The sequence below is a fragment of the Halobacteriovorax sp. CON-3 genome, from assembly GCF_043196995.1.
Classification (GTDB): Bacteria; Bdellovibrionota; Bacteriovoracia; order Bacteriovoracales; family Bacteriovoracaceae; genus Halobacteriovorax_A.
Window position 1 is genome coordinate 322,550 of the sequence record NZ_JBEBNA010000001.1, and the last position, 56,959, is coordinate 379,508.

The following is a 56,959-nucleotide window of genomic DNA, read 5'->3' on the forward strand; positions in this document are numbered from 1 at the left end:
CCAGGCCATGAGAGCAGAGAGACACTTTGTTTTTAAAGAAACTCAGCTTCCGCAAATGAATGGAGCTGTTCGTAGTCTTGATGATGTTAAGGATAGAATCTATGATTTTTCTGGTTTAAGTGACCTTCAAAAGGCCACGACTTACCAAAATATTGAAAGTAAGATTACTCGCGGAGAGCGCTTAAGTGATATGGACTTACTTGCATTGGCCTATCGTAAGGATGTTGCTAAAGGTGGTGAGCAAAGAGCACAGGGGATTCTTGATCTTGTTACCTCAAGAGATCCTTCTATCGTTGATAAATTAATTAGTGGCTCAAGTGCTGCCTCAACTGCTCGTCGTGAAGTCCTAAGACAGGCCGTAAGTTCAGGTAAGCCTACGACACCGCAAATTGCATCAACTAATTCAAATGCTCTTATTACGAGACCAGCGCGTGCACCGCATGGGACACCACAAGGTGCAATTGCTGGTGAGAAGGCCGTTGGACTACCTGCTCCTACTCAAGCTAATCTTCCTGTTCCATCAAATCCAGGAAGTCTTATAAAGGCAACAGGACAACGTATTGTTGATAAAGCCAGACAACTGGCCCATACAATTGCCAGAACTGATGATAAGGTAGAGCTTATTAAGGCCGCTAATAAGAAAGCAAGTGATGCAAAGACAGCTAGTGATACTAAGACAGCTGTTAATGATGGAATTACAATTGAAGGTGAGTATACTAATATTACAAATCAGGTAAATGCTCCTAAGTTAAGTGGACCTCGTCTTACTTCGAATGAGACTGGATCGACAACACCTGCCATCTTAAGAAATCCTGGTGCTACACAAGCTGTGGTTCACACATCAAATGCCTCAGCTGCCATAACTGAAGTGGTTAATACTGTTGTGGATGAAATTGGAACTGAAGAAGTTGTCGTCCATGATCCTGATGTTGTTGAGCCTCTACCGACAGTAAATCCTGATCCTGGAAATACTGATGTGCCGGGTGATGAAACAGAAGCTGATCTGGCCATTGACTTCAATGGTTCAAAACCGGCCATTACTGTCACTTTCGTAAAAGAAAAGGTAAAGGCCTGTAAGATTAAAAAGACATACTTTGAAGAAGATGAAGATGGAAACCGTAAAGAAAAGGTAAGCACTCTTAACTCATCTCTTGAAAGTGCAAAAGAGTATGAGCTATCTTCATATGATTATGATTACATTGTCTCTGTTGAGTGTAAGGTTGCTGATGGTGAATTTAAATTAGTTGAGACTGGTAGCTTTTCAGACTCTGGAATTAGTATTTCTGGATTAAGTGACGGTAAGGCCGAGTACGTTGTAGGTAAGTGTGATGGTGATAATTGTGCTTCAGAAGACTCAACAGGTCCTGGCCGTGGAGTTCCAAGACTTACTCCTGCGCAACTAAGACAAATGTCACCGCCAAATATTCAGCTAGAGAATATTCCAATTCTAAACACACTCTAAGAGTGGAATTACTCCACCCAATCAGCACTTGTTTTAATCGTTCGAGGAATCATAACGTCTCCTTTGTATGAGACGACTTCAGCTGGCAGGTTATGACATAAGAAAAATGGCATACTTTCTGTAAAGCCATAAGCGCCACATTGAGTGAAGACTAACCAGTCTCCATAATCACAATCTTTAGGAAGTTCAAAAATACCTAGCTTATCTAGCGATGTGCATAAAGGCCCATGAACATGAAATTCTCTCATCTGTGTTGATTTCTTTTCTTGGTTTAAAACACGACAAGGAAAGGCCTGATCAGTAAGTGCTGGACGAGCAATATGATTGATACCGCCGTCAAGAACAAGGATTTCTTGTCCTCGAACATTCTTACGATCAATAACTTGACTTAAGTAGAGCCCGCATTCTCCAACTGCAAAACGTCCTAGCTCCATCCAAATCTTCTTTAAACCATGCTTGGCCTTTAAGCGCATAAGGGCCGCATTGATGTCTTTAAAGTCGATTCTTTCATCTTGATTTTGGTAGGGAATACCAAGGCCTCCGCCAAGGTCAATGACTTCTGGTGTGATATTCATCGTCTCTGCTAGCGTATTAATGCGCTCACAGGTCTTATCCCAGACTTCTTCAAGTCTTTTAGGATCAAGAATATTTCCCCACTGAAATACATGAAAGCCGATGGCCTCAATATTTTCATACTCTGAAAGATTAATCGTCGACCATGTGGCCTCATCTAGGCCAAAGGCCGTAACTTCATCGCCACCAAGGACAGACTTTTCTTGTGAATCCCACTCTAGTTGTACCCTTAAAAGTGCACGTGCCTTAATCCCAAGCTCTTTGGCCTGTTCGTTTAACCACTTTAGTTGATAGATACTTTCCACAACCACACAATTAATTTCATGCTCTAGTAACGTACGAATATAGCCACGTGACTTACTTGGGCCAGTTGAAATGATGTCACATGACTTCACACCACTGGCCACAACTTGGGTAAGCTCTCCCTTGGAAGCAACGTCGACGCCGATTCCAAGGTTTCTAATAAGTTTTAAAATCGAAGACAAAGGGTTTGCCTTACAAGCATAGTAAAGCTTAATGCTTTCATCCTTATTATTTGTGATATAGCGAAGATGCTCTTCTAGGGCATCTAAATCATAAAAGTAAAATGATGAATCCAATCTCTTTGTTAACTTCGTTAAAACTTTTTCCATTAAAATTTTGCCTTATCTTAAAAATGCTTCTAGCTCAAGTGAGGCATCTGATTTTTCATCACGGTACTTTACAATCATGGCACAATTCATTGATAGTCCCATATCCCTTGCCCATGAAAGCTTCTCATTAACAGGACGAGTTCCTGGAACAACGATAGCACCTTCTGGAATAGGCTCTCCCGGTTCTAATCTTCTTTCATTAACACAGTCATATACTGGAACGCCTTTAGAAAGAATTACTCCTGGAGCAATAACAGCGCGTTTAAGAACTTGGATTCCTTCAACGATAACGGCACCAGCACCAATAAAAGCGTCATCTTCAATGATTACTGGAGCAAGTCCAATAGGTTCTAAAACACCACCAATTTGTACACCGGCACTTAGGTGAACATTCTTACCAATCTGTGCACATGAGCCCACAAGTGCGTGAGAGTCGACCATTGTCCCTTCATCAACGTATGCACCAATATTGATATAAGCAGGAGGCATAATAATCACACCACTTGAAACATAGGCACCACGACGAACACTTGATCCACCTGGAACCATGCGAACACCGCGATCTTCGCTAAATTTTTGAGCAGGGATATTGTGTTTGTCGACAAATCCTGGCCAACCAAATTCTGATTGCTCAACATTTTTTCCGGCCTTAAAAACCTCAAGGATCATTTGTTTTACTTCAGTGTTAGCAACCCATTTGCCATCAACTTTAGATGCTGATCTTAAAGTTCCACTTTCAAGTCCTGCTAAAATTTCGTCTACAGTCATTATTACTTTCTCCAACTTTGAATATTTTTATTTGCGTTTAAAACATTAGTTTCTAATTTCATATCTTTGATTGAAAGTGGTGGGCGAAGACTTGCGTCTTTGATTTGTCCATTTTCTTTCATTAACCATTTAGCAGGTACTGGATTTGAAGCAACAAACATAGCGTTGCTTGATTCGACCCACATTTTAGTTTCTTCTTCACTTAGTTCGCCGCCTAAGCAAGCAACCGTGTATGCATGTGTTTGGGCAGGCCATGGATTTGAAGCGACAGAAACGAGTCCTTTGGCCCCTAGAGGTGCAAATTCAGGTAACATTCCATCATCACCACTATAAACTCGCCCTAGCTCACCAGCTGCTTCAATATACTTTGCAAATTTCTCTGGGCTTCCACTCGCTTCTTTAATGGCCCAAAATTGCTTGTGTTTATTTAGGCGTTTAACGGCCGCAAATGATAATTCAATCCCTGCGCGAGAAGGAACATTGTAGAGCATTACTGGTTTATTTGAGACGTCCATGAGGGTTTTAAACCACTCATACTGGCCTTCTGCTCCAGGTTTAGCATAAAGAGGAGTCACCATAAGATAGGCGTCAATACTTAGTCCATCTAAGTACGAAACCCACTCACATGTTTCAGTAAGATTGATACCACCAACACCGCACATTAATGGCACCTTAAGATCAAGATCAATAACGAAGTTTAAGATATTCTTTCTTTCTTCAAGGTTTAGGTTTAAGGCCTCTCCAGTTGATCCAAGAATTAGGATCCCATTTCCTGCAGCTTCTTGTTCCCTTAAAATCGACTCTAACGAGTCAAGATCAATTGTAAGATCTGAGTTTAGGGGAGTGATGACCGCTGTCCACAGAGGTGTTGAATTAATATAGTCATGATTTGCCATTAAAATAGCTCCTTAATTTCGTTTTCTTTTTAACTTTTTCTAATTACTTGTAGTGCAATGTCACTAAAGTCGTGTAGTCCTGGACTAAGATTTTTTACGCGCTCACAGGCCCAAAGAGCTCCTGCTGCAAAAATTTTACGATCCTTAGCTTCGTGTTTAATTGTAATATATTCATTTGGAGTATCAATCTTTAATTCGTGAATTCCAATAATATCTCCAGTTCTTTCACTGGTAATAGTTGAGTCTTTTTCTAACCATTCTTGCCATGAAAGGGCAGTACCACTAGGAGCATCTAATTTCTTTGTATGATGAACTTCATGGATTTCATACTTGAGATCACTAGCAGGAAAGAGAGCTTGTGCCTTGGCCGCAATACGAATCATCTCTTTTGCTAAATTCATGCCTAGGCTAAAGTTTGTGGCCTTAATCCAAGGAGCTTTTATCTTGCTAACTAACTCAGTAGTCCATGCAAAACCAGTAGAACCAGTTACTACGCAGATTCCTGACTCGCTTAATAATTTGAAATAGTGCTCTAAAAATACATCACCATTCAAAAAAGAGAGGACCATATCAAATCTATTAAGATCTTCATTCTTTAAAGGATTTTTTGAGTCAAAAACTTCTAATTCAATATGCGAATATTCTGGTGATTTACATAGTTCAATAACTTTTGAGCCAGTTTTTCCTTTTCCTAAAAGTGCAATTTTCATTAAATGAATTCCTTGTGTAATCTTTGAATTGTTTCGTCAGCATCATTCTTACCTACTAAGAAACAAAAATTATGCTTACTGGCACCTAAGCAAATCATACGAACATTAATTCCATCAATTGCGTTAAAAATTCGTGCTGCAATATTTGGTGTGTGATTGATTTCATTTCCAATAAGACTTACTAATGTTAAGTCCTTTTCTACTTTTACGCTACAAAGCTGGGATAAACGATCAATAATCTTCTTATTTAATAAAGCACTATCATCTAAAGTAAGTGCAACTGAAATTTCTGAAGTTGTGATTGAATCAATACTGACTTTAAATTCGTTAAAGATCTTAAAAATTTCAAATAAGAAGCCATGTGCTTGAAGCATTTTTGGCGTTGATAATGTGACCAGGCTTTGCTCACGCCTTAAGGCCATGGCACGAATTAACGGCGCAGACTGAGTCTGAGCTTTAATCCATGTACCTGGTTCATTAGGTTCATAGCTCGATCCAACAAAGACCTTAATCCCAGCACGTAAGGCCGGAGTTAAGGTCGTTGGATGAAGTATTTTTGCACCAAAAGTTGCCAGCTCGGCCGCTTCAGAAAATGTTATTTCGTTTAAAAGTTTTGCTTCTTTAACAATTCGTGGATCTGTTGTTGCAATACCTGCAACATCTGTCCAAATTTGAAGAGTGTCAGCACCCATGGCCTCTGCAACGAGGGCCGCTGAATAATCGGAACCACCACGTCCTAAAGTTGTTGTTAGACCTTCACTAGTTGCGCCAATGAATCCCTGTGAAACATAGACAATATCGCCATATTTTGCGTTTACCAATAACTGGTCTGCACGGGCCCTTGTCGCCTCAATATCAGGAGAGGCCTTTGTAAAGCTATCATCCGTTACAAGGACTTGGCGAATATCAAATAATTCAACTTTCTTATTTGAAGCTGACTGTTCATTAATACGAGCGAGAACTTCGCTGAAGACAAGGGAAGAAAGTCGCTCACCAAGACTAACAAGTGAGTCATAAGCGCGATCTGAACATTCTCTTAAAAGAAGCATTCCCTTGGCGATCATATTCACTTCTGAAAGAAGTTGGGTAACGTCATCTCTTAGGCTCTCTGAAGCTTGCATTTCTTGGAGGATTTCACGATGCTTATTTTCAATTTCGTGAATCAACTCATTAACTCGGGCCTCGTCACCAGCAGGTGCTTTCTTGGAGATCTCCACAAGCAGGTTCGTAACACCGTAGACGGCCGAAACGACGACCATATTGGCGCCTTTATTGACACTAATCTGTGCACTACGAGTCATGGCCTCTAGATTTGCCATGGATGATCCACCAAATTTCGCAACAATAACTTCATTTGTTTGAGTTGACATAAGTCTCCAAAGTAAAAACGTTTAAAGTTTTAAAATTAAGATAATTGTATGTAGGAGAATAAAGAAATGCAAAAAACATCTAGCTAAAAGAAATAAGCTAACATTTGCATTTGAAGCTCTCCACATAACTAAATCCTAATTTCGTTAATTAAAATTTACTATATGACAGTCCTAAGGCTTCTCCCTTAGTGACCAATAAGACGAGCTGCACACTCAGGCCTTATTTCGGCAATATCCCCATTGTGTTGACTGATAACGGACTAAAATAGTTGTGCACCCTTATCAACACGCTCTGAACACTGCGCCTCTTCAATTGAAATTAATTGTAGTGGATAGACACATTGATGTCTATACATTTATAATTTTGGCCATAATTAAATAAAAAAGGCCGTAGCCTGTGGAGATACATATGAAAAAAGTAGGAATTATTGGTTGGCGTGGAATGGTAGGTTCAGTTCTTTTAGAACGAATGGAGAGCGAGGGAGACTTTGCCAAGATTGATCCTTATTTCTTTTCAACTTCTCAAGCAGGACAAGCTGGGCCACTTCTTTACAATGCGACCCACACTCTTAAGGATGCAAATAATATCTCTGAGCTTGCAGATATGGATATTATCATCTCTTGCCAAGGTGGTGATTATACAAAGCAAGTACGCCCAGAGCTAGAAAAGGTAAATTGGCCAGGCTTTTGGATTGATGCCGCTTCGGCAAAGAGAATGGATGATGACTCTCTAATCATTCTTGATCCAGTAAACCGCGATATAATTGATAAGGCCCTTAACGATGGAATTAAAAACTTCGTAGGCGGAAACTGTACCGTTAGTTTAATGCTTATGGGAATTGGAAGTCTCTTCCAGGAAGGCCTTGTTGAATGGATGAGTACAATGTCTTATCAAGCAGCTTCAGGTGGTGGCGCTCGCCATATGAAAGAGCTTCTAACTCAAATGGAAGTCATTGGAAATATGGCCAAGCCTCTAATGGATGGGCCAATTCTACAACTCGATCAAAATATCTCAAATCTTTTAAAAAGTAATGAGCTTGATAGTGATTGCTTTGGTGTGCCTCTAGCACTTAACTTAATCCCTTGGATTGACAGTGCTGTCGAAGATGGCCAGACACGCGAAGAATGGAAAGCATTTAGTGAAACAAATAAGATTCTTGGACGATCAGAGAATCCAATTCCTATTGATGGAACATGTGTAAGAGTTGGTGCATTGAGATCTCATTCTCAAGCTCTAACAGTTAAGCTTAATAAGTCTGTTGATCTAAAAACAATTGAGGATATGATAAAGAACTTCTCAGAGTATACTGAGTTTGTTGAAAACACACCTGAGGCCACTCGTGAAAAGCTTAATCCACGCTATGTTTCAGGAACGCTTAAAACGACGGTTGGCCGAGTTCGTAAGATGCACATGGGAGATGAGTACCTAAATATCTTTACAAGTGGTGACCAACTTCTTTGGGGAGCAGCAGAGCCATTAAGAAGAATGCTTAATATCGTGCTATAATAGATTTATGGAATTAGATTATAATAAATTAGTTAAAGATTTTTATGAAAATGGCTTTTGCATTGTCGAAGGCCTTTTTGATTACACTGAGATAAAACGCATCAAGCGCTCTTTTGATAACCTATACGAGGCATCGCAAACGATTGATGAAACGCAGATGCTAAAGCTAGCACAATTCGTTTTTGATAAGAGTGCTCTAAACCGTATCGTTTGGTGTGGTGGTTATGATGAACATCTTCTTGATATTGGTGCTGACAAGAAAATCTTAAGTGTTGTGAGTAAGATTTTAGAATCAAACGAAATGGTTCAGCTTATTAATCAGGCACACTTTAAGTTACCGGGACAAATTGTCGAATTCAAGTGGCATCAAGATAGTGAACATCGTCGTTATGGTACGGAGATGTGGGAAGATGTCGATGGGCGTGGAAGCTACGTTCAAACTGTTATGGCCATTGATGATATGAATTCTCTCAATGGGCCTCTTAAGTTCATCCCAAAATCACATCTTCAAGGTCATCTTAATTACAAAGAAAACCCAAGTATTATTGATGAACTTCTTGAAAAACTTCCAGCTATTGATCTTAAACTTAAGGCCGGAGATGTTGCCTTCTTTGGGCCATATACATTTCACTCATCATCACTTAATAAAACAGATTCACCTCGAAGAGTTTTAATTAATGGTTATGCACAACCAGGTGCCAATAAGAGAGAGTATCCTGGAGCTGGTTATGGAAGGCGTCTTACACTTTAAGTTTTTAACTTTAATTCACGATTATTAAGTTCATCGCTATCTTCCTTGCGCTATATTGTGACTAAGCACACAATAAAACGAGGAAATAGCGATGAGCAAATCAAGTTATCAAAAGTATCTTTTTCCTGCCTTAGGGGTAGTCCTTGCTATCTCTTGGATATCGACTGTTACTTATCTTGTACAAACAAATACTCCTGAAAGTTATCGAACGCATCTTTCTCAAGCGGCCATTGATAAAATCTACTACGGAAAGGAACGTGGTGGTGGCGAGAGATCAATTGCTTCTGTTCCGGTTAAAGATGACCCACTTTTAAAAGAGGCCTATTCACTTGGTTTAAATGCTTATCTTTGGGGTTCAACACTTGTGAGAATGGAAAATATCGCGCGCACTTATACAGACGTCACTCAGAAGCAGTCAGAGACAAGTTACCGTGCTCCATTAAACGAATTCGGCCACTCGAGACGCTTGCCTGGGCCAAATGATACAGATATGCCAACGGCCAATCAAGACACACTTTATTCAAGTGCTGTCCTAGACTTAAATCAGTCGCCAATGGTTCTTTCTGTTCCAGCAATCAAGGACCGCTACTATGTGATTGATGTCTTCGATATGTGGCATAACTTAATAAAGTATGTAGGGACGAGAACAACCGGGACGAATGCACAGAAGTACTTAATTGTAGCGCCAAATACCAGTGAGATGTACAAGAACAACAAAGGCCTTTCAGGGCTCACAATCATTGAGTCACCAACATCTAAAGTTTGGCTTTGGGGACGCACACAGATTTTGAAGTCAGATGATATGGATAAGGAACTTGCAGAGGTTCATAAGATTCAAGATAATTATAAGCTTACTGAACTAGATGAATACTTGGGAAATAAAAAGCGAGTGCGTATTTATCCGCTGGAAAAGCGTATTGGAAGTGATAGTGATCCGCTAAGATTCTTTCAAGAGCTTGGAGAGTATCTAAAGGTAAATCCTGTTAGTGATAAAGAGAAGGCCCTATTTGGACAATTTAAAAAGATTGGTCTTACTAAGGACGGTTTTAAGAAAGAGATGCTGTCACAGGCCGTTCAAGATGTCCTAGTGCAAGTGTTAAATGATGGCCCTCAAGTCGCGGCCGCACAAATCAGAAATCCTGCTAATACGAAATTTGCCAATGGTTGGAGCTATGTCTTTGGTCTCGATAACTTTGGGGATGATTATGCGCTACGCTCGATGGTTTCCCATCCATACCTAGGTGGACAAGGTGAGAAAGAGGCCTTATATCCGCTGGCAGAGGTCGACATAAAGGGTAATAAACTTACTGGTTCTAAAATGTATCGAATTCGCTTTAAGAGTGAGCCTAAGGTTGGAGCATTCTGGTCTGTCACAGTATATGATAGCGTTAGCAAAATGCTCATTAAGAATGATCTCGAACGTTACTCATTAAATAATAGCAGTAATCTAACTAAGAAATCTGATGGGTCGTTTGACTTATATCTTTCAAATCGTATGCCTATGGATGAAAAGCAGAAGGCCAATTGGCTGGCAACTCCAAAAGGGAATTTCTATGTCATTATGAGATTATATATTCCATCAAAAGAGATTCTCGATTTAAAATGGAAGGTTCCAGGAATAGAGCCTGTTGAGCCAAAAGTGATCTCAATGAAATAGGTGGTGTTATGGTTTATAAGAATTTTTTTAAGATCAGAAATACTATCCTATCAGTCGTGGCCATCATCTTATGGGTGGCCATGATTACTTATATGATTATAGAGCGCGATAAGCTCGATCGCGAACCTGCGTCGGCATCAGAAAAACAACAAGAGAAACGAAAGCCCAAGCCTCATAGCCTCTATCGTAACTAGTGACTCATTTTTTTACACCTATGTAGAAATGTTAGAATCTTCAAGAAGAACGCTAGGTTTTGTTATATTTGGCCTATGCGTTTCTTATTACTACTTATTCTATTCTCAATTTTCAGTGTGAATTATTCCTATGCTCAGGAGTATGGCCTGCTTGATTTTGATAATGGAGTGTTGTCAAAGAGAAACGTTGATAATTACCTAAGGCCATTTCAAACAGATGGTTGCTCATCAATTTCACCTCAGGGAACATTTAATGCTCCTAAACTGTGGCAACACTGCTGTGTCGAGCATGATGTTAGTTACTGGATGGGTGGAACTCTAATGGAAAAAATAAAGGCCGACGAAGAGCTCAAGCAATGTGTTTCAGATGTATTCTCGAGTATTTTTGGTAAGGCCATGCAGGTTGCAGTCTATATTGGTGGTAATCCATCATTTCACACAGGCTATGCTTGGGGCTATGGCTGGAACCATATTAGAGGCTATCACGATCTTTCAACACAGGATAAGTATGAAATTTCTAAGAAGATGCCTGAGGACCCACAAGGGCAAGAGATCGTTGAACTAGGTTTTGATAAAGAAAGAATTCCACTTAAGAATGATAATCTTTGCTTAGAAGAGGTGAATGATTTTCTTGAAAAGCGTATCAAGAAAAAAATTAATATCAATGTCATTGAAGAAATCGATACATTCTTTTCCACTGGCTTCTTTATCGAAGCAGATAATTGTAAGGGAACAATCAGGGCCATTATGCGAAGAACTGTTAGTCATAATGACTGCCGTGATATTCCATTTGAAAACAAGTGGAGTCGAACAATTCGAAGTATTGAGGCCACTGGAGAGTGTGCTGAGATATATGGCGAACAACACACTCTAAGAAGATAATTAAGCTTTCTTTCCAATATACTTGGCAAAATAATCATCCATCTTATGCTTAACCTTTGGTGCCAACCAAATTGTGGCAATCATATTTGGAATGGCCATAAGGGCAAAGCCAATATCCATCGCATTGACCATATCATCTGGAGCAGAGATTGCTCCTAGAAGTACTGTTGAAGCATAAAAGATTGCGAAGGTTAATCTTGCACCTAAGAGAGGCACTCCACCAAAGAGGAAATCCCAACACTTCTCACAATAATTTGAGCATCCGATAATAGTCGAAAGGGCAAAGAGGATAATTGATAAACCTAGTAAGTGAGATCCCATGACACCAAAATTCTTCACAAAGGCCATTTGAGTGATAAGAACGCCATTTGATTCTTGCAATTCTTGTGGAGTAAGTGAGCTTAAGATTACGATTGAAGTCATCGTACAAACGATAATGGTATCAATAAATGGGCCAATCATTGCCACGAGTCCTTCGGCCACTGGCTCGCTTGTTTTAGCATTTCCGTGGGCCAAAGGTGCTGAACCTACACCGGCCTCATTTGAGTAAGTTGCTCTTTTAATACCTGTCTTAAAGATGTGTACAACGGCCAGTCCTGAAACTCCTCCTGCGGCAGCTCGTCCATTGATGGCCTCATTAAATATGAGATAGAATACATCCATAACACTTGAAAGATTCATGAAAATAATGGCAACAGCACAACCAACATAGAGCAAGCACATCGCGGGAACAATTTTAGAAGTCGCCCCTCCAATTCTTCGAACACCACCCATAAGGATGTAGATGATCAAGAGTGCAGCTGCAATCCCAGTTATATAAGTTGGGATACTGTAATTGCTTTCAATGAAGGTTGCCATTTGATTGGTGTTAAAAATACCAAGGGTACCAATTAGGCCGGCCAGGGCAAAGAAGTAGGCCAAAAAGTGCATATACTTTGGAAGGGCCTCTATAATCGTATACATCGGTCCACCTTGGATTTCACCGTGGTGGTCATTTTTTCGATACATAACTGATAGGGTACACTCAAAGAATTTCGTATTCATCCCAATAAGTGCACCAACCCACATCCAAAAGATCGCTCCAGGTCCACCTTGAGAAATGGCCACAGCAACACCTGCAACATTTCCCATACCTACCGTAGAGGCCAGGGCATTTGTCAGGGCCTTAAAGTGTGAAATCTGTCCTTTACTCTCATCATCATGAGCGTGGTGATACTTTCCTGCAATAAGCTTTAGCGCATGCATGAAGCCGGCAAGCATTTTAAAGCGAGAGATGGCCACAAGATATAAACCACCACCAACAAGCAACATCACTAATGGTAGGCCCCAGAGGATATCTACAGTTTGCGCAAGAAATACAGAAATATCCATATCATTCCCTATGATAATTGAGTAATAAAACTTATTTAAAATTTTTCCACAAAATGACATAAATGGCCAATTACTTTACGGCCCATTACGAGTTTACAAAATTAACCATAATTAAGGCAAAGGAATCTATATTGAGCGATATGAGATTAATCCTAAGCTTATGCTTTTTAACCATATTCTTATCTTGTCATAATCAAGATCGCGATCTTGTTACCATAACGTCAAATAAGATGATTTACGGTAAAGATAATCGCCGTGAAGTAAGTAAGAGTATAGTCTCAGATGCCACAGCGGCCATAATTCATAAAGATAACTTGGGACGCTTTGAGAGCATTCAAGAGCGCTCAAACTTATGTGCCTATGAAAGATTTGCCAAACAAAACTCAATTGGAGAATGTAGCTCCTTTCTAATTTCTAAAGATAAGATGATGACCGCTGGCCACTGTGTTTTTCTAAACGAAGGTGATCAGTATAATTTTTGCGAAAACTTTGTTTTCGTTTTTGACTACACAAATGGAAACTCGAATTACAAGAAGGTTTATGAGTGTGAAAAGGTAACTCATATTCTCTTTGATGTGGAAGAAGAAGCGGATGTCGCTATTATTAAATTAAAAGAGGCCGTAGAGGATGTGAATCCCTTAAAGCTTTCAAATCATTTCCAAGAAGGGGAAAAGCTTTTAACTGCTGGCAGTCCTCTTGGTGCTCCTTTAAAATTAGTCGATCAAGGGCAAGTTGAATACGATAACGGCCAAACCTTAGAGTATAATCTCGATGTCTTTGGTGGAAACTCAGGCTCTGCCATTTATAGTGTTGAGCAAAATGCTGTTATTGGAGTTCACACATTCGGTTCAGGCTGGTCTCTTACAAGAGATAATGAAAATAATTGTATACGCTATAATCGCTGCTCACAAGACTCACAGGACCCTCAATGCATGAGTAAGGGCGGCTTTGCTGGTGGTATGCCAATACGTGAAGTTCCAGCTTATTTTCTCAATGACCTAAATTAATAAAGTTGGCACTCTAGTTGCATCATATACCCCTAAGAAATCATTGAGAGAGGTATAAGGTGTTTAAATCTAAATTTCTACTAGCAATTCTTTTGACAGTGACTATTTTTTCGACACAAGTGCTGGCCAGGCCAATGCACAGTGGACCGATCAATTCCCGCGCCGATGAAGAATGGGGAAATGAAGAAGCACTGGTTTCACTTAAGTGGCCTCTTAAGTTTCTGCGCTATGATTTACAAGATCTGCTTGTTGGTGATGGAAAAGGAAGCTTTAAAGAAATTACGAAGATCGATCTCGATCCAATTAATCGCACATTTCACCTTGATGCCACTGTGATTATTCCAGACTCAATGCTCTTATCAATGGAAGACAAGGCCGGTGATAAGCTCTTAAATGAACATTCAATCTCACTCGTTCTAGGATTTCCTCCATATGTACGTGGCCAATATGTTGAGCTCAGTATTGAAAAATTTGTCTTAGATGATGTTGATTATACAAATGGTATGCATATTGTAACAAATGTGACGGCGGCACTTTTAAGAAACCGAAGCCTGCTTAATTACTTTATGGCCGACGATAAGGCCCCAACAGATTATTCTGATGAAGATCTTTCTAAAGTCATTAAAGATTTATTTGATAACGAAGAAATCGTTTTAAAAGATAACCGAGTACGTCTGCGTTTTAACTTTATGAAACTCTCCGGCCTGACTCGTTACCGCGACCTTGAGAATCTTCAGGTTTGGTATATTGGGCCAAAGAAATTAAAAGGAACAAAGCAAGGGGCATCTTTCTTAATTGAAGGTGGAATTGGTAACCCTTCGCTAAGTTATATTAAAGGCGTTAAGGCAGAAGGAAAAGTTGCTGCTGATGAGCTTAAAAAACTTCGTGAACAAGAATATAAGACATATGGTTTTAATGCAGAGACAGAGCTTAGACTCTCCAAAATGCATTCAAGATTTTTAGAGGCAACAGGAATCTATAATTGGAATGATCGCGAAAGAATGATCATTAATGAGATACTAAAAACATCTATTGCAAAGGCGAGAAAAGCACTAAGCCTTAAGGATCTCTATTTTATTGATGAGCCACAGCTTGCTAATATTAAATTCTTTGAGCAAGCTGATGAGTTTCTAAGGGTTTCTATTGCGGATCTAAAGCTTAGACACGTTGTGGATATGGAAACTCGAAATGGAGGACGCAAAGGCCCAGAGATGCCATTTGTGAACTCTCGTATCTCACAAAATGCTGTCTCACAATTTACTAATTTCTTCCGCGACTTCAAACTGATTGATAAAGAGCCACTATTTAAAGAATTAGATGTCGTTCTTGCTCCTCATTTACCTGGAGTAATCTTAAGAGGACGTGTGAATCTTGAACTTAATTCATTATTTGAAATGGGACTTGAAGGTGAAGGAATTGACTTTAATAATCCAGATATTCGCCTAGATAGCAAAACTTATGGAGACTCTGTTCCATTTGAGATTTCTCTTTATACGTATATGAGAGATAAAGGTGTTCTAGAGCTTGATATTAAGGATGCAACTCTTGGTAGCGGTCAAGGGCGTATCCATCTAACGCCTAAGACAGACAAGGGATACTTTCTTGAAGAATTTACGAAGCTTGCAACAGCAAATATCCTAAAGACTTACCTGATTAGTGATCCACTTGCGACGAAAGAAGACGAAGTGGTTGTTGATGAGGCCGAAGTAAAAAGAAAGCTTATTGAAAAGTTAGAAAGCTTCAAAGAAAACTTTCAGCGTACTCAGACAGTAAAGACTGAAGAACAAATCATTGCTGTTAAAAAGCTTGATCTTCAAAGTCCATTTAATTCGATTCCTGAAGAGATGACTGAAGAGAATCTTGTGGAGTTCTTTAATAATATTTTAGGAATCGATCGTCGCACAGGAAGACTTCAGATTAACTTAGACCCAACAATTCTAAGTGAAAAGATTCTCTATGCTCAAAATAATGTTCAAGTTTGGAATATTGAGCCGATCTTCGATAAATTAATGGATAAGACCTATATTGATCTGGCCATTGGACACGGTGTGAGAACAAAGGATTTCTTATCTCATATCTATAGTCGTCCAGAAAAGAAAGATAGCCTAAACTTTGTGGGAACGACAGGTGACCTAAATAACGAAGGCCCTACTGATTATTCATTTAAGATCAATCTTAGAGAATTTGAATCAATGGTTAACTCAATTCTTACGGCCTCTATTGCGCCACAAGTGAAGGATGCAAAGGCACAACTTTCTGCCCTTGAAGAAGGAAGCGTAAATATCCTTGAGGATCTAACGGTAAGATCACAGGGAGATAATCAGCTATACTTATCAATCGCCCTTAATCAAGTTGAAAAGAAGAAGCGCTGGTTTGGTGCAAGAGTCTTTAATAATATCTTTGGCAACGAAGACAAGAATTATGTTATTGAAAATAACCGCTCATCAATTAGTGCCAGAATCAAGCTTCATGCTGTGGCCTTAAAGGATTATAAGAAGGATCTTCTTGAAAAGAATGAAGATGAGATCTTTTTAGGTAATACACTCCTTAAGATTGAGCTTGAATCAATTGGTCGCACGGCCAAGAATGCTGGACTATTTGGATCAATTTTAAATGCCATGATAGGGGATGTGAATCTAAAGAATGGTATCGTAGGCTCAAATCTTAAAAAGCTTGTTCTAAAGATTGCAGGCCCAATGCTAAACCCTACAGATGAAAGAAATGGAAATGCAACTCTTGCAGGTTTCGCTCTTAATAATTATCTAAAAGTCTTTACGACGAAAAAAGATATCTTACTACAACTAAATCCACGCCTTGCAGGCCCTGTATGGGATCTTCTTCTTGTGCAAGATCAAGACTTTAGAGGACGCAAGATTGGTATTGGGATCGATTACCCAAGTGAGACAATAAACTTTGATTTTAAGATGGTCTTTAATCCATCAACAGTTGATAAGCATGAGCTTTACCTGATCATGAAAGAGGCCAATGAGATCTCTCAATCTGTGAAAGATGGAAAGCTTAAGACGCCAGCTGATTTCTTAATGGCATATGATCGTCTCTTTTATAATAGTGACATCACAAAGCTTTCACTAAAGCATCGTCTTATGAAGGTTATTAATAGCTACAATGCACTTTCAGTCTTAAATGACGAGGACACTCATGCAGATAATTACTCAACAACAGGTGCCGAGCTTATGCAAATTGCAACTGCTGCAAAGGTCTTAAGAGACGCCTTAACGAGAATAAGTGATCTTAAGCACCCAAGTAGCGTTAGCTCTTATGCAGATAATGCACACAGGGTTTTAGCTGAACTTGATGAGCGTTTTATTGGGCCATACTACCGCTTATATAATAAACGTTATAAGAAGAATAACCTTAAGATTATTAATGGTGATATCACAGACTGGACGCTTTATATCCTACCTGATGCACTCTTTGCACAGAAGGCCTTCGAGTTTCTTGACTAGATTTAAGTATCTAGCGAGTAGACTCTCCAAGAATATAATTTAGACCGAGAAAAATACTTTCACGATAGCCTCTTTTCGTTAAGGGGCTATCTTCTACTGCAGAAGAATACTTCGTGTACGAATAGAAGCTATTAAGCACGTATTTCTTGCCAATAGGGTAATTTACAATAAGCCTAGCACTTAGCTGATGAGAGGCCTCTGGAGTATATTCAGGGCGATCTGCGCGTGCTTCAGCACTCGAGACACCAAAATAGTAACGGCTCCAATTATCACTGTACTGAGAGTATGTGATACCTGGAATAAGGACAATCTTTTCACCTTTCCAAGGCTCAATTGGAAATGCCTTAGAGACTGATACGTAGTACTTGCTGGCCTCTGAGCGCCCACTGATATCGTGAGTATAGCTAAATCTTGTCATAAACCACTTAGATGGCAGAATGAATGTTAGACCTAGATCAAGAGAACGATCACGCTCTTTTAGCCCATCGTTATATGTTCCGGCCTCGGCCTCGACTTTGTTGAAGTCTGGAGTTAGGGTTAGGCTTGTCAGGGGAAATAAACGAAAGCTTGCCGCGATTCCGCGAAATGAAAATCTCTTATAATTGTAATTGATTGAAGGAACGACAGGAATGTCGAATTTATCTCCAACTTTATAGAGTGAAGAAGAGAAACTTGTTCCAAGACCTACTTGATTAGTAGGTGCTGGCCTCTTACTTCTTTGCCTTTCTAATTCGTTGATCCTTTCGGTTCTCCCATTAGAAAAAGCAGGGGCCGCAATAACGGCCCCTAGTATGATTATTTTGAAAAATAATTTTTTACAACTTGGCAAACGTACTCGCATTCTTCTTCCGTGATATAGGCGAAACATGGCAGGTTTAAAACTGCTTTACTAATATAATCGGCATTACCGTGATCAATTGATCCAACACTGTGTGCAGGAGCACCTTCTTGCTTGCTCATGGCACCTGGATAAATTGTCCCAAATCCTACATTTGCTTCTTTAAGAGCAGCTGTAAGTCCATCTCTAAGTACAGGCTCGATAAGGGCAACACTACAGTAACCGTTTTCACCTACGTGAGAAGGAACTGATTGCATCTTAAGAGGCAGGCCCTGAAGATTTTCTTGGTAGTACTTAACTGCCTTACGACGAGAGTCAAGTCTAGCATCGATATGCTCAAGCGATAGGTTTAGAAATAATGCTTCATAAGCACCAATTCTTGAGTTCCAACCAATTAGGCCGTGGCTATAGTGACTTGTACGCCCATGATTAATTAGCGTGCGACAAGTATTGATAAGAGTTTCATCGTTTGAAAAGATTGCTCCAGCATCTCCAGAGGCCCCAAGAACCTTTGCAGGGTAGAAGCTTGTCGTTGAGATCTTAGCAGTTCCTAGAATCGATTCTCCATTGATTGTCGTCCCATAGCACTGAGCACCGTCTTCAATTAGCATAACGCCATTTTCTTCAGCAATTTGTCTGATTTCCATCGTATCTGGACATGCCCAACCGTATAGGTGAACAAGAATAGCGGCCTTTGGCTTAAATTTCTCAACTGCTTCCTTGAAAGTTTCCTTATCCCAGTGAAGAGTTTCGCGACTAACGTCTACTGTTGCAGGGTTTGCACCTACGTTTACAACGGCCTCAAAAGTCGCCCAAAACGTCATATCAGGAACAAGAACAACATCGTTCTTTTCAACGCCACTTGCTCTTAGAGCAATTTGGATCGCATCTGTTCCATTGGCACAACCAACTGAATACTTAGCTCCAGTCTTAGCTGCTAGCTTCTCTTCAAGCTTATTAACTTGAGGTCCACCGATAAATTGTGTGTTATCAAATAAAGTTTCAACGCCTGAAAGGAATTCTTCACGAAACCCGTCTTCAAAGCGATTTAAAGTAATAAATGGTACGCCGTTTACTGACATATTTCCTCGCATTTTTAAGTAATTAGACACATTATAGGGGAAAGAATATGACTTAGGAATAGCGAATATTGTTAAATTTGAGTCAATATAAGGGTCAAAATAGGGGATTTTAGGCACTATTTAAGATCAACAAAATCTGTACACCACTATATATAGATTTCAACATTACTCATTGCGTTCAGATTATCTGCTATATAAATAAAATGAAAACAATCCTACTTGCACTTACTTCACTAATTTCAACTAATTTACTTGCCTCTAGTGTGATCACTTCAGAGGGAGAGTTTCGTGAGGTCATCGAGAGTGTCCTAAGTATCTACGACCAGCAATTACCACAGGGAAAGAATCGCCAAGTCGATATTAATTGGGAATCCAAAACCCTAAATGCATCAGTTGGTTATAAGAGACACTCTGAATCTGTGCGCTTTAGTTTTCACGGGGAGTTTGTTCGCAAAAACAAGCTTACAAAAGATGCTTTTGCCCTTATTGCATGTCATGAGGTTGGCCATATTATCGGTGGTCATCCGAAAGTGATGCCAACTCAAAAATACTCAAGTGAGGCCCAATCGGATTATTTTGCGACTAATGAATGCTTAAAGAAATACTTTGCCTCAAATAGCTCTGATAACTTTGAGATGGCCGGTATTAGCACTGAGAACCTTTTTGAGTGCAAACAAGATAAATTATGCCTAAGAGGCCTAAGTGCCATTAGAGATGCTTCTGTCATTTATCCTGGAAGCAATATCAATTCTAAGTCAGATCATGTTTCAAAAGTGACAATCTTTAATGATTACCCACAAAGCCAATGCCGCGTGGATACATTAAAAGCTGGTCTTTTAAATCAACCAAGACCGAATTGTTGGTTTAAGTCATATCAGTCCGAGCGCTACGAGTATCAGTATGACTATGAATATGAAGAGGCCCAGGGAGTCGCTGAGATTACCGAAGTAATAGCAACAGACTTCGGCTGTCATATTCGCACGAAATACCCCGATGTATGGATGGGAAGCTACTTAAACCCGCTATCTGAGAGTGAGCTTATGCTTAGAGGTGTACGCTACGTAGGGACTAATTGCAAGTATCAGGTAGGGGATACGCTTAGTGGTGCCATGACCCTATTTCGTGGGAATCTATACCTAAATTTAAACCCAACAGATAAGTAAATCTTAAGTTTTCTTAACTATAAAGTTCGCCTCCAATTGCATAATAATTGTTAAATATTATTTACAGTTGGGGGACAAATGAAGATTTTAACGAAAATCTCTATTGCATTAACGCTTATTTCAGCAGTTTCAACAATCGCAGCAACCGTAGACTTTGGAACGACAAATCACATTGCATTTCGTTGCCAAGTAGACATCTTTGAAAAGAAGGTCAATCCAGTCTCATATCGTGCTTATGCTGGACGTCTAATTAACTCAGTATTTCACGAGCAATATAATAATATCATGGGTCCAGACCTTAAAATGCTAATGGATTATGGCAATGGCCGCGCACTTTTTTCTAACGTTATTATTGGTGGAAATGGCTATTTGAAATGGTCTGTTGTTGAAACCGATGATCATGCAATTGATATATTAGATGCTAGATGGCCTATTTCGGCCCGTGTTCTATATAGTCAAAGACATTATGACCGCGCTAAAAATCGCAAATCGCTAGGAGAGTCAAACGACCACCTATACCGCGTCGAATGTTTTGAAATCAAACAAGCACCTGGTGACGATGATATCGTAATTGGTGTCTAAAATAGTGATTGAAAAATCCCCTTCTTTTATGAAATAATTTTTGCTTACTTATTGTTTTATAAAAGAAGGATTTTTCATGAAACTTTCCCTAATCATTTTGTCAGCTATTTTTAGCTGTTACTCATACGCACTAAATTTTGAAAATACGGTGCAAAATACCTACGAAGCTGCGACATTAATTGGTGGTGTTGGCATCAAATGCGACAACGGCTCAAATCAGGCCGTAAAGGCCTTCGGATGTAAAACGCGACATCTATATCCCGTAAGATTTGAAGACTTCATTGTGGGGCAAAATTTAGAGGCCGATAAAATCGTCGTGTCATACACGGACGAAAAAGGCAGAAAAAAATCAAAAACTCTCCGTTACGATATGACTAGTCAGCGTACCAAAAAATCACTGAATCTTTGGCAGAAAAACTTGCGAAAAAAACCTGTGCTACACACGGGCAAAAATATCATAAAAATGAGCGCATATTTCAAAGGCCGTTTAGTTGAAGAAAAAACACACGAAATCTTCGTTGAAGACCTAGGCCAAGTTTCATGTGGATCACAGATGTTTATCTCACGTGAAATGTCAGATTGTTTCTCAGCGGCCAGAGCATGTGAGAAGTTATATCAACTAACAAATTTCTGTCGCTAGAAATAATACGAAAAAAGTGACGTTCTAAAATGGATTCTAAGAGCTTCAAATAAATTACGCGACCAAGTTGTCGCGTTTTATGTGCTAAAAATTGCCTAGGTGAACACAGCAAAGATTGGGGTTATAATCATTATCATAAGTTACAATATGGCCTTACCCCATATAACTGATATTATATGATATAAAATATTTTCCCCTATTTATATCAATCAGTTATCAACGCTCAAGTATTTTACAACCGCTTAAGAACCGCTTAGTCACAATGCAACACGATTTTAATCTATATATTCACTAAATTCTTACATTTCGCCATGTAAGAATTTAGTGAATATATATAAGTATTAGTTATATTCTTATGTCCTAAAATTTTTTGTAGCGCGTATATGTCGCCTTTGCTAGAAAATAGTGATTTTATTCACCATTGCCTGTGTATATAACTGAAAATACTTAACAGTTATTCACCATGAATAACTTAAGGAATGTTGAGTTTTAGTAAGTTAATTAAGAATGAATTAATTCTATGGAGATATTTAGAACGGTTAACCGCTCCTGACGAGAAGGGCCCTTAACCACTTATGCTAAAAAAGGAAAAGAGTTTTGTTACACTTTATAGTTTTTAATTAAGACATATTTTCATCAGTTTATATTTTTTGAGATAGTTGCTCAAGAGCTACTATCTCAAAAAACTAAGAAAATTTAATTTGTTGAATGTACAGAACAGTCAAACTCACCATTCTCATTTAATAATTCTTTTATTAAAATTTTAGCTGAGCCACCTGCTTCCACGTCCTCATGGTCCATACGCAGAGAATCGTCTGTAAGATCATATACTCCACAACAATCTATACATCGATACTTTGAGTTCTGGCATGATAAGCATTTGTTTCCAATAGTGTACTTCTTTTTCAACTCTTCCCTTGTAAGTTTAAATATATCGTCTTTAAATTTAAATACTTCTTTCACATCATCAACATTTATCCACATAGATTGATTTGATAAAAGTTTTACGCGCCCATTTTCAAACTTTTCTACTACTCCATATGTAAACACAAAATCAGAGAAATGCTCACCCTTTAGCTTTACATATATCTTAACTTGAACTCCATCCCTTGCACCAGGTTCCTTCTCAAACTTAATTCCTAGTTTCCCAATAGACTCTTTTCCTTTAGCGCTCTTAAATATATTAGCGACATAGATATTCTCAATATTCAAATCAATTTTAGAAATGATATAGCCAGGACTCTCTCCAAACTTTTTCTTAAATAAATAACGCTGCCTCCTTTCGCAGTCTGTATACTCTTCAAGGTTTTGATTTTTTTTCAGACTACTCACGCAGCTAGAAATATATATCTCATATTGCTTCTCTATCTTATCGGCTTTTGTCTTGAATTCGGATATATTTTTATCAATTTGTGCTTTAATGCTGCCAGAATACTCTTGCTCAAAAGCTCCATACAAAAGATCACGTCCATAGACGCTAGAACATAAACAAGCAACTAAACTGACTATTATTAATTTATTCATTCAAATCTCCCTGCTGAGAGTAAATTTTCATTTTTTTGTTAATTATAGTTTTATTATACACTCTTATTTTATTCTTTAGAATAGTTGCTCCACCAACGATAGCATTACCGTACACTTTCGAAGAATCTAAGACCTGAACAGAATCTTTAATAACAGCTTTTCCAAAAACACTAGCATCATTTCGTATAATCGCTCTTCCACTGACATTAGATGATCCGAAGACTCTTGCACTACCGGAAATAATAGCTTTACCAGAAATATTTGCGTTTGGTGGAGATGGCGGGATTCGAACCCAAAATAAACAGTTTTGCAAATATGTCCCCTATGTGTGTAGTCATAATCCTCTACCTAATTAACGTACTTATTTTTCAAGACCGTAAGTGGCGAAATTTATCAAGACACGAATAATGTATCATCTCCTGAATGTTATAACTTCTTATCGTAAACTAGTATAAATAAGTTTAATTTCACCGGAGTGTTTATGTCTTATAAGAAGTATCCAAGTAAAGTGAAGTTTATGATTTCTCAGTTAAAAGATATAAGACTCTTTCCCTCACTAAAAATCCCTCGAAATACCGCCAAACATTGGATTAAGTCGAGCCAGAATAAAATCAGTGAACTAGAAGACATTACGCCTATAGAAATGGATCTTTTCAATAAGGTATGTGAGTTAAAAAAACAGCTTGAAACAGAAAGGCAGTTAAGATTATTGCTCAATAAAATAAAGAGAATTGCGCCATTGAATAAAAACTCTGATAAAGTTATAGATTCAAGTAAAAGGCAAAAGATGATAAAGGCGATTGAAGAAACCTTGCCTTATGCCAAGCTTGGAGATTGCTTAAATATAATCGGCTTATCTAAGCCAACATACTATCGTTGGCGAAGTGAATTCTCTCCTAAGTTAAATAAGGACGGCTACGTTCTTCGAAAAACAAGCAATCAATTAACAAACTCAGAAGTGTACAAACTTAAGAACTATTTAGAGTCTCAAAGATACATGCACTTCCCTATTCATGGCCTATTCTATCATGCACTAAAAATGATGACGTTATATGCTCAAAACAAACATGGTATAAATATGCAAAGGTCTTTGGCATCAAGAGATGAAATCAGCTTCCAAAATACAAGAAAGAATATCAAGAAGGCATCAGGGCCGATTATGTAAATCAAATTTGGCATATTGATGTTACACAATTCAAAATCCACGGAAAAACAATATATCTACAAGTTATTATGGATAATTTCTCAAGATACATCATTAACTACAAGATAACTGAATCTATTGGAGCTCTATCAACAGTCGAAACAATTAAAGATGCAGAAAAAAAGCTCAATAACTATTACAATGATAGAAACCTAATGATGGATGGTGGCCCTGAAAACGTAAATAGACATGTTGAAAAATTACTAATTGCTAAGAATATCAATCGAGTTATCGCAAAGGTTGACATGCGTTTTTCAAATTCAATGATAGAGTCATTATTCAGATCGATGAAAAATAACTATCTCTACTATCAAAAGATACGGTCACTCTCCAAGTTTAAGATGAAAGTAAAATACTATGTGAAAGAACACAATTTAAACATCCCTCATTCTGCATTTAAGGGAGCGACACCTAATGAGGTATACTTTGATAAATGGAGTATTAAGGATGAACAAGAACTAAAAGATAAGATTGCCAATAGAGTAAAAGAGAGGCAAAAAAGAGTGTTTTAATTCGTTTCTAAATTAATCATCAATCTTTCGATTTTTAAATCCTTATTTTATGCTGAGTCAATTAGATAAATGAAGTCCACCGAATTTCTCAGCTTCCAACTATGGAGGCCCTTTAGGTTAAAGGAGAGGTTATGAATTTTAGCATACCTTTTATTTTTTCAAGTAACCTGTAACCAGCTGAAACCTTGTTATACTAACTAAATCTGTTACTGAAGAATTATCTTCAGCATTTTTAACTCAACATAGGCAAGGCCACAGAATCCTATAACTGAACTCTTTGGCCTTGCCTATATTGTTTGCTTGACTTCTTATTTTGCATAATTGTTATAACTATAAATGTTAGCCCAACCAAAATGCTAAATATCATTTCAATGTACTCACCAGTTTTTGGATTAGATGGCCTTATTAGATAAATACCTGAGACCGTATTGTTTATTCCGTGTAAAACAGCACAAACCCAAATTGAATTAGACTTTATTTTAAACCACCCCAGGGCAAAGCTCATAAAAATAATAATTAAAGGGAAAGTAATAAAAGTAGTCAGAAAAACGTTCTCTGCACCATTTACACCTCCTAGGTTTGCAGGAATATGCCAATATGCCCAAATCAATCCAACGAGAAGCGTTCCCTTTAAAAAGCCGTACTTATTAGTTAAAGTATCTTGTAAATACCCTCTCCATCCAATCTCTTCTCCAAGAGTGGCCATAATTGTTGTTGGAATAGTTCCAATTAGAATTGTTATAAATAGATTCAAAGCAAGGAATGAATATGACTGCTCACCTGTCCCTAGCATTAAACCAATCTTTTTAACTTCAGCTATTCTGGAAAAGTCGGGACTCAAAACAAAGCTTTCGCTATTCCATGACCCTAAATCAAGCATATAAAAACTTAGCTGTGACAGGATGTATGGCGTCAGTGCAACGATAGGCGTGAGTGCCATATATTTAAAAGAAAAAACTCTTAGATTTTTAATAACGTCTTTAGCTTCTTCACCAAGTCCCAGTAGGCCAATCGCAGGAGTCCACATCGCTATAATTAGGAATAAACTATTCTTATAATAAAGAAATAATCCCTGACAAAGAAAACCACTAATAAAAGTAATTAACAAAAATTTAAAAAGCTTCTTATCTTTAATCATAGAACCTGAGTAACCATATTGCATCGAACAAACCCTTTCTTCAGATTTTCTTTCAATTTTTTTGTACTAACTAAATCTGTTACTGAAGAATTATCTTCAGCATATTTAACTGCACAGCGGATAACTTTCTCTCCTTGTGACTTACAAAGAGCTGCAGTATCAAAAAATTGAGTAATAAGTTTTCCAAATGATGATTCGTTAGAGATATTTCCGACACACTTCACTGTTTCATAATCATACTCATGGCATAACATTAGATTGTAATTAAAACCGTAAGTCGAAAGAAGTGCGCTCGTCGTAACTGCACACTCAATTGTTTCACCTGAATACTTCTTACAAGTTGCTAAATTATCCTTAAATGAATTAGGTATCCATATTGAGTTATTATCAGATAAATCTAATGAGCAGTTTATATCTTCTTGACTCTCGCTTGCGCAGTAGCTTACAGCTTCTTTGATATTTAAATTTGAAACTTTTTTATTCAGATCTTTCCCGCACTCTAGTTGATCACGTGTGTAATTTAAGCATAATTCAATACCCGCTTTAATATCTCGTGGTGATAGATCTACCCCACACTTTATATTTTCAATATCTAGTGAATATTCTCGGCAAAGATTAAGCGCCTTTACTTGGGAAAGTTTCGTGTTACTTGCTGTGTTTTTAAGGATTTCAATTGAGCAATCAAATTGTTCCTGTGTTACCTCGTTTACACTTGAGCAACTGTCTTGTGCTACGATACGCATCGAAAATAGTAATGAAATTGTAACTACAGAAAATTGCATAATTTTCATGAAACACTCTCCTAATGATAAACATTTAGAGAGTGATACTATTTTTATTGAAGCAGATAAATACGGCCTATAATAATTACTTTCCTTTGATAGTGAATTTCATCCATTTTTTATCAGGAACTCCACCATTTATGATTGTTTGAAAGTCTTCGAGTCTAGAGTTTGTGATCTTTGCACCAAGATTAATCGAAGGCAACTCTGAGCTAACGATACCAAATACTTCATAATCATGAGAATTTTGGTTATATCTAAGAAGTGGCCCTCCAGATTGACCTAAATAAGTATCACACTCAAACTTAATACTACTTCTATTAAAGAAACGATTATTAACCTTACAATCTTTTTGAAAGTACTGAGTTCCTATTATTAGATCACCAGGATAACCAATTGTCAGAATTTCATCAGTCTTTTTTGTGGGTCCATCAGCTGTCATCTGAAATTCACCAAGCAGTCTACCAGCAGATTCACCCCGAGAATTCTTTTTGATTTTTAAGATCGCAATATCAGTATTAGGATCTACTGTTTCTAAATCTTCTTCGAAATATTCCTTTAGAATATAGGCTTGAGTAACAATGAAGCCACCTTCGGGCGTACTTTCACTCGTTAGCTGCCCAGGATAAAAAATAGTATCAGTTTTAATGTATATTTTCAGACTCATAATACAATGAGCGGCCGTAATAACATAATCATCTGCAATGAGAGAACCTGTACAAGTAGAAGTACTAATAGAATTCCTTAAGGGAATTGTTGAAACTAACTGGCCAACTCTATTGCTTAAACTGCGGGGGAGATTATTTGCACTTACTCTTCTATCATCCTTACCTATAACACTATTACCTGCAATAATTTGATTTAAATTAGTATTGACGCTATCTTTTCCACAGCCAGTACTTAAAATAGCAAGCGTAAGTAATGGTAGAATTTTTAACAACTTAGACATATAACTTCCTCAATTTTGTTAAATAATAGCGTATTACTTGATTACAATGATATCTATTGAAGCTTTTACTGGTGTTGTTTAATTAATATACGACCACTCTCCTTACCAAGAGCGCTTTATTAGTGATAAAAAAAGCAGAGAAAAATCTCTGCCTTAAATATATCGTTTAAAATTTAATTTCTTTCTACTTACACACATCAATCGAACGATATTTCTCGTAGTCTGACCAAAGGCCATATTTGTAATGTTTTTAGCTATGTCTATATATTTAACGGCCTGTCTCCCCTACAAATTCTTAAACTCAATGGCAGTATATCCATTGAAATCTATATTCATTACGTATTGGTTTCGTGTGACATATTCGCGGTAATCATCACAGTCATCATAGATTTCAAATTCTACTTCATTAAATTGTGCAATCAACTCCAGTGATTCATTTAATCTGTTAGTGATGAAATCATAAGCTTTTTGCGCTAGCGAAGGCTCCATAAATTTCGACTGAAAGAAGACCTTTTCATCATTAACTTGTGCCCAAAATACGATATTTGAAATATTAGTGTAGACGCTCTTGATCTGCAGGCTTTCACGATAGACTTTGGCCGTTATGAGATACCCTGGTCTAACTGAAGTTACATACTCATTATAACCAAAACAGCCTGATGCATATGCATTCGTAAAAGTTATTAAATTTACAATAAATAAAGCGGCCAAAAACTTCATAAACTCTCCTATTAGTTACAAGTTGAAGTATTTATAGTTGAAACCACTCAATAGATATAATATATAATAAATATAATTATCATTCCTAATATGAATAATAGGAAATCCTATGGAATTAGGTCATTTGAAACATTTCTACTATGTCGCCAAGTATGGAGGCTTCACAAAGGCATCTAAGAAGCTCTACGTCCAGCAACCTTCGATTAGTAAAACAGTGGCCCTATTAGAAGATCAGCTTGGTGTGAAGCTCTTAAACCGTGAAAAGAGAAAGACGACCCTGACTGATATTGGTCAAGAGATTTATGCCAAATGTGACCTTATTTTTAAAACAGTTGAAGATATCGAAAATATAGCTAGCGACGGAAAATTTGAATGCTCAGGCCCTTTAAAGTTTTGTGCTAGTGAGCCGATCTCAGCACATTTTGTCCCAGGAATCTTAAAAGAATTCCTTAGTGAATATCCGCAGGTACAACCAGCGTGTTTTACAAGTTTCTCATCTGATTTATTTAATAAGATTGAAGACGGAGAGTTTGAATTTGGACTCTTCTTTCATACGCCAGAGATGGCCAAATACGCCCACAAACTTGAATTAGAGGAAGTTGCATCAATTCCCTATGATTTAGTTATTAAGGCCTCTGAGCATAAGAATTTGGACGTTATACGATCATTCATTGGCTCACGTGAAGTAGATGATGTGACAACGAAGAAATACCCGACAATTTCTAAGATGAATAAGGATTATAAGAACGTTAAGATTACTATCTCATCAAATAGCTTAACGTCACACAAGGAAATGGTCTTACAAGGCCTAGGGGTTTCAATCCTTCCGTCAATTATGGTTGAAAAAGAAATCAAGGCAAAAGAGCTTAAAAGATTATATCCAAAGGGGACATTTCACTTCCCTCTTAAGCTTGTCACAAAGAAGAATCACTTTCTTTCACGAAATGCACAGGCGTGGATTAAGTGCTTAAAAGAGCAATTATCAATCATTTAAACAGCTTGAAATAACTTGGTAGCCAGCAAGAATGATATCAAGTCTCCAGGCCGATGCTCTGACAATCTTTATAACCTGCTTCTTATCTTCTTTGCTAAGCTCACAGTAGCCTGCACTCAGATAACAAGGAACGTGGTGAGAGATGGCCGTTTTCTTAAACTCCTTACAACTAGACTCAGAAGAAATGTCATTCATGCCCGAGATTAGGCAGGCCTTAACATCCTGAATCCACTTCCTACCATCTTCAGAAAACTTCTCAACCCTAGAATCGAATTTATTGCAATATTTTTGCCCAAAGGCCAAGGGATAACCACGCTTTCCACATACTCGCTCCTTTTCTATACAGCTGTAATATGCACAGTCGTCGCTTAGATCAGCACAATCATTTGCAGCAAACGAATGCGTGGCCAAAAGAATGGAGAAAAAGGTGAAAATGATAGATTTCATAAGCAATAAGTAGCAAACTTCTCGTTGCTTAGTAAACTTAATGAAAAGTTTATATTCCCCTAATCATCTTATTTTAATTATTGATTCCATGCGACTTTTCATTGACCGTGCATAAAGAAAATGCCTCTATTCCTTCTAAGAGCATAATTCCATAAATGAATTAGTCTTCAGTTACAACAACATTTAATTTCGATTTTCGTCTTGATTCAATTAGATAAATGAAGTCCACCGTGTTTCTCAGCCTCTAATGAAGGAGGCCCTTTAGGTTAAAGGAGAAGTTATGGAGGACTTCATAAGGGTGATTAGATTAATCATTCTCGTTTTAGAACTTGTCGTTCTGATTCTTGAATGGATTAACTAGTCTTTGGGGGCAGTGTTCGTAGCACTGCCTCACCTTATGAATTTTAACACAATCAAGAGAGATATTTCAGCTTAATTTTATCAATTAATTTGAGAAAAACATTAACCCACCGTAAATACGTAAAATAAGATTTACCTTCGCTCCTTATAAATTACGCAAAAAAGATAGCTAAAGCAAAGACTGCTAGTAAACTAATTACGATTGCTTCAAAGAAGTAGTTCTTCTTTGTCTCCGGTACTTTAAACTCACCTGTTAAACGAAAGTGTGAATCGTTGATATTGTTTATCACGTATTGAATTTCCCCTAGGGGTGTAAGTCCTGTGAAGTCATAAAGAACTTCTCGGTTTTCACAAATGGCCGTGTATGGAACTCCACGAACACCAAAGTGATCCGCAATCTCAGGACTCTCCATGGTATTTACTTCATAAACATTCACTTCTGGATTTTTTTCATTTAAGGCTTCAAAGACAGGTGCCATTGATTTACATGGGCCACAGGTATCAGAATAAAACTTGATAACGAAAACGCCTCTTTCACTAGATACGACAGATTCAAAGTTTTCATTATTTATTCTTTTTATATTCATAAAAGCACCACCCTGATAAATTCAATCTTACTATAACCATTCACATCGAAATTTACAACAAACTTAGTTGGATATAACAGCTTGAATCCAGGTGGCGTCCTCCTCCTATTTGAAGTAGAATAGTATTTTTAACCTAAATAAAGAAAAGGCATATATTATGAGAGGGACTTTCTTCTTAAAACCATTAGAGTTGAATTTAGAGCTTGCTGGCGAGAGCTGGCCGCAGGGCGACCAGATTAATGGAGAGCTTTCGATTAAGGCCCACGGTGAAGCCGATCTATCAAAAATAGGTATCCACCTGTGTGAAGTGAATATAAAGAAGTTTAAGGCCAAGGACGAAGCGGCATTTAAAGTTATTGAAACATTTGAAACAAGCGGAGAGCAGACAAGTTTTAGCTTCAAACTAGCTGAAAACTGCCTTATTACTGAGAAGGCCACTTCCCTTTATGTTATCTGTGGAGATATTGAAACACCATTTGAGTGTGGCCATCTTCAGCTTGATATCCTTCCAAATAAGAATATTCTGAGCTTCATTGAAATCTTTGAAAATTTTCTTAAATTCAAATTTAAACCACTTAAAAATAAGACAGGAATGATTCAAGCAAAAATCACTCCGCCTGACATCAAAGACTGGACAAGTATTCAGGCCATGAATCTTGGAATGTCTTGTGTTGATAATAAGCTTTCACTCGACTTTGCTTTTAAAGTGAAGAAGATGTCATACGAAGGTGGCGCTGTGGAGACCAAAGAAGTTAAGATTAACAATAAGGTTGAATTTAAGCCTAAGGATTATATCCTTTTTGAAAGTACGCTAAATCAAGACTTCATAACTGGAGAGTTAAACAAGGTACTCGACGAAGTAAGGTTTAAGCCGGTTATTTAATTAAAAAATATGGCCACTTATGTGGCCGTATCTTTAAGACTTAAGACAGCTATAATAGATAGTATCTTTATGTCCTCCGAAACCATACGATGTATCTTGAGATTCTACTTTATAACCATCCGGACAACTTTGTTTCATTTTCTCTTCACATGATCCAAAAATAGCATTTGCCTCACACTTGTAAGTATTAGAACTTACACGTTGAATTGATGAGCAAGAAATAGCAGTTAATACTAAAACGCCAATTGTCATTAATTTCATAATTTTCATAACTCTCCCTTAATATATGTAAGCACCATATCGGTCTAAATGACCTCAATTGTAAGCAATAACGCTATATTAAGGAATGTTAGAGAATCACTTGATAAGCGTACGATTTTATTATTTTGTGACTTTAACCCTTGTCCAATATTTGCATTGAACGAAGCTCGATTTTGAAATCAGACCAGTTTTTGAATCAATAGTGATGGCCTTTCCATCGCCAATATATTCATTCTTGGTTTTACTCTCAATTAGAACAAAAGACTTATCACCATATTCGGCCTTAATCGAATTATAGTAGCTCGTCTTATAGCGATTTATGACGACTTCAGCGTGGTTTTTCTCACAAATAAGGCCATAGGTTTCATGAGGCTTTAAAAGCTCCCACTTGGTTTGAAGATAAGAGATTCTATATTTGTAGTTATGCTCAATACAAGAATAAAGATCCCTTGCTTTCCAACAATCATTACGTCCTTTGACCCAGCCCCTTTGCATGGCCTTAAGTCTCCTTAGTTCGGACTTAGAGTCAATATCTAGACCTTTCACGACTCGAAGTGAATCTTTGTAGACGATGGCCATATGACGATCAAGATTAGCAAGTTCGCTCTTTTCACAAATTAGAGTTTCGGCCTTATACGTCGCTTTTTGACAGTCAAATGTAGGGGCCATTGGCTCTGTAGCCTCTCGTGTCTTTGATATAGGAAAAGTGTACTCTTTATCTTTATATAAAACCTTACAGATCTTTTTATAGCACCCAAGATTCTTCACGACCTGTTTCTTGCCTTTGATTTCAACCTCGAGGAAGTCTGGCCCAGATGCTGTTGCAAAAGCGCTGTCATTGAAAAAGAAAACGAAACAAACAAATAATACTTTTTTCATTCCTATATTTTAACATAACTACTCGTACAGCTAGATGCTTTTTCATTTACATTTTTGATCTAACTATAGAGAATTAGAGCAACACAATTACACAAGATTTATGAGACAATTAATATTACCTATTTTTATATCCCTTCTTACTCAGCAAGCTCTTTACGCATGTGAAATAAGTGTAGAAAACTTTAGCTTCGACTATGTCGAAGATATTTCACTTACTAGTGAAGAATGTCGTCTTATTAATAATAGAGTCATTCAGCTAAAGCAGGAGTTTCAACTGACAAATAAAACTCAAAAACAAATTCAAGAAAAGTATATCAGCAACTCCGAAACTCTGAGCCTTCAAGTACAACAACTAAGAATTAATAACCAAATCTTCGGACAGGTCTTAATTGGTAAGTTTTTACTTTAGGGGCGACCCTTTTAACTAAATAAGCTTCTTATCATACGCAACCTTTAGACTGCGCTCGACTAGATTGTTCACAACCTCATCAGACGGGTTGATTTGAAACGGCATAGCGAAAGCGAAGAACAGCTGAAAATAAGTTTCGAGTCCATCGGCAACACTAAAGCGATCAATTTCATTGCCCTTAGCATCTTCAACGATTGTAGTGGCCCTAAGCCATGTGGTTTCCTTGGCCGGAATAACTGTTAAAGTCATAGCAGATAGAAATGAAGCAGGACCGGCCTCTTGATAGACCTCTATTGTGATCTTAAGCCTGCGACTTTCCTTTCTATTCTTACAACTTTTTAAGCTACAGATTTCAAAGTCCTTAAGCTCGACCGGATTAAGTCCTAGCGAAACACCAAGAGGCTTCGTACTACGTTTCCCATCAGCATTGCCATTATAATAGCGTGGGATGACCAAAATCTTTGCATAGCGACTCTTATCGCGTTTATAGCGGGCCTCATTTTCAGCGCTCAGCTTCTTTGTTGCACAAGATAGTGATGAAAATAATATGATAAAAAGTAGTAGCTTAGACTTCATTTCTTTGTCCCTTTTTCTTATATTCATCCAGGTCAGTTATGATCGTATCAATTAAAACCTTCTTGTAGAGTTTAAACTCTGGACCTTCATAGATTTTGATAATTTTCTCTATGTCTTCATCTTTGATATTTTTGATGACAAGAAAGTAATACGGTAACGAAATTTCTCTCGAAACCTTCATCATGCTAGAGAAGTTAATCTTTAGAAATGTTTTTGTTTCGTATTCAGGAATCTTATCAGTCATTCTTTTTAGAACTTCATCAGCAACACTAAAAGAAAGCTCTAGCTCTAGGATTTTCTTGGCATATGCAATTTTCTTCTTGTTTGCTTTTTGGTCAACTTTCTTGAAGCTGTTAACAATCTCATTCGTATTCACGTTATTATAGAAGTTTCGTTTATGATCATAATTCTTCCAAGCAGGGTAATCACTTAGCTTATAAGCGAAACTATAAGTCTCATCCCTTTTCGTTTTTGACTTGAGATTTTGCTTATACTTTGCATATAATTTATCGGCATCCAAAGTACTATAATATAAATAGGCCGGGTTATTTTTAAGCTCAGGGTATTTTGATACAGGGATTTGAGAATACTGATATTTCACATTGGCCAACATTCTAAAATAATCAATAGAAAAAGATCGATAAGCAGTTACATTAATAAGTCTTTCGTGATCTAAAACTTCAAGTGGCCTACGAGATGGATTTGAGCATGAGCTAAGTCCTAAGATAATAATCGCAACAAATACAAATAATCTTGTATATTTCAAGAACTCCCCCTTAATAAAACAATAACTTAATCTTAACCTCGTTTAGAGTTCTAGAGTATCAATTCATAATGATAATAAGACGGCTTTAGCTTCTTTTAAAGTTACGAAGCTAAGTAATTGGAATATTTATTGGCCTTAAATTTTGTGTTACAGGAGAGTTGTCTTTGATAGCGACTAAAGCGGAAAAAGCTGCCAATTTTCTAAGTTTCACTCATGGGATAAGCCCAATCTTTCGTTCTAGACTTCTGTCATGTTGAAAAAACTTTACTTGGCTACGATAGAAGTCCACCACTGTTTTCTCCATTTCTGGATACACACTCTCCGCTAAGAAGCTTTCTAACTCTTGGGACTTGATCTGCATATCAGGCTTATCTTGCACATACTTAAAGTAAATCGTCTCCTGTACTTTCTTATAGCTAAAGTCGAACTTAATATTCTCTGCAGGTTGTATGCTTTTATTACCATCCATGTGAAGTCTAAGTAGGATAGAAAAAATCCAATAACCATTTTCAGCAAGCTTTACGGCCCCGTGAGGTGTATAGGAAACGTCCTCATCAATAGGTGAAAAATATTCTCCTTCGTCTTCTTCACTAAACTGAATCGTTGGGACAAGCTTGATTAAGTCATACTCATTCTCAGCAATTCCTAAATGATTTTTAAAACCTTTAAATAGGATTGTTGCAAAATGAGAGGCATCGTCGTGAGTCTTGAAGAAGAGCTCACGTGATTTCTTGTATTCACTACATAGATCTAGGTATGACATGAAGGATTTATCGGGATCTTATAAACATCTAAGTACTTAAAAATTCTTAAAAAAGTGTAAAGCTTACACACTTTTTCAAAACGTCACCTCATGTAAATGAGTAAAATCCAACTATCGATTACTTTGTCCTCACGCAAAAACAAACAAAACAAAACATGATTATAAAAACGAGGAGAAAAAAATGAGAAAATTATTATTAGCACTTGCTCTAGTATCAACACTTTCAGCATCTGTTTCAGCAAATTGTGTAGGAATTTATGAAAACATCACAATTCAACACAATGAAAAAGCTTCTAAAAACGTCTTAGCTGTTATGGGGAGTGATTGATGCATATGATTTTAAAAAGATCGTAAGAGCAGAAATTGAAGCACGCGGTTACGAAAAATAATTAATAAATTAAAGGCCTCGACTTTAGTTCGAGGCTTCTTCGTCTTCTTGTTTATCATCGAGATAATTCACAATATTTGCAATTTCATTAATCTTTTCTTTTCGACGCTTATTATACAAAAAAGTCATACGCGGGTCTGAGTGCCTCGCATACGTTGCCTGATCCTCAAGGCTTGCTCCGTTCTCATAGAGATTACCAATGCCTGTCGCACGTGATGAGTGGGGCGAAATCCTATGCTTGATTCCTGCAAGCTTGGCATATTTTTGAAAGATTTGATCAATGGTATTTCGATTAAGAGGTTTAAGTTCCTGAGACTTACGGCCAGAGGTAAACAAAGGCTCATTTTCAAGAAATTCACGGCGAACTCTAAAGACTTCCATATAGTGCTTGATATCACCGAAGGTTTCATCAGAGATATAAACCTTCTGCTTCTTGCCACCCTTACTTCGTACATGAAGATAATTGCCAATATTATCACTAGCAAAGTCCCCTACTTTTAGTGCAATCAATTCCGACTTTCGAAGTAAGGTATAGAACATCACTCTTAAAATCGTATAGTGAAGAACACCACTTAGATTATAGCTACCATCGCGGTTGTTTTGATTCACACTTTCAAAGAGGTCCATAACTTCAGATGCACTAAGATCATTGGTTTTAACTTCCATGACGACCTTTGGCCGAAAGACTCCGGTGGCAGGATTTTTGTAGCAAAGCTCTTTTTCAACTAAGAAGTCAAAGAAGCGTTTTATGGACGACAGATGTCTTGCCACGGTGGCATCCTTTAATTCTTCGTTTTTTAGAAGATGGTCTCGGTAGGCCGAGATATGCCTCTGGGAAACATCAGATAGGCTTGAGAAGGTCTCAAATCCTTTTAGAAACGTTAGAAACTTCTTAAGGTCTCGTCTATAGGCATCTCTTGTATGGGCAGAATTAGACTTTGTTAAGAAGTCCTCAAAGATATCATTAATTTTAGCATTAGACCTAGCTGGCCTTATGGCCCTTGATCTTGAATAACTTACCCCAACCATTACTGAAATGACCCTTTATCCACTGTATGCTTATAGCTCTTAGACCATGACTCGAGTGCTTCTAGAAGGTTCTCCTTAGGAGAGATAACCCAAGTGTTAATTTGGGCCAATTCTTTCTTTGTAAAAGCCTCTAAGAGATCATCCTCATCAAACATAAATTCAAAGTGAAGTCTCTTAAAGATATGACGGCCTTTAAGCACACGATCTTGGTAGTGCTGGGCCTGTGAGATACGGCCATGTTTCTTATTAGAGATCAAAAGCTCTGTATCATCAATAATAAGATCAAAGAGGTTTCTAAGTTTTGTCAGCAGCCTCTTCTTACGAGTTAGCTCCTTATCATATTGCTCAACTAATGCTTTTAAGATTGTTCCAAGACCAGGCTTCTTTCTCGTAACTTTTGAGGCCACAAGATCATAGGCCCAAGAGATGTACTTGGACTTAATCATCAGTGTCTTGTGAATAACGTCGTCATTTGTATGCTTGTGCGCGTACTCACTTTGATTGGCCCCATTTGAGAGAACAATCATATCGTATTCATCATATGTCGGTTTTGTATTATCGATTAAAGGTGTCGATGCTTGAGACGTCCTTCCAGACAGAGATCTAAGCTGTTTCATAAGCGCTCCTTGCTTATTTTAATTTTATCATTCACATGGGTCATATTTCAATTTTTCCCCACGTCGAATTTTAAATTATTATATCTAGGCATAACTCCAATTATGCCCACATATAAAACATGTTACTTTAATTACAAAAACATGTCATGTTTTCGTGATCGAAATTTGTCACTGTAAATATTTTTAAGCGACATTAAATTTATCATCTGAACTTTTCTGGTGTTGATTCATGCGCTCATCAACATCTAATAACCACATAAGCCTGATTCCTGAGATGATTAAAACGACTCGCACAAAGCTGTGGAGATAAATTAACGGTGCGAATGCTTGATAACGGAGCTCATTGAGACTTGTCAGGTTTAAGGCCATAAAAACCAATGCTGCTAATATTGTCATGGCGGTCGTTATGCGTGGCCTTCTAAACTTAACAAGACATACACATAAACTCATATAAACTGCTATCATGACGACAGAGACAAAGAACTCAAAACTAGGCTTCATCCCTTGAAAAAATAAAATGATAAATGCGATGGCCGCCCATAGTGAATGGCCAGTTAATATTGAAGCACATATTAAGCGCCATTTTGTGATTTGATTTTTATCAGATCTTTCGGCTTCATTTGGCTCAAGCCTATTATGTATGAAGACAATCAAGACAAATGAAAGAATCATTAGCAAGAACGGAATCATTGGCGTGAGGCCAAGATACTTTGCACAGACAAAACCAAATACTCCACCAATACCCGACATAAGAACATTGGTCGGTCTTTGTGCTTTATTCATAAATTCTCCCTACATAAACAATTATTAAATGAGAAAGACTTTATTCAAAATTGTGTTTTGTTAAAATTTGCAAAGTAGCGACTTCATTCTAAAATTAGGATAGTTAGATGAGATGGCCAAAGCTTCTCTTAATTCTAGAAATTCGTTATCTAAAAAAATTCTGCCAATATTTAGCGACACTCATCGTAAACAAGGTACTTACTAAAGGCCGCATACTTTTCGCCTACAGCAAGACATTGATCACTTACAACAGGACACGACATCGGAATTTGATCCATGGCCTTCTTGATATTCTTGCGCATAAATTTTGAAGTATAAGTATTGCAATTTACTCCTTCATCCATACCATCATCAACAAAGTCGGCCATATCAATTTCACGAGTTGCCTCAAATTTTCCATCGATACATTTAATAACGGCCGTGCCTTCTAGATCTTCTTGAGTCAAAGGATCGACTCCCTTGCCAAAGAGAACTTGATAAAAGCGCATACCTTGGAAATTTGCGACCAGATCACCGTTAGAAATAATTCCATTAAAGAAGCCACCCCAAATGATATTTTCCGCATTCTTTCCATAGTGAATAATCTCTTTAATAGATAGGCCATGCTCGAGTTTTCGAAAGTAGAGATAACCAACATTAAACAGATGACTAAATTTATCACTTCCAATAAGAGCATCATTGACCTTAAGTAACGGAGAGTAAGGCGTTAAGTTTAAAATTGGCTTATAGATAAGAGGAATGTAGCGAAAGATCGATTCACTTTTTTTGGTTTTTACCAAGTACTCTTTTCCAATTCTTCCCTTGTCGATATAGCGTTGAATGGGTGCACTAACAAAGAATCCCTTAAAGCTTGCCACTAGTTTTTTCTTAACCTTACGTCGCATGGTATAGGAGCTACATGTTTGATTAAAAATCCTATCTGCATGATTGGCCTCGGCCACAGCGTCCCTGATTCTATCATTAACATAGGCGTTAACTTTGTCTAAGGCATCGGCCTTCTCATAGGCCTGTTGGCGATGAGTGAAGCTATCGACTTCCAGAGCAAAGGTACTAAAACTAACAAGAAATATTAAGAGTTGAGCTTTCATTCAAAAAGCCTAGCCCATTGAGGACATTGTCAGTATTTAAGAATTCTTAATTTATAACTGCGTATATTATTATAAACCTAGAGAATCTATATATCCTTACCTTCTTTTTTAACCGAAAGAACACCAGACTCAAAAGGATCATTTATATTGATAAAGTAATAACATTTCGAATTATCAATCATAAAACCATTGGGAGTTTTAGAAGACATTTGCATTCTCCAACCACGGGCCAAGATGGGCACATCGACTTTTATTAAAGCACCCTTGGTATCGTAATAGAAATTTACCATCGTCATCTTTAAAAATGTTGGATCATCGCGAAGCTCGCTTCCATGTAAAATATTGAAGGTATAGACCATACCTGTGGCCTGCTTTGCTTTTAACACATAAGCATGCTCTGGAATTGCAAAGTAGTAAAATGCTCTTTCAAAATCCTTGATACACATATCTTGTTGCCCAAAGCGATTCTCAATCATCCCAAGATTATCGCGGGCCTCAATTCCCCTATCACGCCAGTTTTGATCAAGTCTTTCATAATCAGAGAGCTCTTCGGAGCTGGGGTTTCTTTTTATTTCATTGGCCGTTTCCTCCGCCTTTTCTTTCTCATTACTCGAGCATGAGAAGGCCGAAACCAAGATAAAAGAAATCATAAATATAAGGAGAGTGAGATACTTAATCATAAGAAACTCATCGGGCACGAAAGAATTTAGACAACGGTTAAAGAACTCTTTTAAGAATATTTAACCCATTAAATAGGCCTTTAAAGTTCTTAGACTCTGGTTCAGCTCTGAGCTTAGAAGCAAATCCATGATTAAAACAGAATTGATTATTAATTTTTGCCTTAACACCGATCCTTCCAATCTTCTTTTGAAGAAATGTCTTTGACGCTCCATTTGGGTATTGAATCTCATCCCATTGCTTCTTTAAAGGCATAAGTGAGTACATATCTAATTGATATTCTTTTTGCATATACATAAGCTCACGGTAAAAGCATCGCAAGGCCTTAACAGAATCAGTATTTGTTTCCTCATTATCCTTTGTGTATAAGTCCTCAATTGAAGCGATTACTTTTTTAAGTGAAGACTTTAAAAGTAATTTAGATTCTGCACTGATATCCATAGCTGAAGCTTCCTTTAATAGCTCTTCCAATGGCCTTTGTGCATAGTCTGCAATTTGATTTTCATCAGAATCTTTAAAAATATTGAGATCAAGTAGCTGAGAGTCTACGTATTCTTTATATTTACCAAAGCCAATGGCCACAGCAATGATAATAATGAATACAGCTGACAACGAGATTAGTATTTTATTTTGTGACATTAGTAATAATCTTCTTCATTTTTTAGAGAGTCACGAATTTTTTGGAGCTCAAGAGTATGCTTAGTCCCAAGTCCTAGGTGATCATTTAAGTATAGATCATCGATAATGATACTTAAAGAATCTTTTACATTAGATGCATAATAATCATTGTACAAATCAGTGTCATTCATTCTTTTACTTAGATTTTTTTTGATCGACTCAATATTATCTTTTAAGAGATTAAGCGTTTGTTGAGGATCTTGTTTGATATACGCTTCATGAAAAATCGATGCAACAACACGGCCAGAAGGGTAGGCCACGTAATCAGCAGAGCTATCCGCTTCAATTTTATCAATAAGATCATTTGCCATTTCATTGCCATACATTTTCTTGTCCCAATCAGAAATAATGAGAGTCGATAAGTGTAGACCTATAGGATTAAAGTACTCACCTTGCGAACTTGCTAATAGGGCCTGGGCCTCTAAGCTTCCTGGATTTTCTTTAATATAATTGATTGTTGCTCTTATTCCATTTCTTGTTAAATAGGCCTGTTTTGAATAATCCAAAAAGTCTCTTACATAGCGAATATCGTTTTCATTAACATAATCACCCTGACAAACACGACAAGCGGCATCCACTCGTGCATTCTCCTCGTCTCCCTTATAAGACAAGCAACAGTCTTCACAAGCATACGAAAACTCGAATCCTTCTCCATGAGAGTAACCTAGGTTATGGAGCTGTTCATGAAAGAGTGTTTTTCTAAGCTCCTTTCTTTCAGCGTCTCCTTCTGGAGTGAATTCTAAAGAAGATGGCTGACTTGGGTTAATGGCCATATAAGGATGCTTTACTTTGCCACCGAAGGTCGCTTGCGTTTCTTCTGAAACTGAAGCATAGGCAAGGGTGCCTTCCCAGTAAGCTGGATCATCTGACTTATCGGTGCACATAATCGTGACTTCATTATTCTTTAGTAGCTCTTCAAGTTCATAAGCAATACGAGTTGAACCGACAGGCTTCTTTAGGTCCTTACCTAATTTCTTTAAACAAGCAATGCCGTCATCAATTGAGCTCCTTAAAAAATTTGGAAAGTCCTGTCCCCATTTTGAAAGACAAGCATTTTCAATTCGATACCCAAAATCAGTTGGGAGGAAACCGTCATCAAAGCTTGCGCTCACTTTATTAACAAGAGAAGATAGTTCACCTATAACAGACTTTGCTTGGGGGAAGTGACATTCTTGTTTTTGAATAAGGCTTTGTGTGTTTTTATATTTGATTTCGAAGACTCCATCGAAGTCCTTATCAACCTCGATTGTTGCCTGAAATTGTGAATCATTTAGCTTTCGATAGCTAACCTTTCGATCGATTTTTCCATCACTATTGATATCTTGAAGAGTTTGCTTGTAGATACCTTTTAGTTTGAACTTAGTAATAAATTCAAATTTACCGTCACCATTTCGGTCTTCTTGGATTTCAATAAGTTCTTTTCCACGACGAATTTCAATACGATCGACTTTGCCATCTTTATTGATATCAATTTCTTTTCGACTCAGATTCTGGGCCGCAAATGAATTGAGAAATAGTAAGGTAATTAGGAAGTATTTCACTCCTTAATCTTAACATAAAATAAAATTATCGATGGATAAATTCTAAAGAAATTTTGCGGTCACTACTAAATACAAATTTCTGCTTTGGCTGCACTTTGCTTAGATCACAGGCCGCTTTTATACGATAACTTCTTAAAATATGAGCAAGAATGAGCTTTACTTCAATACTGGCCATCTCGCGTCCAAGACAAGTGCGCGTTCCAGTCGAATACGGTATATAGGCCTTTCTTTGTTCACTAGATAAATTATTAAATCGGTGAGGATCAAATTGGTTATGATCCTCTCCCCAAATCTCTTGATTATTAAGGATTTTACCTAGTAGAGAAAAGACAATTGTTCCTTTTTTTACCTTAAAGCTTATATCTCCATCGATTAACTCTTCATCTTCTGCGGCCTCTCTAAATAAGATAGGGAAGGCCGGCCTTAAACGCAATGTCTCTGCCACATAGTTTTCTAGTAGCTGATTTTTAATGATAGAGTCTGAATTGCTCAGATCTAATGTACTCAATTCTTTATATAATTCATTTTGAAGTTCTTCGTTTTGTGCAAGAAAGTAAAGGGCCCACGTAAGAGAAACTGCTGTTGACTCAAATGATGCTCCAACCAGTCCATAAATTTGTCCAATAATTGCTTCTGTATCAAGGCCTTGATTCTTTAAGTGAGTAATTAGGGTATAGCTAGACGTCCCTTTTTCAACTTTTTGACGAACAAATTGTTTACCTTCTTTGATAAATTTAGAAAAACGAAGATTACTCAATGTTGGTAGGTACTTCCACATTGGCCCATAATTCATACGTTTTGTTAGTTCGGCAATCAGAAATTTTTGAAAGTAATAAAAGCTATCACAGTCAGCTTTAGAATTAGTGACTTCTTCTTTTTGAATTTTAAAATCGTGTTCGATAAAGAATTCACTTGTGATAGCCAGTGCGATCTTTCCCATTAAGACTTCAACATCATCAACAAGAGAGTTTTCTCCAAATAGAGGAAGATCTTTTTCAAGCCTACGATTTGTAATTGAATAGAGGTTCTCAAGTACTTTGGGAGTAAAAAAGTGGACTAACTCCCCTCTTAAGTCTTGCCATTGTTTACCATCAGCATCAAGTATTGAGGCCCTGCCTTTATTAATATGTTTAATCTCGTTAAGGGTGCTTCCTTTTAAGAATGTATTTCTCTTCTTAACAATAACATCTTTATAGAGATCATAATTTCCAATAACCACAATATCTTTGTTAAAAATTTTAAAACGATATGAATCACCAAGTTCATTACTTTTTTCATTAAGTTGTTTAAAAAGACAATCTTTGAAGTTTAACTCTCCAATACTGCCGATAATTGGTAATGTTTTTAAGCTTGGTATCGTGCTCATATAACCTTCTTCTAAAGACCTAGAATATCGCCAAGGCGATCTAAAATTCCACGTGCCGAATCGCTAACAGGTTTTTTAAGTCCATATTCAACTGTGCGTGGAGAGATAACGAAGCCGAATACTTCATATTCTCTAGCATCTAATTCAATAGGCTCGTCCTGAATACATGCTTTTTCAAGTTCATCTAATTTAATTGTTCCAGTTTTTAAATAATTCTCTACACAATTTTTCTCTTCTTTAGTGTTAATTGCGGCCGTTAAGAGAACCATTGAAAGATTAGGTGCAGGGTATTTCATATCAAGCTCACCTTTTCCAACATAATTTCTTAGAACAGATAATCCAATCTGAGACTCTTCTTCAGAATTAGATGTATAGGCGGAGCAAGCAGCGATGCTTGCAACTTTAAAAGAAGAATAGCTCGTAGCATAAGTCACACAAGAAAATTGAGTTTCAGTTGTAATCTTATTACAGTATTCGACGACTTTATCATCGATATTATAATCTTCCTTAAGATAATCAACACATGCCGGAGATGGATCAATTAGACCGGCCTTAACTTTTTGAATGATGAGTTCCTTCTTATTCACTCCAATACATTCTACATCTGCATCCACTGAACAATAGGCCATATCACCTGCGATATAACAATTAGTATTGCTGAAATCGATTCTCTCATTATTGTCACAAATTCTCTTAATACTATAAGTCGCGTTGGCCTTGGCCTTCTTTGTTGCTGAAAATTTCGCCTTTGTCTCAGCAAAGAGTTTTCCTTCAACTTTAGACTCTCCCTGCGCACGTAGGCTTAAGTCTGCGCGATCGCCATATTCATGTAAACGAATCTCCTGGTACTCAACACTATCCATGGCCTGGTCTGCGATAGAGATCGCTGCCATACTTGTCCAATGGAGCATAAGAAGTGCGATAATAGATATAGTCTGTTTCATAGTATTACCCTTTCAGAATCGTATACTTAAAGGCCAGCTGTTCAAAAAATGAACGCTCTATTGCCTATAAAGTGCTAAATTCTTTAACAAATTACTTATTCAGGGTAATAAAATGCAAGGTATGGGCCAAGTTAGAAATTTGTTTCGTAGCCACTTTCTTTGAATTCAAGTTCACGCCAAACACTATCCCAATCCCCTTTCAGTAGAGTCGTAGGTGTTAGCCTTGATTCGTTTGGTGAAGAATCACTAAGTTCGTATTTTTCAATACCAGAAATAAGAGTAAGCTTATCTTTATCAAATTCGATATAGAAGTCTGATTTAAATGAGTGACCTTTTTTGGTCTTACCTTTTATAAGAACAAGAAGGTAATCACTAGTCTTACACTCCTTTCCAAGTCTAAGCAAGAGTTCACTCTTTGCGTCGTTATAGGTCTTTCTAAGCTCACCAAGACTGATTCGCTTCTTACCAATTATTGGAAAGACAATATTTTCTTTTAAAAGGTAGGAAACAGTTGTCGGTTTGTCTGGGTAGTTAGAGTAATATTCTTTAAAGCATTTCTTATTGAAGAAACTTCCTCTCGTGGTTGCTGCGAGTTGCCCTCTCACTTCAGATATATGATCAATAATATGGTCATTTGAGTAAGTTGAATATTCGAAGAAATCAACAACAACCTCACCTGCAAATATAGAGGAGCTGTATATTAAAATGAATATTAACTTTACATAATTTCTCACAACACTCTTTATTTACCATGAAAATCTCTTGTTTCAATGAAGCACTAAGATTTTTGTAAAATATCTAAGACCATGGCCTTAATGATTCGCATTTGCTGGCCATCCTTAAGGTGATAATTAGCGCCTGAGTGTCCCCACCAGTCCCAGCACCCATGTGGATTACGGCCAGGAATCACAGACTTCTTCGCTTGTGGAAATAGAACAACAATATCAAGCTTATCAGCGGCTTCTTTAATGCCAGTATCATCCATATAGCTCGTACCAATATGATCTACTGTTTGCTTACATCCATGAAAAGCTACATGAAGGTCACACTTTCTATTGCCCTTACAACGTGAAGGTATATATAAGTAGGCCTTGTCTTGTAGCAGTGGCGTAAATGCTCCTACATCAAATGCTGAATAATAATTTGTTTGATCGACTTCTTCAGTTTTTCCCTTGAAAGTAAATCGTCTTTGCTTCTTATCTGGGTAGAGTGATGTTAACGACTTAAGCGCACCATTATAATTGCAATTTCCAATATAAGGTACTTTCGATACCTCACACTCTACACCCTTATTTTCAGTAGGATATGTATGTCCAGCAGCTAATGTTCCTTCATACTCGAGTTTCTTAACACCAAAGAAGGCGTACAGGTCTCTAAGCTCTTCACTCACATTTGAAACAACTGTTTCATCGTTTTGCCCTGAAAAAATAAAAACTCTATCGTCTTTGAGATTTGCAGTCGGATCGATAAGTCCCATCACTGCTAGGCCACTAGCGAATACATAAGACTGATAACCGCTTCCCCAGATTCCATTTCCTTTCATACAGGTATTAGTTGCCAAGGCCACTGAGCCCTTTGCACAATAATAAGGACCTGCTGCAAAAATCGCCGCTCCTTCCACAAGACTACTATTTGCGATGTGGAATTGATGTGCAAAGAATCCCCCTGAGGAGATACCTGAGACCGTTACCTTATCACTTAAGTTAAGTGCAAAAGTATTTGAAATTAGGACAAGAAAGATGATCGTTAGTTTTTTCATTTTTGCTTTATAGAACAAAATCTATCGAATTTAAATGATTGTGAAATAATTAAAGGGGGCCTCCTCACAAAGCCCCCAATATATGCTGGAACAATCAGCAAACCCCTAAGATTTCTTGATTATTCGACAACAATAAAGTTGAATTCACAAACGTATTTTCCACCGCCGAACATACCTTTCTTGTAGAAATCCACATCACCAAATACATAACCAATAGTTGTGTTGATGATTCTGTTTCTCATTTTCATACACTCTGTGTACGACTTGTCGTAGTTATTCGTGATTTTTTGCTTAATTTGCTTCTTAGAAAGAACTTGCTCGTAGCTATCAAGAGTTGTTCTGATTTCGCATAAGTAGCTGCTTCCTTTCTTTCTTGTTACGAATTCAAAGTCAATTCCCTCAACTTTGATATCCTTGATTTCATCATATTCAACTTCTGCATCAAGACATGCTTTCTTTGCTTGTTCCTCTGTGTCATAACGATCGATTTCGATACTAGCAGATTGAAGCTTTGCAAAAGATGATAGTGAAAATACTGCACATAAAATAAGAACTAAATGTTTCATAGGTTTCCCCTCTGTTTTTCAATTGTTAAAAAATAATGTTTTTTTCTTGATGAAACTTATAGCTAATGCGCCCAACCTGGTCAGTTTAAGAAAGGTAAAGTTAAACGTTAAATTATAAAAAAAGTCTTAACTTTACATTATCTGGAGAATTTTGTTGGAGATTTCGGTATTTTAGCGAAATTTGCGAGAAAGAATACTAAGACCAATAAGAATAAGAGAAAAACAAAAAATAGCAAATCCGATAACCTTCACGATACGCAAAGGGTCGTAATGAAGACTTAAATTGAGAGAGTTTTGGTTACTTGGACCTGAAACAGAATCGAAATGAATCAACCATGACTCACGATAAAGCTTATCATTTAACTTTACCCTTTCTTTGTGCCCATTAATAAGAATAGTCGCTACACTTTTATCTTCAATACCTTTTAGACGAATATCAAATGGAAGTTTAAAGGGCTTTTTTTGAAACTTTAGATCATAGAAGCGGCCATCATAATCAATAATCTCTCTCTTTTCTCCAAGCCTCATTTGATAAATTTTCTGCGTATTTCCCTTCTCATAATATTTTAAAATATCTGAATTATTATTTTGATAATTACTACTATAGCGATACTCTAACTTAAGCGCAGTGTCCCTTCTAAAGTCTAATAAGCGATACTTAAAAGAATCTCCTACTAGCTCTAATTTCACCCGGTCTAATCGACAGCCATTGCCAAGAGAGTAGAAACCATCTTCCTTAACTAAGTATTTGTTACTCACACAAAATTCCGCCTTAAGTTCAGCAACTGATTTTCGTCGAAGAAAAACAGAACAATCAGGATTAACAGTCGATAAATTATTAAGACACTTCAACATTAATTGATTAAAGAGCAAAATCTCTAAATTACCATCGACTATCCTACTTTTATAATCTTCCTGATTTGTTGAAAGGTAGAGTGTTTGTGCTTTCGTGTTAGAAAGATAACGAGATTGTCTCAAAATCTTAACACTATTTTCACCACGACTATCATAATTAGCATGATACTTTCGGCTAAACGGCAAGTATGAAATGAGATAGACTGGGCCAAAATCCAAATTTAATCCCTGAGGTCTAATTGAAAAATTTAAATCAACATAGAAGGTCTCTCCAGTTTGTCGATTTCTAATTTGGGCCTGGTTCTTATTCAGTTCCATAGTATTTGTTTCTAATCCACTTGTTAAATTAATATGGCCACTCTTAGAGACAATAGAAGAGAAAATTGTAGCGACTAGTAAAATAATTAAACCCACATGAAAGAGATAGACTCCCAAGAGCTTCTTACGAAAAGGCCGCCTTTTTAATAGACCTAGAATCAATGAGAGAGTAATTACCGAAAGAAGAAAAGCAAAGAAAGGTCCATTAAAAACAAGAGTGTCCGCAATCTTTGGGCCATAGAAGTAATCAACAGTTGAGCCTATGACTAAATATATGACAAAAACAACAAGCAGTATGACTGTTCCATATACACTACTAAGAGAATGATCGATCTTTGATAATACTTTTCTCATGCAAATAGCATAACTCTGGTCAAAATCTCTGTCTACGGATGAAAAAGCAGCTAAAATAAGTAAAGCACTAAATTAACCAACCGATAATATATAGTATGAGAAGAGCGATTTTACTGACAATGTTTTTACTTTTTGGCCATCTTGCTTACGCCAGTAATAATCAGAATTTAAAGTGGGTTCACGATTTTAGTTTTGATAATATTCAGGTATGGAAAAACTCACACAAGAGACTTAGCGTCGAAGATAAAAAAGCAAATAATAAAATTGAAAAATACACTAAAGAAAAAATAAGAAAATACTTAGCCCAACGAAATAAAGTACTCAAGTATAGTGACTTCTCGAATTTTCAAACAGACTCTTTAGAGTTCACAAAAAAGAAAGATTATATTCAGCTCTACAAGCTTGGAAGCTATCAAAATTCAAGAGCTAAAAAAATCTATCTTGCAGAAATTCATCGTCTTTACAAAGACCGCACTGTCATCACAATGTTAAGCTCAGAAAAGAAACTCACTAAAACAGACATAAAAGATTTAAATTCTAAATTTCAATTTGTTACGGAGCAAAGATAATGAGAAGACTATGCACAGTCCTTGTCGTTATATTAAGCATGTCAGTCCATGCATTTGTTCCAATGAGTAATTATGAACTGGACCTAAGTGTTGCTCATACGCAGTGTCTTGAAATTGGAAATTTTGATATTCTAGATGATTCAAACTCTCAAAAGCTTTGTGAGATTGTTGTTAACTCACCTGCCTGTGATGATGTTGAAGCAATTGATAAAAGAAGATGTGACCCTAAGCTGATTGTTGAAAGTAATATTGCCGTTGACTTTATTTCATGCCTAAAAGGTCTTTGGGGTTCAGCTGTTGAATTCATGAAATTCATAGGCTCTGTCATCGATTATATTATTGATGATGAGTACCGCGGAGAAAAGAACGAAGAACTTCTAAATACACTCCAAAGTGCAAAGCATATGCTTGCAATGGAATGGTCTCGTTCACTCAGTGAAACTGATGGCCTAGGTCCTATGCACTATATTAATGCCGCAAAACACTTTTCAAAAACAATGGGGACAATCATATTTAATATGCTTCAAGATGCTTATTATTCGTCCCAAGCAAACTATGCATGCCTTTCTCCTGCAGCGAGGACCAAGGCGATCTGTCAATTCGCAGGCTCTTATGTGATTCCACCTACAGTTGTGATTGCAAAGGTTGCAAAGTTTCTTCTAAAGACAGGAAAAGGTGTTAAGCACTATACCCGTAAAGACTTTGCAAAAAATGAGCTAGAAGCGGATATACATGAGAAAAGAGATATTGATGAAGATGTTGTTGACACGAAGGGGCCTTATTCGGAAGAATCAAGCTTCTTGGCCAGACTGGACCTCTCTTTAGCAAGAAGAGCATTTGAAAAGCCTGAACAAATTACAGATATTGCAAATGCACAAGTGGATGCGCTATTACAAGTCGTCAAGAAAGTCGATCTTCCACATAGTGTCCATATGATTGAGATTGATGGAAAGAAGTCAAAGCGAATACTTCTAACTGAAAGTGATTTAGCATCTTCAAACTCTCAAGCGGCCAAAGAGCTACTTGCCTATATGAAACAAAGTGGAAGAAACCAAATCGTTATCTCTCCGCAAGAAATGTATCAAAGAAATACAACCCTAATCGCAACAGATAATGCTACATTTGTCTCGAGTACAGGTTTTGCAAACTTACTACGTTTGAATGAAAAAAATAATCTTTCACAAAATAAAGCATCCGCAGCGATTGAAGCAACAATGATTGATTCTTCCGATGATAATGTCATTCGACTTGCAAAGGAATTGAACGATCAAGGGTTCTCAGTTCGTGTTATCGAGAGACAGGCCGTTAAAAAAGGCACAGACGAAGTTATAAAGAAAAAGGCCCTACAATTTAATCGCTTTGCAGCTGATCAAAATAACCCAGCAGTCCTTAGACTAAATCGTTTTAGAAATGACGACTTTAGACAGAAGATTATTTTCTACCCTGATGATCTAAAGCCAGCACAAGGGTCTTCAAATCGTGCAACAAGGGCCGTTTCATTCAACTTCTCCAACTTAAGAGAACTTGTGGACGGAGGATATGCTAATACTGTTCCACACGAGTTCAGACATGCTAAATTCGAGTATAATCGCTCAATTGGGAAAGAATCTGCTTATGATCTACGTGTCCAACACTTAAAACCAGATGGAAAACTTCATGATGGGAAAACTTATACAAACTACTTTTCAATGGAAGAAGTTTATAATCATGCACAGGATATTCACAGTGTTACTCGCAAAATAAAAAAGGATCCTCAAATTGGTCTTACCCTAGCGAAGGTTTCAGCAAAGGCCGACACGATCATTAATATTTCAAGAGGATTTAAAGTCCAAAATGATTCTCTAAATTTAAACTTGATGTCGAGAATTCTTCCTTCTCAATTGAGTAAACCAATTCGAGAACAGGGCTCATATCGAATTAATGTTGGAAGCGACAGTTTTGTTAGGATTGTCAGAGATAATAACAACTATTTCTCAATTTCTCTTAGAGATGGTGACATCGAGCACTCAGTGCCAATGGCCTCAGGACGATCAAAAGACGTGCTAAGAAATTTCATCAGAAATACAGATCAAGCAGCACAAACGAATGACATGAATGCCATCGCAAGTGAGCTAAAGACTGTCTTAAGAGAAGTTGTTGCAAAGAATAATGAGAGAAGAAGCTTAATTAAATCAATCGAGCCAAAGGCCAAGGCCTTGAAAGAGGCCATTAAGAATACTGATTATTCAAATCAAAGCTTAGAAGAAATTAGAGAGCTGTCACGCCAGCTCTCACAAGCTTCAAAAGGTCGTGCTAATTAGACTTAGTTTTAAGTACGGCCTTATAAAAGGCTTCAGGATTAACTATCCCACCACTTTCACAAGGAAGCCTACCACTCTTTGGGATATAGGCCGTTGCAAGAAGAAGCTCCTTTAGCTTTAAAGGTGCTAATTCTGGATTAAGTTTATGACCTTTAAGTAATACGTTTGTTATAAAAGGAGCCGCCATCGATGTTCCATTTAGAGGAATCGTTCCACCACCAGACTGTGCAGAGACTACACCTTGTCCAGGGGCAAAGATTTGAACTTTCTTATTTCCAAATTTTGAAAAGCTAGCTGGCCTATAAGTATCCATCTTATCTTTTTCAAGAGTTGCTGTATTTAAGGCCCCGACCTTGATCATATTGGCGTAATCATAACTTGCCGGATAATTATCATTGCCCTTTAAGTCGAGATCAAGATTACCACGAGCGTTTCCTGCAGCAACGACAAAGACCGTTTCAGGATTCTCAACAAAGGTATTTTCTAGATAATAAAAGGATTCACGAGGTGCCGACATTGGGGCCCCTGGAAAACCAATTGCGAAACTCATATTTACAAATTTAACTTGCTTCTCTTTGATATACTCGGCGGCCTTTTCAAGGTGATCTGAAATCGCGACGTCTCCTGCAAAGCCAACTAGTCCATACTTATCCAAATCCTTAAGTGCCAAGGCCGCAACGTGAGTTCCGTGAGAAACAGGATAAGGTGTATGAATAAGAGAGTGAGTTTCACGAATATTATTATCGTCTCTTAAAAGGCTTAAGCCAGCATCGTCTTGTCTTTGCCATCCCCAAGAATCATCAACTCTCCCATTGCCATCATTATCAATACCATCACCCGCAATATCAAATGGTGAATTATATAATTTATGTGTTAATGAAGGGTGCATAATATCAAAGCCTGTATCAATGATAACGACAGGCTCACGAGTCTTATCCTCAAAGACACTTAGTCTTCGTTGATATTCTTTATCAGTTAGATTAAATTTTTTAAGCTGCTCACTAACACTAAATGGAGCTTCTTCATTATACTGGCCAATTAACTTGCCATCAGGAGTGAAGGCCTTAAATTCGATCACAAGATTGGCCAGAGGTGCTTTCATATTATAAACGACCTCATAATATTTTGAGACCTCACCGTTAGGAGTAAGAACGTCGATTCGATATGGTTTTGGCGCAAAGAAATCGAAGTCGTCATCATTTGTGTCGTCATAACGATAGTGTTTAATACCAATTTGCTTATATGAGCTTTGCGAGATGACCCATTGTTTTAAAATCGTTGGATCATCAAGGTCACCTTCAACAAGGGCCTTCTCCTTTACTTTATCTGTAATAACACCGTTATCATCAATGACAAAAACGCTCTTTAAACGCTGTCCATTTTCTAAATAGCTATACTCGGCATGGTATGTGTAAATACCGTCGGTGCTCCAAGAGTCACTTGTTAGAATTCTGCCTTGTTGGTCATAAGTGCTGGCACCTGTTTTTGCTCCTGTTTTCAAATAAGTTTCAAAAGAAGCAGAAAGCTTATTGTCTTTACACTGATAAGTGGTTTGCCAATTCCCATCTGTTACGACTTTATTTGTGGGGCATGGAGCTGCCATTGTTGCCATAAAAGTGAGTTGAGATAAAATAAGAGTTCTTGCTGTTGTGTTATATTTCATGCCACGGTTTTTACCACACATAGACGCGCCGCGGTTAAAACTTGAATAGATTACATGAAAAGCTCTTAAAACTATATAATTTCAATGAGTTAAATGTCTTAAGAATACCCCATCCCCTATATTTCTGATCACTTTATATGGACGAATTATGGCCCCTTCGCTAGTATGGCGCCATGAATGAAATCGATCTAGAGAAATTTATCAATACTCCAGGAGCAGATCATCGCTCACACTTAAACCGTCTAAAGAGAATTCAAGGTCAGCTTGAATCCCTAATTAACTTAGTTGAAGATGGTAAGTATTGTATCAATATCGTTCACCGCTCAAAAACAATTCGCGGCGCCCTTCGTGGATTTGAAAGTTCTGTCATGGAAAATCACTTAAGGGGTTGTGTGGCTAAAGCAATTCAATCACAAGACACAAAACTCATTGATGAAAAAATTGATCAGCTTTGTACAATTATCAGAAAGGACTAACCAATCTGAAACTCTGTAAAATTTGAGACTGGTAGCTCTTCAATAATTGTCACATTCGTGACCTTGGCCGTCTCTGGGCCGACCTTTAAAAATTCTTCTAGATTAGTAATATCATCGAGTTCACCGCTGGCCAATACTTCGACACTGCCATCCCTAAGATTTTTAACGTAACCAGTAATTGTCGGTGTATGTTTGAGAACATACTCATAAGTACTTCGACGAAACCAAACACCTTGAACAACGCCCTCGACGCGGTATCTTCTATTAATCATAAAATCATCCTAGCATGCTCTTAGTAAGTGAAGATGCAATTTTTGTTAAATTATATGTTAAGATATTAGCATGTGTTTTTCGATACAAGCGCAAACAAATTTAAAAGAGCTTTCACAAAAGCTTAATACTCCTTTAAACACGAAGGCTTACGAATCCTTTCGCATGTTACAAGAATTCGAAGCCTCAATAGACCCGCAACAGCTGAAGAAAATTCTTGGCCTAAAGAGAAAGCCTAGTAGCGATGTCTTTAAAACTGCAGATAAAGAAGGACGTATTTTTCCAAATTACTTCACTAATGTCATTACCCAAGAGGGCAAAGAAAGGACGATCTCGCCAATGCGCTATAGAGTGCGCCCACGAGGCTCTCAAGAAGAGATTCCGACGAAGTTTAATGTTTTCAATGCTAGGCTTGATTCACTTGAAAAGCGACAAACATGGTCCCCTTTATTTATGAGAAATCACGCGGTAGTGGCATTCGATGCTTTCTATGAATGGGTTGAAAGAAATGGTAAAAAAACACTTATTAAATTTCATCCAGAAGATGGCAAGCTGATTCTTGCCCCCTGCCTATGGGATGAATGGACTTCAAATGACAAGCAAGTAAGTTTTAAATCATTCGCTATTATAACGACTGATCCACCTAAAGAAATTGAAGTCATGGGCCATGATCGTTGCCCAATATTTTTAAAAGAAGAATATTTAGATGATTGGCTTAATCCAAAAAAACTCAAGACACAAGATGCGTATGAGATTCTCACCCATCCGTATCAAGAACATTATGATTACGAATGGGCCTAATTTTTTAAGTCATTAAGAAATTGAGACGACTTCATACTCACGAGTAATATCACCTGTTTCCACATCAAAGATATCACCAACTTCCATACCGAGTGCCTCATTTCCAATTGGCGAAAAGACAGAGATTACAAGAAGTGGATTCCCATCAAGATTTAACATCGTTCCACCAGCAGTAGGTGTAATAAAGTAGTGTCTAGTTTGCTCATTGAATTTCAGCTCAACAAGTGAACCAAGAGCTATTTTATCACCATTTGGAAGGTCTTCAGAGAGTTCTTTAATCATATTGATATCGATCTCTAATTCATCGACACGCTTTTTTTGAGCACCAGCAAGATAGCCGGCCTCAATTGCGCGAGTGTCATACTTTCCTTCTTGGGCCATATCTGGCTCTTGGGACATTGTTCGAGTTGTCTCAAACGCGGCCTTGGCCTTAGTTAACTCTGTTTCTAAATTTTCAATTAATGTACTGATTATAGTTTCTTTATTCATATTAAATAATTTCGGTAAATTACCTTTAAGAAATGGTTGTATTATTTTCAACAATATACCTCAAAATCCCCTTTTGTACTATAAATTGGCCATATGAAAATCTTGCTCACCTTGCTATTAACACTTACGACAACATTTGCTAATGAGCGAAATCCTCATGAGTACCAGATTTTGGCCCATGAAGAGCTAGGCTCAGAAGTAAAAGAGCAAGACTTCTACTTTGTCGTCGTAGAAGCGCTAAGACTATATCAAGACGAAGCAATTAAGCAGAAGCGTGGAATTTCAGTTAAGACATTGGATTGGCAAACACCATATTTTAGCGCCTGGGCCTTGTATGATGAAGACGCTGATCACTACAATATCAACTTCTGGGGTGGTTTTGCACGTATGCCAAATATGACAAAAAGGGCCTATGCCTTTACGGCCTGTCATGAAATTGGCCACGTGCTCGGTAAGGCACCACGTATGGAAAATAAGCACTTTTCTCAGATGAGCACTGAAGGTCAATCAGACTTCTTTGCGGCGGCCAGTTGCTATAAGAAATTTGTTATTAACAACCCTAATTATTTTGACTCGCCAATTGAGTTAGATCCATTTGTGGCCTCACTATGTCGAGAAAAATTTACGGCCGACAGCTTCAACCAAGAGCTTTGTTTCGAGACGATGCAAGTTGCTCAAGACTTTCCAAAGGCCATTGCACACATGAGCTCTGACCCAAGTAAGCAAATAAGAATCTCAGATTCTGACCCTACAGTTGTGGAGAAAACCCTTGATAGCTACCCAACTCTCCAATGTCGTATGGATATCATCAAAAATGGGGCACTTCTAGAGTATAGCGGTGATGACATCTCAATAAAAAACCTCGACAAGCGCTTGCCATGCTGGTTTGCAAAATCAGCCACTTCACATGTGCATTGACATTTAGGGCCTAAAACCAGTTAAGAGAAACTTTGCCGTATCTATATAATTTCTTAACTTCTGATATAATTTCAGTATGCACGAACGTAATGGCGAACTCTATTCCAAATTCGAAGAAATCATCAACTCAACGACTCACAGTCTCGGAATTATTCTAGGAGTTGTTGGAACAATAATGATGATTATGAAGGCCAAAACAGGCCTGCACACATTCGCCTACACCGTATTTGGACTCTCCATTACATTTCTCTACACAATGTCCACTCTCTATCACGGGACGGCCCACAAAAAACTTAAGAATATCTTTCGTAAGATGGATCATATAGGAATTTACCTTTTAATCGCTGGCTCATATACACCATTTCTCATGCTGGCCATTAAGGGTGAAACTGGCATGTGGATGATGATCAATATTTGGGCCTTGGCCTTTATTGGTATTCTGATCAAAGTCTTTGCCTTTAATCGCTCAGAAGTCCTTACTGTTGTCCTATGTCTCATCATGGGTTGGATGGTTATTGCCATCAGAACTGAAATGATTGCAAGTCTTAGCTTTGACTGTCTTAAGTGGATTGTCATCGGAGGGGCATGCTATATGAGCGGAGTTCTATTTTACTTACGTGAAAGTCTCTACTTAGGGCATGCTATCTGGCATGTTTGCGTTCTACTAGGAACGACATCTCACTTTTATGCAGTGTATGCATATGTCTAATTTGTCTTAATCTTCAATAGATTTTTACTATGAGCTGACATACATTCTTTATTGGATTCGTATAATTATTATTGTTATACTTTAGAAAATAAAGGAGACCGTATGAATACAATTAATCAATTAAAACTAATTCAAGCAGATGCCCAAGTATACTTCATGAAGTTACACAATATTCACTGGAATGTTACAGGGATGATGTTTCAACCGATTCACCTATTAACTGAAACTTTATATAATGAGTTTGCGATCGTTTTTGATGATCTTGCAGAAAGACAATTACAACTTCATCAGAAGCCAGTTCTAACGATGGCAAGTGCACTTGAAATTAGTCGCATTAAAGAGACTAACGAGTCATCTTTTACAAGCACTCAAGCACTTGAGCTTATCTTAAAAGATAACCAGTACTTCTTAGAAGCCTTCAAAGAGTTATCTGCTACAGCTAGTGATGAGAACGATGCAACAACAGTTGCTTATGCTGACGAGAAAGTTGCTTG

General features: G+C 37.4%; 60 protein-coding genes and 1 riboswitch (2 of these 61 cut by a window edge). Of the genes, 23 read left to right on the plus strand and 37 right to left on the minus strand.

Annotated elements, in window-relative coordinates:
- Positions 1–1,462 carry the 3' end of a hypothetical protein gene (locus ABMA72_RS01445; protein ID WP_393055611.1) on the plus strand. Its footprint begins 2,711 nt before the window's first position, so 1,462 of the gene's 4,173 nt are visible here — the last part of the coding sequence; its start codon lies beyond the left edge, outside the window; the stop codon is at positions 1,460–1,462.
- Between the two features lie 8 nt (positions 1,463–1,470).
- On the opposite strand, the gene ABMA72_RS01450 is transcribed toward ABMA72_RS01445, so the two are convergent.
- The 5 genes from ABMA72_RS01450 to lysC are packed head-to-tail and all read right to left on the minus strand — an operon-like array spanning position 1,471 to position 6,411.
- Positions 1,471–2,667, minus strand: coding sequence for a PLP-dependent decarboxylase (locus tag ABMA72_RS01450; protein WP_393055614.1), 1,197 nt, complete (start codon positions 2,665–2,667; stop codon positions 1,471–1,473).
- 12 nt (positions 2,668–2,679) lie between these two features.
- Entirely contained in the window at positions 2,680–3,435 is a 756-nt protein-coding gene (locus tag ABMA72_RS01455; protein ID WP_392860664.1) for a 2,3,4,5-tetrahydropyridine-2,6-dicarboxylate N-succinyltransferase, read from the minus strand.
- Positions 3,436–3,437: 2 nt separating this feature from the next.
- A complete protein-coding gene (gene dapA / locus ABMA72_RS01460) occupies positions 3,438–4,331 on the minus strand; it encodes a 4-hydroxy-tetrahydrodipicolinate synthase (RefSeq protein WP_393055617.1) in 894 nt (297 codons plus the stop codon).
- A 29-nt stretch (positions 4,332–4,360) separates the two neighbouring features.
- Positions 4,361–5,041 (minus strand): 4-hydroxy-tetrahydrodipicolinate reductase, encoded by a 681-nt coding sequence (locus tag ABMA72_RS01465; protein WP_393055620.1) that lies wholly within the window; start codon positions 5,039–5,041, stop codon positions 4,361–4,363.
- Positions 5,041–6,411: a lysine-sensitive aspartokinase 3 gene (gene lysC, locus ABMA72_RS01470; RefSeq protein WP_393055622.1), complete on the minus strand. Its 1,371-nt coding sequence runs from the start codon at positions 6,409–6,411 to the stop codon at positions 5,041–5,043. The genes ABMA72_RS01465 and lysC overlap by 1 nt, the downstream gene beginning before the upstream one ends.
- A gap of 105 nt (positions 6,412–6,516) precedes the next feature.
- Positions 6,517–6,729, minus strand: a riboswitch (Lysine riboswitch).
- Positions 6,730–6,820: 91 nt separating this feature from the next.
- On the opposite strand from lysC, the gene asd reads away from it, so the two are divergent.
- The 4 genes from asd to ABMA72_RS01490 all read left to right on the plus strand — a co-directional run bounded on the left by asd (position 6,821) and on the right by ABMA72_RS01490 (position 11,402).
- Entirely contained in the window at positions 6,821–7,918 is a 1,098-nt protein-coding gene (gene asd / locus ABMA72_RS01475) for an aspartate-semialdehyde dehydrogenase (RefSeq protein WP_393055625.1), read from the plus strand.
- A gap of 7 nt (positions 7,919–7,925) precedes the next feature.
- Complete coding sequence (locus ABMA72_RS01480) at positions 7,926–8,669, plus strand: phytanoyl-CoA dioxygenase family protein (protein WP_393055627.1); 744 nt, start codon at positions 7,926–7,928, stop codon at positions 8,667–8,669.
- Between the two features lie 91 nt (positions 8,670–8,760).
- Positions 8,761–10,326 carry a DUF1254 domain-containing protein gene (locus tag ABMA72_RS01485; protein ID WP_393055630.1) on the plus strand — a complete coding sequence of 522 codons (1,566 nt, stop codon included), beginning with the start codon at positions 8,761–8,763 and terminating at the stop codon, positions 10,324–10,326.
- 269 nt (positions 10,327–10,595) lie between these two features.
- Positions 10,596–11,402 (plus strand): hypothetical protein, encoded by an 807-nt coding sequence (locus tag ABMA72_RS01490; protein ID WP_393055633.1) that lies wholly within the window; start codon positions 10,596–10,598, stop codon positions 11,400–11,402.
- On the opposite strand, the gene ABMA72_RS01495 is transcribed toward ABMA72_RS01490, so the two are convergent.
- Entirely contained in the window at positions 11,403–12,773 is a 1,371-nt protein-coding gene (locus ABMA72_RS01495; RefSeq protein WP_392860677.1) for an alanine/glycine:cation symporter family protein, read from the minus strand.
- Between the two features lie 140 nt (positions 12,774–12,913).
- Here ABMA72_RS01495 and ABMA72_RS01500 point away from each other — a divergent pair, with 140 nt between their 5' ends.
- Entirely contained in the window at positions 12,914–13,780 is an 867-nt protein-coding gene (locus ABMA72_RS01500) for a trypsin-like serine peptidase (protein ID WP_393055636.1), read from the plus strand.
- Positions 13,781–13,839: 59 nt separating this feature from the next.
- A complete protein-coding gene (locus ABMA72_RS01505) occupies positions 13,840–17,247 on the plus strand; it encodes a hypothetical protein (RefSeq protein WP_393055639.1) in 3,408 nt (1,135 codons plus the stop codon).
- Positions 17,248–17,257: 10 nt separating this feature from the next.
- On the opposite strand, the gene ABMA72_RS01510 is transcribed toward ABMA72_RS01505, so the two are convergent.
- Together ABMA72_RS01510 and ABMA72_RS01515 are read right to left on the minus strand one after the other, a co-directional pair.
- On the minus strand, positions 17,258–18,088 hold the full coding sequence (locus ABMA72_RS01510) for a MipA/OmpV family protein (protein ID WP_393055641.1): 831 nt from the start codon (positions 18,086–18,088) through the stop codon (positions 17,258–17,260).
- Entirely contained in the window at positions 18,043–19,167 is a 1,125-nt protein-coding gene (locus tag ABMA72_RS01515) for a DegT/DnrJ/EryC1/StrS family aminotransferase (protein WP_393055644.1), read from the minus strand. The genes ABMA72_RS01510 and ABMA72_RS01515 overlap by 46 nt, the downstream gene beginning before the upstream one ends.
- Before the next feature lie 203 nt (positions 19,168–19,370).
- On the opposite strand from ABMA72_RS01515, the gene ABMA72_RS01520 reads away from it, so the two are divergent.
- The 3 genes from ABMA72_RS01520 (at position 19,371) to ABMA72_RS01530 (ending at position 21,552) form a co-directional block, all read left to right on the plus strand.
- Complete coding sequence (locus tag ABMA72_RS01520; protein ID WP_393055647.1) at positions 19,371–20,330, plus strand: hypothetical protein; 960 nt, start codon at positions 19,371–19,373, stop codon at positions 20,328–20,330.
- A 78-nt stretch (positions 20,331–20,408) separates the two neighbouring features.
- Complete coding sequence (locus tag ABMA72_RS01525) at positions 20,409–20,912, plus strand: hypothetical protein (protein WP_392860688.1); 504 nt, start codon at positions 20,409–20,411, stop codon at positions 20,910–20,912.
- Between the two features lie 76 nt (positions 20,913–20,988).
- Positions 20,989–21,552: a hypothetical protein gene (locus tag ABMA72_RS01530; RefSeq protein ID WP_393055650.1), complete on the plus strand. Its 564-nt coding sequence runs from the start codon at positions 20,989–20,991 to the stop codon at positions 21,550–21,552.
- A gap of 696 nt (positions 21,553–22,248) precedes the next feature.
- Here ABMA72_RS01530 and ABMA72_RS01535 read toward each other — a convergent pair.
- Both ABMA72_RS01535 and ABMA72_RS01540 read right to left on the minus strand, forming a co-directional pair.
- Positions 22,249–23,076, minus strand: coding sequence for a hypothetical protein (locus ABMA72_RS01535; protein ID WP_393055651.1), 828 nt, complete (start codon positions 23,074–23,076; stop codon positions 22,249–22,251).
- Complete coding sequence (locus ABMA72_RS01540; protein WP_393055653.1) at positions 23,069–23,389, minus strand: hypothetical protein; 321 nt, start codon at positions 23,387–23,389, stop codon at positions 23,069–23,071. The genes ABMA72_RS01535 and ABMA72_RS01540 overlap by 8 nt, the downstream gene beginning before the upstream one ends.
- Positions 23,390–23,593: 204 nt before the next feature.
- Between ABMA72_RS01540 and ABMA72_RS01545 the strand changes: the two genes are divergently transcribed.
- Together ABMA72_RS01545 and ABMA72_RS01550 are read left to right on the plus strand one after the other, a co-directional pair.
- Positions 23,594–24,241, plus strand: a complete 648-nt coding sequence (locus tag ABMA72_RS01545; RefSeq protein WP_393055656.1) for a hypothetical protein — start codon at positions 23,594–23,596, stop codon at positions 24,239–24,241.
- 50 nt (positions 24,242–24,291) lie between these two features.
- Complete coding sequence (locus ABMA72_RS01550; protein WP_393057071.1) at positions 24,292–24,792, plus strand: integrase core domain-containing protein; 501 nt, start codon at positions 24,292–24,294, stop codon at positions 24,790–24,792.
- A gap of 262 nt (positions 24,793–25,054) precedes the next feature.
- Here ABMA72_RS01550 and ABMA72_RS01555 read toward each other — a convergent pair whose 3' ends face one another.
- From ABMA72_RS01555 to ABMA72_RS01570, 4 genes are all read right to left on the minus strand, one after another.
- Entirely contained in the window at positions 25,055–25,930 is an 876-nt protein-coding gene (locus ABMA72_RS01555) for a CPBP family intramembrane glutamic endopeptidase (RefSeq protein ID WP_393055659.1), read from the minus strand.
- Complete coding sequence (locus ABMA72_RS01560; protein WP_393055661.1) at positions 25,927–26,721, minus strand: hypothetical protein; 795 nt, start codon at positions 26,719–26,721, stop codon at positions 25,927–25,929. The genes ABMA72_RS01555 and ABMA72_RS01560 overlap by 4 nt, the downstream gene beginning before the upstream one ends.
- Before the next feature lie 76 nt (positions 26,722–26,797).
- Positions 26,798–27,661 (minus strand): trypsin-like serine peptidase, encoded by an 864-nt coding sequence (locus ABMA72_RS01565; RefSeq protein WP_393055664.1) that lies wholly within the window; start codon positions 27,659–27,661, stop codon positions 26,798–26,800.
- Positions 27,662–27,946: 285 nt separating this feature from the next.
- Entirely contained in the window at positions 27,947–28,381 is a 435-nt protein-coding gene (locus ABMA72_RS01570; protein WP_393055667.1) for a hypothetical protein, read from the minus strand.
- A 109-nt stretch (positions 28,382–28,490) separates the two neighbouring features.
- Between ABMA72_RS01570 and ABMA72_RS01575 the strand changes: the two genes are divergently transcribed.
- Positions 28,491–29,375, plus strand: coding sequence for a LysR family transcriptional regulator (locus ABMA72_RS01575; RefSeq protein WP_393055669.1), 885 nt, complete (start codon positions 28,491–28,493; stop codon positions 29,373–29,375).
- Here the strand turns inward: ABMA72_RS01575 and ABMA72_RS01580 are convergent.
- Both ABMA72_RS01580 and ABMA72_RS01585 read right to left on the minus strand, forming a co-directional pair.
- Entirely contained in the window at positions 29,364–29,822 is a 459-nt protein-coding gene (locus tag ABMA72_RS01580) for a hypothetical protein (RefSeq protein ID WP_393055672.1), read from the minus strand. The two genes, ABMA72_RS01575 and ABMA72_RS01580, sit on opposite strands and share 12 nt — an antisense overlap.
- A gap of 512 nt (positions 29,823–30,334) precedes the next feature.
- Positions 30,335–30,769, minus strand: coding sequence for a thioredoxin family protein (locus ABMA72_RS01585; protein ID WP_392860700.1), 435 nt, complete (start codon positions 30,767–30,769; stop codon positions 30,335–30,337).
- A 157-nt stretch (positions 30,770–30,926) separates the two neighbouring features.
- Here ABMA72_RS01585 and ABMA72_RS01590 point away from each other — a divergent pair, with 157 nt between their 5' ends.
- Positions 30,927–31,652 (plus strand): hypothetical protein, encoded by a 726-nt coding sequence (locus ABMA72_RS01590; protein WP_393055675.1) that lies wholly within the window; start codon positions 30,927–30,929, stop codon positions 31,650–31,652.
- Positions 31,653–31,685: 33 nt separating this feature from the next.
- Here the strand turns inward: ABMA72_RS01590 and ABMA72_RS01595 are convergent, their stop codons facing one another.
- Positions 31,686–31,922, minus strand: coding sequence for a hypothetical protein (locus ABMA72_RS01595; RefSeq protein WP_392860704.1), 237 nt, complete (start codon positions 31,920–31,922; stop codon positions 31,686–31,688).
- A 111-nt stretch (positions 31,923–32,033) separates the two neighbouring features.
- Positions 32,034–32,792 (minus strand): lysozyme inhibitor LprI family protein, encoded by a 759-nt coding sequence (locus ABMA72_RS01600; RefSeq protein ID WP_393055677.1) that lies wholly within the window; start codon positions 32,790–32,792, stop codon positions 32,034–32,036.
- Positions 32,793–32,892: 100 nt separating this feature from the next.
- On the opposite strand from ABMA72_RS01600, the gene ABMA72_RS01605 reads away from it, so the two are divergent.
- Entirely contained in the window at positions 32,893–33,201 is a 309-nt protein-coding gene (locus ABMA72_RS01605) for a hypothetical protein (protein ID WP_393055680.1), read from the plus strand.
- Between the two features lie 15 nt (positions 33,202–33,216).
- Here ABMA72_RS01605 and ABMA72_RS01610 read toward each other — a convergent pair whose 3' ends face one another.
- From ABMA72_RS01610 to ABMA72_RS01620, 3 genes are all read right to left on the minus strand, one after another.
- The gene (locus tag ABMA72_RS01610; protein ID WP_393055683.1) at positions 33,217–33,777 is read right to left on the minus strand and encodes a hypothetical protein; all 561 of its coding nucleotides are present in this window, start codon (positions 33,775–33,777) and stop codon (positions 33,217–33,219) included.
- The gene (locus ABMA72_RS01615; protein ID WP_393055686.1) at positions 33,767–34,543 is read right to left on the minus strand and encodes a hypothetical protein; all 777 of its coding nucleotides are present in this window, start codon (positions 34,541–34,543) and stop codon (positions 33,767–33,769) included. Before ABMA72_RS01615 ends, ABMA72_RS01610 begins: the two co-directional genes overlap by 11 nt.
- A gap of 211 nt (positions 34,544–34,754) precedes the next feature.
- Positions 34,755–35,306, minus strand: a complete 552-nt coding sequence (locus tag ABMA72_RS01620; protein ID WP_392860709.1) for a hypothetical protein — start codon at positions 35,304–35,306, stop codon at positions 34,755–34,757.
- Between the two features lie 181 nt (positions 35,307–35,487).
- Here ABMA72_RS01620 and ABMA72_RS01625 point away from each other — a divergent pair, with 181 nt between their 5' ends.
- Positions 35,488–35,634 (plus strand): hypothetical protein, encoded by a 147-nt coding sequence (locus ABMA72_RS01625; RefSeq protein WP_393055689.1) that lies wholly within the window; start codon positions 35,488–35,490, stop codon positions 35,632–35,634.
- Between the two features lie 84 nt (positions 35,635–35,718).
- Here the strand turns inward: ABMA72_RS01625 and ABMA72_RS01630 are convergent, their stop codons facing one another.
- From ABMA72_RS01630 to ABMA72_RS01690, 13 genes are all read right to left on the minus strand, one after another.
- Complete coding sequence (locus ABMA72_RS01630) at positions 35,719–36,723, minus strand: tyrosine-type recombinase/integrase (protein ID WP_393055692.1); 1,005 nt, start codon at positions 36,721–36,723, stop codon at positions 35,719–35,721.
- Positions 36,723–37,340 (minus strand): hypothetical protein, encoded by a 618-nt coding sequence (locus ABMA72_RS01635; protein ID WP_393055695.1) that lies wholly within the window; start codon positions 37,338–37,340, stop codon positions 36,723–36,725. The genes ABMA72_RS01630 and ABMA72_RS01635 overlap by 1 nt, the downstream gene beginning before the upstream one ends.
- A 183-nt stretch (positions 37,341–37,523) precedes the next feature.
- On the minus strand, positions 37,524–38,123 hold the full coding sequence (locus ABMA72_RS01640) for a hypothetical protein (RefSeq protein ID WP_392860714.1): 600 nt from the start codon (positions 38,121–38,123) through the stop codon (positions 37,524–37,526).
- A gap of 170 nt (positions 38,124–38,293) precedes the next feature.
- Positions 38,294–39,211 (minus strand): hypothetical protein, encoded by a 918-nt coding sequence (locus ABMA72_RS01645; protein WP_392860716.1) that lies wholly within the window; start codon positions 39,209–39,211, stop codon positions 38,294–38,296.
- Between the two features lie 86 nt (positions 39,212–39,297).
- Positions 39,298–39,891 carry a hypothetical protein gene (locus ABMA72_RS01650; protein WP_393055698.1) on the minus strand — a complete coding sequence of 198 codons (594 nt, stop codon included), beginning with the start codon at positions 39,889–39,891 and terminating at the stop codon, positions 39,298–39,300.
- 37 nt (positions 39,892–39,928) lie between these two features.
- Entirely contained in the window at positions 39,929–40,528 is a 600-nt protein-coding gene (locus tag ABMA72_RS01655; RefSeq protein ID WP_393055701.1) for a hypothetical protein, read from the minus strand.
- Complete coding sequence (locus tag ABMA72_RS01660) at positions 40,528–42,108, minus strand: hypothetical protein (RefSeq protein WP_393055704.1); 1,581 nt, start codon at positions 42,106–42,108, stop codon at positions 40,528–40,530. The genes ABMA72_RS01655 and ABMA72_RS01660 overlap by 1 nt, the downstream gene beginning before the upstream one ends.
- A 25-nt stretch (positions 42,109–42,133) precedes the next feature.
- Positions 42,134–43,474 (minus strand): cytochrome P450, encoded by a 1,341-nt coding sequence (locus ABMA72_RS01665; RefSeq protein WP_393055707.1) that lies wholly within the window; start codon positions 43,472–43,474, stop codon positions 42,134–42,136.
- Between the two features lie 11 nt (positions 43,475–43,485).
- Positions 43,486–44,418: a hypothetical protein gene (locus ABMA72_RS01670; RefSeq protein WP_393055709.1), complete on the minus strand. Its 933-nt coding sequence runs from the start codon at positions 44,416–44,418 to the stop codon at positions 43,486–43,488.
- Between the two features lie 131 nt (positions 44,419–44,549).
- Positions 44,550–45,152, minus strand: coding sequence for a hypothetical protein (locus ABMA72_RS01675; RefSeq protein ID WP_393055712.1), 603 nt, complete (start codon positions 45,150–45,152; stop codon positions 44,550–44,552).
- Between the two features lie 44 nt (positions 45,153–45,196).
- Positions 45,197–46,177, minus strand: coding sequence for a PHB depolymerase family esterase (locus ABMA72_RS01680; RefSeq protein ID WP_392860726.1), 981 nt, complete (start codon positions 46,175–46,177; stop codon positions 45,197–45,199).
- 119 nt (positions 46,178–46,296) lie between these two features.
- Positions 46,297–46,743 carry a hypothetical protein gene (locus ABMA72_RS01685; protein ID WP_392860727.1) on the minus strand — a complete coding sequence of 149 codons (447 nt, stop codon included), beginning with the start codon at positions 46,741–46,743 and terminating at the stop codon, positions 46,297–46,299.
- A gap of 171 nt (positions 46,744–46,914) precedes the next feature.
- The gene (locus tag ABMA72_RS01690) at positions 46,915–48,270 is read right to left on the minus strand and encodes a hypothetical protein (RefSeq protein WP_393055715.1); all 1,356 of its coding nucleotides are present in this window, start codon (positions 48,268–48,270) and stop codon (positions 46,915–46,917) included.
- A 95-nt stretch (positions 48,271–48,365) separates the two neighbouring features.
- Here ABMA72_RS01690 and ABMA72_RS01695 point away from each other — a divergent pair, with 95 nt between their 5' ends.
- Positions 48,366–48,839, plus strand: coding sequence for a hypothetical protein (locus tag ABMA72_RS01695; protein WP_392860729.1), 474 nt, complete (start codon positions 48,366–48,368; stop codon positions 48,837–48,839).
- Positions 48,839–51,139 carry a hypothetical protein gene (locus ABMA72_RS01700; RefSeq protein ID WP_393055718.1) on the plus strand — a complete coding sequence of 767 codons (2,301 nt, stop codon included), beginning with the start codon at positions 48,839–48,841 and terminating at the stop codon, positions 51,137–51,139. Before ABMA72_RS01695 ends, ABMA72_RS01700 begins: the two co-directional genes overlap by 1 nt.
- On the opposite strand, the gene ABMA72_RS01705 is transcribed toward ABMA72_RS01700, so the two are convergent.
- Positions 51,132–52,802 carry a S8 family serine peptidase gene (locus tag ABMA72_RS01705; RefSeq protein ID WP_393055721.1) on the minus strand — a complete coding sequence of 557 codons (1,671 nt, stop codon included), beginning with the start codon at positions 52,800–52,802 and terminating at the stop codon, positions 51,132–51,134. The two genes, ABMA72_RS01700 and ABMA72_RS01705, sit on opposite strands and share 8 nt — an antisense overlap.
- A gap of 173 nt (positions 52,803–52,975) precedes the next feature.
- Here ABMA72_RS01705 and ABMA72_RS01710 point away from each other — a divergent pair, with 173 nt between their 5' ends.
- On the plus strand, positions 52,976–53,278 hold the full coding sequence (locus ABMA72_RS01710) for a metal-sensitive transcriptional regulator (protein ID WP_392860735.1): 303 nt from the start codon (positions 52,976–52,978) through the stop codon (positions 53,276–53,278).
- Here the strand turns inward: ABMA72_RS01710 and ABMA72_RS01715 are convergent.
- On the minus strand, positions 53,275–53,550 hold the full coding sequence (locus tag ABMA72_RS01715) for an acylphosphatase (protein WP_392860737.1): 276 nt from the start codon (positions 53,548–53,550) through the stop codon (positions 53,275–53,277). The two genes, ABMA72_RS01710 and ABMA72_RS01715, sit on opposite strands and share 4 nt — an antisense overlap.
- 70 nt (positions 53,551–53,620) lie before the next feature.
- Here ABMA72_RS01715 and ABMA72_RS01720 point away from each other — a divergent pair, with 70 nt between their 5' ends.
- On the plus strand, positions 53,621–54,349 hold the full coding sequence (locus ABMA72_RS01720; RefSeq protein ID WP_393055725.1) for an SOS response-associated peptidase family protein: 729 nt from the start codon (positions 53,621–53,623) through the stop codon (positions 54,347–54,349).
- Between the two features lie 12 nt (positions 54,350–54,361).
- Here ABMA72_RS01720 and ABMA72_RS01725 read toward each other — a convergent pair whose 3' ends face one another.
- On the minus strand, positions 54,362–54,838 hold the full coding sequence (locus tag ABMA72_RS01725) for a GreA/GreB family elongation factor (protein ID WP_392860740.1): 477 nt from the start codon (positions 54,836–54,838) through the stop codon (positions 54,362–54,364).
- Between the two features lie 93 nt (positions 54,839–54,931).
- Here ABMA72_RS01725 and ABMA72_RS01730 point away from each other — a divergent pair, with 93 nt between their 5' ends.
- The 3 genes from ABMA72_RS01730 to ABMA72_RS01740 form a co-directional block, all read left to right on the plus strand.
- Complete coding sequence (locus tag ABMA72_RS01730) at positions 54,932–55,756, plus strand: hypothetical protein (protein ID WP_393055728.1); 825 nt, start codon at positions 54,932–54,934, stop codon at positions 55,754–55,756.
- Between the two features lie 76 nt (positions 55,757–55,832).
- Positions 55,833–56,465, plus strand: a complete 633-nt coding sequence (locus tag ABMA72_RS01735; RefSeq protein ID WP_392860742.1) for a hemolysin III family protein — start codon at positions 55,833–55,835, stop codon at positions 56,463–56,465.
- A 102-nt stretch (positions 56,466–56,567) separates the two neighbouring features.
- Positions 56,568–56,959: the 5' portion of a DNA starvation/stationary phase protection protein gene (locus tag ABMA72_RS01740; protein WP_392860744.1), read on the plus strand. Its footprint extends 43 nt past the window's final position; only the first 392 of its 435 coding nucleotides appear in the window; the start codon lies at positions 56,568–56,570; the stop codon falls past the right edge of the window.

Excerpts from the sequence above, each read along its gene's own strand:
- ABMA72_RS01595 (WP_392860704.1), bottom strand. The coding sequence starts at position 31,922 with ATGAAAATTATGAAATTAATGACAATTGGCGTTTTAGTATTAACTGCT.
- ABMA72_RS01620 (WP_392860709.1), bottom strand. The coding sequence starts at position 35,306 with ATGTCATACCTAGATCTATGTAGTGAATACAAGAAATCACGTGAGCTC.
- ABMA72_RS01575 (WP_393055669.1), top strand. The coding sequence starts at position 28,491 with ATGGAATTAGGTCATTTGAAACATTTCTACTATGTCGCCAAGTATGGA.
- ABMA72_RS01690 (WP_393055715.1), bottom strand. The coding sequence starts at position 48,270 with ATGAGAAAAGTATTATCAAAGATCGATCATTCTCTTAGTAGTGTATAT.
- ABMA72_RS01730 (WP_393055728.1), top strand. The coding sequence starts at position 54,932 with ATGAAAATCTTGCTCACCTTGCTATTAACACTTACGACAACATTTGCT.
- ABMA72_RS01515 (WP_393055644.1), bottom strand. The coding sequence starts at position 19,167 with ATGTCAGTAAACGGCGTACCATTTATTACTTTAAATCGCTTTGAAGAC.
- ABMA72_RS01485 (WP_393055630.1), top strand. The coding sequence starts at position 8,761 with ATGAGCAAATCAAGTTATCAAAAGTATCTTTTTCCTGCCTTAGGGGTA.
- asd (WP_393055625.1), top strand. The coding sequence starts at position 6,821 with ATGAAAAAAGTAGGAATTATTGGTTGGCGTGGAATGGTAGGTTCAGTT.
- ABMA72_RS01480 (WP_393055627.1), top strand. The coding sequence starts at position 7,926 with ATGGAATTAGATTATAATAAATTAGTTAAAGATTTTTATGAAAATGGC.
- ABMA72_RS01510 (WP_393055641.1), bottom strand. The coding sequence starts at position 18,088 with ATGCGAGTACGTTTGCCAAGTTGTAAAAAATTATTTTTCAAAATAATC.
- ABMA72_RS01655 (WP_393055701.1), bottom strand. The coding sequence starts at position 40,528 with ATGTCACAAAATAAAATACTAATCTCGTTGTCAGCTGTATTCATTATT.
- ABMA72_RS01600 (WP_393055677.1), bottom strand. The coding sequence starts at position 32,792 with ATGAAAAAAGTATTATTTGTTTGTTTCGTTTTCTTTTTCAATGACAGC.
- ABMA72_RS01490 (WP_393055633.1), top strand. The coding sequence starts at position 10,596 with ATGCGTTTCTTATTACTACTTATTCTATTCTCAATTTTCAGTGTGAAT.
- ABMA72_RS01735 (WP_392860742.1), top strand. The coding sequence starts at position 55,833 with ATGCACGAACGTAATGGCGAACTCTATTCCAAATTCGAAGAAATCATC.
- ABMA72_RS01725 (WP_392860740.1), bottom strand. The coding sequence starts at position 54,838 with ATGAATAAAGAAACTATAATCAGTACATTAATTGAAAATTTAGAAACA.
- ABMA72_RS01700 (WP_393055718.1), top strand. The coding sequence starts at position 48,839 with ATGAGAAGACTATGCACAGTCCTTGTCGTTATATTAAGCATGTCAGTC.
- ABMA72_RS01500 (WP_393055636.1), top strand. The coding sequence starts at position 12,914 with ATGAGATTAATCCTAAGCTTATGCTTTTTAACCATATTCTTATCTTGT.
- ABMA72_RS01645 (WP_392860716.1), bottom strand. The coding sequence starts at position 39,211 with ATGAAAGCTCAACTCTTAATATTTCTTGTTAGTTTTAGTACCTTTGCT.
- ABMA72_RS01545 (WP_393055656.1), top strand. The coding sequence starts at position 23,594 with ATGATTTCTCAGTTAAAAGATATAAGACTCTTTCCCTCACTAAAAATC.
- ABMA72_RS01650 (WP_393055698.1), bottom strand. The coding sequence starts at position 39,891 with ATGATTAAGTATCTCACTCTCCTTATATTTATGATTTCTTTTATCTTG.
- ABMA72_RS01710 (WP_392860735.1), top strand. The coding sequence starts at position 52,976 with ATGAATGAAATCGATCTAGAGAAATTTATCAATACTCCAGGAGCAGAT.
- ABMA72_RS01715 (WP_392860737.1), bottom strand. The coding sequence starts at position 53,550 with ATGATTAATAGAAGATACCGCGTCGAGGGCGTTGTTCAAGGTGTTTGG.
- ABMA72_RS01495 (WP_392860677.1), bottom strand. The coding sequence starts at position 12,773 with ATGGATATTTCTGTATTTCTTGCGCAAACTGTAGATATCCTCTGGGGC.
- ABMA72_RS01685 (WP_392860727.1), bottom strand. The coding sequence starts at position 46,743 with ATGAAACATTTAGTTCTTATTTTATGTGCAGTATTTTCACTATCATCT.
- ABMA72_RS01565 (WP_393055664.1), bottom strand. The coding sequence starts at position 27,661 with ATGTCTAAGTTGTTAAAAATTCTACCATTACTTACGCTTGCTATTTTA.
- ABMA72_RS01520 (WP_393055647.1), top strand. The coding sequence starts at position 19,371 with ATGAAAACAATCCTACTTGCACTTACTTCACTAATTTCAACTAATTTA.
- ABMA72_RS01570 (WP_393055667.1), bottom strand. The coding sequence starts at position 28,381 with ATGAAGTTTTTGGCCGCTTTATTTATTGTAAATTTAATAACTTTTACG.
- dapA (WP_393055617.1), bottom strand. The coding sequence starts at position 4,331 with ATGGCAAATCATGACTATATTAATTCAACACCTCTGTGGACAGCGGTC.
- ABMA72_RS01635 (WP_393055695.1), bottom strand. The coding sequence starts at position 37,340 with ATGAAACAGCTTAGATCTCTGTCTGGAAGGACGTCTCAAGCATCGACA.
- ABMA72_RS01640 (WP_392860714.1), bottom strand. The coding sequence starts at position 38,123 with ATGAATAAAGCACAAAGACCGACCAATGTTCTTATGTCGGGTATTGGT.
- ABMA72_RS01560 (WP_393055661.1), bottom strand. The coding sequence starts at position 26,721 with ATGAAAATTATGCAATTTTCTGTAGTTACAATTTCATTACTATTTTCG.
- ABMA72_RS01465 (WP_393055620.1), bottom strand. The coding sequence starts at position 5,041 with ATGAAAATTGCACTTTTAGGAAAAGGAAAAACTGGCTCAAAAGTTATT.
- ABMA72_RS01630 (WP_393055692.1), bottom strand. The coding sequence starts at position 36,723 with ATGGTTGGGGTAAGTTATTCAAGATCAAGGGCCATAAGGCCAGCTAGG.
- ABMA72_RS01680 (WP_392860726.1), bottom strand. The coding sequence starts at position 46,177 with ATGAAAAAACTAACGATCATCTTTCTTGTCCTAATTTCAAATACTTTT.
- ABMA72_RS01525 (WP_392860688.1), top strand. The coding sequence starts at position 20,409 with ATGAAGATTTTAACGAAAATCTCTATTGCATTAACGCTTATTTCAGCA.
- ABMA72_RS01455 (WP_392860664.1), bottom strand. The coding sequence starts at position 3,435 with ATGACTGTAGACGAAATTTTAGCAGGACTTGAAAGTGGAACTTTAAGA.
- ABMA72_RS01720 (WP_393055725.1), top strand. The coding sequence starts at position 53,621 with ATGTGTTTTTCGATACAAGCGCAAACAAATTTAAAAGAGCTTTCACAA.
- ABMA72_RS01555 (WP_393055659.1), bottom strand. The coding sequence starts at position 25,930 with ATGATTAAAGATAAGAAGCTTTTTAAATTTTTGTTAATTACTTTTATT.
- ABMA72_RS01610 (WP_393055683.1), bottom strand. The coding sequence starts at position 33,777 with ATGAAGTCTAAGCTACTACTTTTTATCATATTATTTTCATCACTATCT.
- ABMA72_RS01580 (WP_393055672.1), bottom strand. The coding sequence starts at position 29,822 with ATGAAATCTATCATTTTCACCTTTTTCTCCATTCTTTTGGCCACGCAT.
- ABMA72_RS01670 (WP_393055709.1), bottom strand. The coding sequence starts at position 44,418 with ATGAAACAGACTATATCTATTATCGCACTTCTTATGCTCCATTGGACA.
- ABMA72_RS01665 (WP_393055707.1), bottom strand. The coding sequence starts at position 43,474 with ATGAGCACGATACCAAGCTTAAAAACATTACCAATTATCGGCAGTATT.
- ABMA72_RS01530 (WP_393055650.1), top strand. The coding sequence starts at position 20,989 with ATGAAACTTTCCCTAATCATTTTGTCAGCTATTTTTAGCTGTTACTCA.
- ABMA72_RS01590 (WP_393055675.1), top strand. The coding sequence starts at position 30,927 with ATGAGAGGGACTTTCTTCTTAAAACCATTAGAGTTGAATTTAGAGCTT.
- ABMA72_RS01585 (WP_392860700.1), bottom strand. The coding sequence starts at position 30,769 with ATGAATATAAAAAGAATAAATAATGAAAACTTTGAATCTGTCGTATCT.
- ABMA72_RS01625 (WP_393055689.1), top strand. The coding sequence starts at position 35,488 with ATGAGAAAATTATTATTAGCACTTGCTCTAGTATCAACACTTTCAGCA.
- ABMA72_RS01695 (WP_392860729.1), top strand. The coding sequence starts at position 48,366 with ATGAGAAGAGCGATTTTACTGACAATGTTTTTACTTTTTGGCCATCTT.
- ABMA72_RS01535 (WP_393055651.1), bottom strand. The coding sequence starts at position 23,076 with ATGAATAAATTAATAATAGTCAGTTTAGTTGCTTGTTTATGTTCTAGC.
- ABMA72_RS01605 (WP_393055680.1), top strand. The coding sequence starts at position 32,893 with ATGAGACAATTAATATTACCTATTTTTATATCCCTTCTTACTCAGCAA.
- lysC (WP_393055622.1), bottom strand. The coding sequence starts at position 6,411 with ATGTCAACTCAAACAAATGAAGTTATTGTTGCGAAATTTGGTGGATCA.
- ABMA72_RS01705 (WP_393055721.1), bottom strand. The coding sequence starts at position 52,802 with ATGAAATATAACACAACAGCAAGAACTCTTATTTTATCTCAACTCACT.
- ABMA72_RS01450 (WP_393055614.1), bottom strand. The coding sequence starts at position 2,667 with ATGGAAAAAGTTTTAACGAAGTTAACAAAGAGATTGGATTCATCATTT.